General features: G+C 54.5%; 50 protein-coding genes, 1 tRNA gene, 1 pseudogene and 1 riboswitch (1 of these 53 running past the window's edge). Of the genes and pseudogenes, 27 read left to right on the top strand and 25 right to left on the bottom strand.

Annotated features, from left to right (window positions below; translation table 11 throughout):
* Together AC1MDE_RS21225 and AC1MDE_RS21220 are read left to right on the top strand one after the other, a co-directional pair.
* A protein-coding gene (locus AC1MDE_RS21225) for a Bcr/CflA family multidrug efflux MFS transporter (protein ID WP_034824979.1) crosses the window boundary here: on the top strand, positions 1 to 850 show its 3' portion. Its footprint begins 341 nt before the window's first position; the window shows 850 of its 1,191 coding nt (coding positions 342-1,191); the start codon falls outside the window, past its left edge; the stop codon is at positions 848 to 850.
* Positions 851 to 1,266: 416 nt separating this feature from the next.
* Positions 1,267 to 1,593 carry a YejG family protein gene (locus tag AC1MDE_RS21220; protein ID WP_034824977.1) on the top strand — a complete coding sequence of 109 codons (327 nt, stop codon included), beginning with the start codon at positions 1,267 to 1,269 and terminating at the stop codon, positions 1,591 to 1,593.
* Here AC1MDE_RS21220 and yejF read toward each other — a convergent pair.
* The 9 genes from yejF to yeiP all read right to left on the bottom strand — a co-directional run bounded on the left by yejF (position 1,587) and on the right by yeiP (position 12,524).
* A complete protein-coding gene (yejF, locus tag AC1MDE_RS21215) occupies positions 1,587 to 3,176 on the bottom strand; it encodes a microcin C ABC transporter ATP-binding protein YejF (RefSeq protein ID WP_479399069.1) in 1,590 nt (529 codons plus the stop codon). The two genes, AC1MDE_RS21220 and yejF, sit on opposite strands and share 7 nt — an antisense overlap.
* Positions 3,173 to 4,198, bottom strand: coding sequence for an ABC transporter permease (locus tag AC1MDE_RS21210; protein ID WP_480345063.1), 1,026 nt, complete (start codon positions 4,196 to 4,198; stop codon positions 3,173 to 3,175). Before AC1MDE_RS21210 ends, yejF begins: the two co-directional genes overlap by 4 nt.
* Positions 4,198 to 5,289: a microcin C ABC transporter permease YejB gene (locus AC1MDE_RS21205; RefSeq protein WP_034824974.1), complete on the bottom strand. Its 1,092-nt coding sequence runs from the start codon at positions 5,287 to 5,289 to the stop codon at positions 4,198 to 4,200. The genes AC1MDE_RS21210 and AC1MDE_RS21205 overlap by 1 nt, the downstream gene beginning before the upstream one ends.
* Before the next feature lie 10 nt (positions 5,290 to 5,299).
* Positions 5,300 to 7,108 (bottom strand): extracellular solute-binding protein, encoded by a 1,809-nt coding sequence (locus AC1MDE_RS21200; RefSeq protein WP_058962252.1) that lies wholly within the window; start codon positions 7,106 to 7,108, stop codon positions 5,300 to 5,302.
* 65 nt (positions 7,109 to 7,173) lie between these two features.
* Entirely contained in the window at positions 7,174 to 8,739 is a 1,566-nt protein-coding gene (locus AC1MDE_RS21195; protein WP_480345062.1) for a cyclic di-GMP phosphodiesterase, read from the bottom strand.
* A 298-nt stretch (positions 8,740 to 9,037) separates the two neighbouring features.
* Positions 9,038 to 9,613 carry a bifunctional murein DD-endopeptidase/murein LD-carboxypeptidase gene (gene mepS, locus AC1MDE_RS21190; protein ID WP_034824970.1) on the bottom strand — a complete coding sequence of 192 codons (576 nt, stop codon included), beginning with the start codon at positions 9,611 to 9,613 and terminating at the stop codon, positions 9,038 to 9,040.
* 516 nt (positions 9,614 to 10,129) lie between these two features.
* Positions 10,130 to 10,837, bottom strand: coding sequence for a phosphatase PAP2 family protein (locus AC1MDE_RS21185; RefSeq protein ID WP_058962254.1), 708 nt, complete (start codon positions 10,835 to 10,837; stop codon positions 10,130 to 10,132).
* A 44-nt stretch (positions 10,838 to 10,881) separates the two neighbouring features.
* Positions 10,882 to 11,856, bottom strand: a complete 975-nt coding sequence (locus AC1MDE_RS21180; RefSeq protein WP_058962255.1) for a CobW family GTP-binding protein — start codon at positions 11,854 to 11,856, stop codon at positions 10,882 to 10,884.
* A 95-nt stretch (positions 11,857 to 11,951) separates the two neighbouring features.
* Positions 11,952 to 12,524, bottom strand: a complete 573-nt coding sequence (gene yeiP, locus AC1MDE_RS21175) for an elongation factor P-like protein YeiP (protein ID WP_058962256.1) — start codon at positions 12,522 to 12,524, stop codon at positions 11,952 to 11,954.
* Between the two features lie 149 nt (positions 12,525 to 12,673).
* On the opposite strand from yeiP, the gene AC1MDE_RS21170 reads away from it, so the two are divergent.
* The 4 genes from AC1MDE_RS21170 (at position 12,674) to fruA (ending at position 16,981) form a co-directional block, all read left to right on the top strand.
* A complete protein-coding gene (locus AC1MDE_RS21170) occupies positions 12,674 to 12,928 on the top strand; it encodes a YkgJ family cysteine cluster protein (protein WP_479399827.1) in 255 nt (84 codons plus the stop codon).
* 276 nt (positions 12,929 to 13,204) lie between these two features.
* Entirely contained in the window at positions 13,205 to 14,335 is a 1,131-nt protein-coding gene (gene fruB, locus AC1MDE_RS21165) for a fused PTS fructose transporter subunit IIA/HPr protein (protein WP_479400687.1), read from the top strand.
* Complete coding sequence (gene fruK, locus AC1MDE_RS21160; RefSeq protein WP_038645831.1) at positions 14,332 to 15,270, top strand: 1-phosphofructokinase; 939 nt, start codon at positions 14,332 to 14,334, stop codon at positions 15,268 to 15,270. The genes fruB and fruK overlap by 4 nt, the downstream gene beginning before the upstream one ends.
* A gap of 16 nt (positions 15,271 to 15,286) precedes the next feature.
* Entirely contained in the window at positions 15,287 to 16,981 is a 1,695-nt protein-coding gene (fruA, locus tag AC1MDE_RS21155) for a PTS fructose transporter subunit IIBC (RefSeq protein WP_058962260.1), read from the top strand.
* Between the two features lie 51 nt (positions 16,982 to 17,032).
* On the opposite strand, the gene nfo is transcribed toward fruA, so the two are convergent.
* Complete coding sequence (gene nfo / locus AC1MDE_RS21150; RefSeq protein ID WP_038649994.1) at positions 17,033 to 17,878, bottom strand: deoxyribonuclease IV; 846 nt, start codon at positions 17,876 to 17,878, stop codon at positions 17,033 to 17,035.
* Positions 17,879 to 18,107: 229 nt separating this feature from the next.
* Between nfo and AC1MDE_RS21145 the strand changes: the two genes are divergently transcribed.
* The 6 genes from AC1MDE_RS21145 (at position 18,108) to AC1MDE_RS21120 (ending at position 23,444) form a co-directional block, all read left to right on the top strand.
* Positions 18,108 to 18,425, top strand: a complete 318-nt coding sequence (locus AC1MDE_RS21145) for a hypothetical protein (RefSeq protein ID WP_058962262.1) — start codon at positions 18,108 to 18,110, stop codon at positions 18,423 to 18,425.
* 120 nt (positions 18,426 to 18,545) lie between these two features.
* Positions 18,546 to 18,923 carry a YkvA family protein gene (locus tag AC1MDE_RS21140; protein ID WP_058962263.1) on the top strand — a complete coding sequence of 126 codons (378 nt, stop codon included), beginning with the start codon at positions 18,546 to 18,548 and terminating at the stop codon, positions 18,921 to 18,923.
* A 9-nt stretch (positions 18,924 to 18,932) separates the two neighbouring features.
* Positions 18,933 to 19,799, top strand: coding sequence for a DNA-binding transcriptional regulator YeiE (gene yieE, locus AC1MDE_RS21135; RefSeq protein WP_058962264.1), 867 nt, complete (start codon positions 18,933 to 18,935; stop codon positions 19,797 to 19,799).
* Between the two features lie 137 nt (positions 19,800 to 19,936).
* Entirely contained in the window at positions 19,937 to 21,403 is a 1,467-nt protein-coding gene (locus AC1MDE_RS21130) for an amino acid permease (RefSeq protein ID WP_479414445.1), read from the top strand.
* Positions 21,404 to 21,576: 173 nt separating this feature from the next.
* The gene (locus tag AC1MDE_RS21125) at positions 21,577 to 22,656 is read left to right on the top strand and encodes a FecCD family ABC transporter permease (protein ID WP_034824944.1); all 1,080 of its coding nucleotides are present in this window, start codon (positions 21,577 to 21,579) and stop codon (positions 22,654 to 22,656) included.
* Positions 22,656 to 23,444, top strand: coding sequence for an ABC transporter ATP-binding protein (locus AC1MDE_RS21120; RefSeq protein ID WP_034824935.1), 789 nt, complete (start codon positions 22,656 to 22,658; stop codon positions 23,442 to 23,444). Before AC1MDE_RS21125 ends, AC1MDE_RS21120 begins: the two co-directional genes overlap by 1 nt.
* Before the next feature lie 142 nt (positions 23,445 to 23,586).
* On the opposite strand, the gene fghA is transcribed toward AC1MDE_RS21120, so the two are convergent.
* Genes fghA through ptrR form a run of 3 tightly spaced genes read right to left on the bottom strand, consistent with a single transcriptional unit; the run spans position 23,587 to position 26,524 of the window.
* Positions 23,587 to 24,429 carry an S-formylglutathione hydrolase gene (gene fghA, locus AC1MDE_RS21115; protein WP_058962266.1) on the bottom strand — a complete coding sequence of 281 codons (843 nt, stop codon included), beginning with the start codon at positions 24,427 to 24,429 and terminating at the stop codon, positions 23,587 to 23,589.
* A 12-nt stretch (positions 24,430 to 24,441) separates the two neighbouring features.
* Positions 24,442 to 25,566, bottom strand: a complete 1,125-nt coding sequence (locus tag AC1MDE_RS21110) for an S-(hydroxymethyl)glutathione dehydrogenase/class III alcohol dehydrogenase (RefSeq protein ID WP_034824931.1) — start codon at positions 25,564 to 25,566, stop codon at positions 24,442 to 24,444.
* A 46-nt stretch (positions 25,567 to 25,612) separates the two neighbouring features.
* Positions 25,613 to 26,524 carry a putrescine utilization regulator PtrR gene (ptrR, locus tag AC1MDE_RS21105; protein WP_038645851.1) on the bottom strand — a complete coding sequence of 304 codons (912 nt, stop codon included), beginning with the start codon at positions 26,522 to 26,524 and terminating at the stop codon, positions 25,613 to 25,615.
* 104 nt (positions 26,525 to 26,628) lie between these two features.
* Between ptrR and AC1MDE_RS21100 the strand changes: the two genes are divergently transcribed.
* From AC1MDE_RS21100 to mglC, 7 genes are all read left to right on the top strand, one after another.
* On the top strand, positions 26,629 to 27,759 hold the full coding sequence (locus AC1MDE_RS21100) for a YbfB/YjiJ family MFS transporter (protein WP_480345061.1): 1,131 nt from the start codon (positions 26,629 to 26,631) through the stop codon (positions 27,757 to 27,759).
* Between the two features lie 125 nt (positions 27,760 to 27,884).
* Positions 27,885 to 28,550: a GTP cyclohydrolase I FolE gene (gene folE / locus AC1MDE_RS21095; RefSeq protein ID WP_034824925.1), complete on the top strand. Its 666-nt coding sequence runs from the start codon at positions 27,885 to 27,887 to the stop codon at positions 28,548 to 28,550.
* 51 nt (positions 28,551 to 28,601) lie between these two features.
* Positions 28,602 to 29,762, top strand: a complete 1,161-nt coding sequence (gene yeiB, locus AC1MDE_RS21090; protein WP_058962269.1) for a DUF418 domain-containing protein YeiB — start codon at positions 28,602 to 28,604, stop codon at positions 29,760 to 29,762.
* 141 nt (positions 29,763 to 29,903) lie between these two features.
* Positions 29,904 to 30,944, top strand: a complete 1,041-nt coding sequence (galS, locus tag AC1MDE_RS21085) for an HTH-type transcriptional regulator GalS (RefSeq protein ID WP_058962270.1) — start codon at positions 29,904 to 29,906, stop codon at positions 30,942 to 30,944.
* A 304-nt stretch (positions 30,945 to 31,248) separates the two neighbouring features.
* Positions 31,249 to 32,244: a galactose/glucose ABC transporter substrate-binding protein MglB gene (gene mglB / locus AC1MDE_RS21080; protein WP_034824919.1), complete on the top strand. Its 996-nt coding sequence runs from the start codon at positions 31,249 to 31,251 to the stop codon at positions 32,242 to 32,244.
* Positions 32,245 to 32,314: 70 nt separating this feature from the next.
* Positions 32,315 to 33,835 (top strand): galactose/methyl galactoside ABC transporter ATP-binding protein MglA, encoded by a 1,521-nt coding sequence (gene mglA / locus AC1MDE_RS21075; protein ID WP_034824907.1) that lies wholly within the window; start codon positions 32,315 to 32,317, stop codon positions 33,833 to 33,835.
* Between the two features lie 18 nt (positions 33,836 to 33,853).
* Positions 33,854 to 34,864, top strand: coding sequence for a galactose/methyl galactoside ABC transporter permease MglC (gene mglC / locus AC1MDE_RS21070; RefSeq protein ID WP_034824905.1), 1,011 nt, complete (start codon positions 33,854 to 33,856; stop codon positions 34,862 to 34,864).
* A gap of 929 nt (positions 34,865 to 35,793) precedes the next feature.
* Here mglC and sanA read toward each other — a convergent pair.
* The 6 genes from sanA to metG form a co-directional block, all read right to left on the bottom strand.
* Positions 35,794 to 36,513, bottom strand: a complete 720-nt coding sequence (sanA, locus tag AC1MDE_RS21065) for an outer membrane permeability protein SanA (protein ID WP_058961435.1) — start codon at positions 36,511 to 36,513, stop codon at positions 35,794 to 35,796.
* Between the two features lie 136 nt (positions 36,514 to 36,649).
* Positions 36,650 to 38,347, bottom strand: a complete 1,698-nt coding sequence (locus AC1MDE_RS21060) for an NAD-dependent malic enzyme (protein WP_034824900.1) — start codon at positions 38,345 to 38,347, stop codon at positions 36,650 to 36,652.
* A 160-nt stretch (positions 38,348 to 38,507) separates the two neighbouring features.
* The gene (gene cdd / locus AC1MDE_RS21055; protein WP_058961434.1) at positions 38,508 to 39,404 is read right to left on the bottom strand and encodes a cytidine deaminase; all 897 of its coding nucleotides are present in this window, start codon (positions 39,402 to 39,404) and stop codon (positions 38,508 to 38,510) included.
* Between the two features lie 124 nt (positions 39,405 to 39,528).
* A complete protein-coding gene (locus AC1MDE_RS21050) occupies positions 39,529 to 40,221 on the bottom strand; it encodes a CidB/LrgB family autolysis modulator (RefSeq protein WP_058961433.1) in 693 nt (230 codons plus the stop codon).
* Positions 40,214 to 40,588 (bottom strand): CidA/LrgA family protein, encoded by a 375-nt coding sequence (locus AC1MDE_RS21045; RefSeq protein WP_034824894.1) that lies wholly within the window; start codon positions 40,586 to 40,588, stop codon positions 40,214 to 40,216. Before AC1MDE_RS21045 ends, AC1MDE_RS21050 begins: the two co-directional genes overlap by 8 nt.
* A 57-nt stretch (positions 40,589 to 40,645) precedes the next feature.
* On the bottom strand, positions 40,646 to 42,733 hold the full coding sequence (gene metG / locus AC1MDE_RS21040; RefSeq protein ID WP_286119915.1) for a methionine--tRNA ligase: 2,088 nt from the start codon (positions 42,731 to 42,733) through the stop codon (positions 40,646 to 40,648).
* An 88-nt stretch (positions 42,734 to 42,821) separates the two neighbouring features.
* Between metG and apbC the strand changes: the two genes are divergently transcribed.
* On the top strand, positions 42,822 to 43,934 hold the full coding sequence (gene apbC / locus AC1MDE_RS21035) for an iron-sulfur cluster carrier protein ApbC (RefSeq protein ID WP_058961432.1): 1,113 nt from the start codon (positions 42,822 to 42,824) through the stop codon (positions 43,932 to 43,934).
* Here apbC and AC1MDE_RS21030 read toward each other — a convergent pair.
* Positions 43,931 to 44,383 carry a GNAT family N-acetyltransferase gene (locus tag AC1MDE_RS21030; RefSeq protein WP_058961431.1) on the bottom strand — a complete coding sequence of 151 codons (453 nt, stop codon included), beginning with the start codon at positions 44,381 to 44,383 and terminating at the stop codon, positions 43,931 to 43,933. The two genes, apbC and AC1MDE_RS21030, sit on opposite strands and share 4 nt — an antisense overlap.
* 255 nt (positions 44,384 to 44,638) lie before the next feature.
* On the opposite strand from AC1MDE_RS21030, the gene ahpC reads away from it, so the two are divergent.
* From ahpC to fbaB, 5 genes are all read left to right on the top strand, one after another.
* Entirely contained in the window at positions 44,639 to 45,202 is a 564-nt protein-coding gene (gene ahpC / locus AC1MDE_RS21025; RefSeq protein ID WP_034824884.1) for an alkyl hydroperoxide reductase subunit C, read from the top strand.
* Positions 45,203 to 45,272: 70 nt separating this feature from the next.
* Positions 45,273 to 46,841, top strand: coding sequence for an alkyl hydroperoxide reductase subunit F (gene ahpF, locus AC1MDE_RS21020; RefSeq protein WP_058961430.1), 1,569 nt, complete (start codon positions 45,273 to 45,275; stop codon positions 46,839 to 46,841).
* Positions 46,842 to 47,435: 594 nt separating this feature from the next.
* Positions 47,436 to 47,531, top strand: a riboswitch (TPP riboswitch).
* 33 nt (positions 47,532 to 47,564) lie between these two features.
* Positions 47,565 to 48,350, top strand: a complete 786-nt coding sequence (gene thiM, locus AC1MDE_RS21015) for a hydroxyethylthiazole kinase (protein ID WP_058961415.1) — start codon at positions 47,565 to 47,567, stop codon at positions 48,348 to 48,350.
* On the top strand, positions 48,347 to 49,147 hold the full coding sequence (gene thiD, locus AC1MDE_RS21010; protein WP_058961414.1) for a bifunctional hydroxymethylpyrimidine kinase/phosphomethylpyrimidine kinase: 801 nt from the start codon (positions 48,347 to 48,349) through the stop codon (positions 49,145 to 49,147). The genes thiM and thiD overlap by 4 nt, the downstream gene beginning before the upstream one ends.
* 207 nt (positions 49,148 to 49,354) lie before the next feature.
* Positions 49,355 to 50,407: a class I fructose-bisphosphate aldolase gene (gene fbaB, locus AC1MDE_RS21005; RefSeq protein ID WP_045832840.1), complete on the top strand. Its 1,053-nt coding sequence runs from the start codon at positions 49,355 to 49,357 to the stop codon at positions 50,405 to 50,407.
* Between the two features lie 215 nt (positions 50,408 to 50,622).
* On the opposite strand, the gene AC1MDE_RS21000 is transcribed toward fbaB, so the two are convergent.
* The 5 genes from AC1MDE_RS21000 to AC1MDE_RS20980 form a co-directional block, all read right to left on the bottom strand.
* Positions 50,623 to 51,309, bottom strand: a complete 687-nt coding sequence (locus tag AC1MDE_RS21000; protein WP_480345060.1) for a GntR family transcriptional regulator — start codon at positions 51,307 to 51,309, stop codon at positions 50,623 to 50,625.
* Between the two features lie 98 nt (positions 51,310 to 51,407).
* Positions 51,408 to 52,868, bottom strand: a complete 1,461-nt coding sequence (locus tag AC1MDE_RS20995; RefSeq protein ID WP_058961413.1) for a mannitol dehydrogenase family protein — start codon at positions 52,866 to 52,868, stop codon at positions 51,408 to 51,410.
* Between the two features lie 52 nt (positions 52,869 to 52,920).
* Positions 52,921 to 54,204 (bottom strand): MFS transporter, encoded by a 1,284-nt coding sequence (locus AC1MDE_RS20990; protein WP_034824866.1) that lies wholly within the window; start codon positions 54,202 to 54,204, stop codon positions 52,921 to 52,923.
* Between the two features lie 173 nt (positions 54,205 to 54,377).
* Positions 54,378 to 55,388, bottom strand: coding sequence for a Zn-dependent oxidoreductase (locus AC1MDE_RS20985; protein WP_058961412.1), 1,011 nt, complete (start codon positions 55,386 to 55,388; stop codon positions 54,378 to 54,380).
* Positions 55,389 to 55,735: 347 nt separating this feature from the next.
* A tRNA-Asn gene (locus AC1MDE_RS20980) sits at positions 55,736 to 55,811 on the bottom strand.
* A gap of 308 nt (positions 55,812 to 56,119) precedes the next feature.
* Here AC1MDE_RS20980 and AC1MDE_RS20975 point away from each other — a divergent pair.
* Positions 56,120 to 57,241, top strand: coding sequence for a Gfo/Idh/MocA family protein (locus AC1MDE_RS20975; protein WP_058961411.1), 1,122 nt, complete (start codon positions 56,120 to 56,122; stop codon positions 57,239 to 57,241).
* A 209-nt stretch (positions 57,242 to 57,450) separates the two neighbouring features.
* Positions 57,451 to 57,671, top strand: a pseudogene (locus AC1MDE_RS20970) (hypothetical protein); the annotation flags it as partial.

Below are 57,671 nucleotides of genomic sequence, written 5' to 3'. Positions count from 1 at the left end.
GGCCAGCGTGGTGATTAACGCGCTGATGCGAGACAGTTACTCGAAAGAGGATTTCTCGCGCATGATGTCGTTTGTCATGCTGGTCACCACCATTGCACCGTTACTGGCACCCATTATCGGCGGTTGGCTGTTGCTGCTGTGGAACTGGCACGCGATTTTCTGGACGCTGGCTGTGGCCGCATTGATCACTACCGTACTGGTGGTGACGCAGATCCGCGAGACGCTCAAGCCTGAACAGCGGCAGCGCTTCCATTTGCGAACCACGCTGAGTAACTTCGTCGCGCTGGTGCGCCATAAACGTGCGTTCAGCTACATGCTGGCAAGCGGCTTCTCCTTTGCGGGATTGTTTACCTTCCTCAACGCCGGGCCTTTTGTTTACATCGAAGTGAATCACGTTTCACCGCAAAACTTTGGCTACTACTTTGGCCTTAACGTGGTGTTCCTGTTTGTCATGACGCTGATCAACAGCCGCGCGGTACGCCGCTTCGGGCCTTTGGCGATGTTCCGTATCGGACTGATCATACAGTTTGCGATGGGCATCTGGCTGCTGATTGCCAGCGCGCTGGATTTAGGTTTCCTGTCGCTGGTGTTTGGCGTGGCGATGTTTATCGGCTGCGTCTCGACGGTTTCTTCGAACGCGATGGCGGTGATTCTCGATGAGTTTCCGCATATGGCGGGCACCGCATCGTCACTGGCCGGTACTTTGCGCTTTGGCGTGGGTGCGCTGGTGGGGGCATTGCTGTCACTGGTCAGTATTAACAGCGCCTGGCCGATGGTGGCGACCATTGCCCTGTGCGCAACCGTATCCATTGTGTTGTTTAGCTACGCCGCACGTCCACGCCACGCGTAAATCTGCACTTTCCTCTCACGGCGCGGTTGATCGCGGAGTTCACTGGTTTTTAGAGCCATTGAAATCGCGAATAAAAAACCGCGCCGTTATCACATTCCCTCTTGCCGTATGCGATCAATTCTTCACGTTCACTCGCGAATCCCCACATATTCGTTATGCTTAATGTTTCCATAATGTGAAAATTTAGGTGTAAAAAAGTAACTATATTGCGTCTAAAATGATTGTTAACTGCCGCCGAACAAGGTACACATAGGCATAAATGCGAGAAAGCTCGCAAATAATAACTTTGCTACATGCTTTGTGTTTAAAACGAGAAGGCAAACCTTGACGTCCGTATTCTGAGTTTACCAGGTAGGGATTCACTGCGTAATCGCCGTCGTCGTGAATAAGCGTTAACGTCTCTGGGGACTGTAATTATGCTGCAACTTTCGGTTATGCATCGCTTACCGCAACATTATCGTTGGTCAGCCGACCATGTCGGTGAAATTGAACGTCAGGAGGCGGTCAACGGTGTGCACGATGAAGATCTCGTCGCACTGCGTCTGTTAAGTCACGATGGCCATCCGGCGCTGGAAATTCTGCACCAGCTGCAAGAGACGCTGGCGCAGATTCAGGTCGAATGCAAAATTGCCCTGTGTGAAGGGCAGCCCTGTTTACTGATTCAGCGTGGCGACGAAAGCACTACCAACTGCTGCCTGAAAAATCAGGGCGTTGCCATCGCGGAAACCTTTGAAGGTCACTGAGTTAACGATTCGCCCTGCGCGGAGGCTAAAAGCTGACGCGTATAATCGCTGGCCGGTGCGTTAAACAACGCTTCGCATTCTCCCTGTTCCACCACTTCACCCTGGCGCAGCACAATTAGCTGATGGCAGAGTGCGCGCACCACCTGCAAATCATGGCTAATAAACAGATACGCTAACTGGTGCTGCTGCTGTAAACGGCGCAGCAGGGTGAGAATTTGCTTCTGCACTGAGCGATCCAGCGAAGAGGTCGGTTCATCCAGCACGATTAATTGCGGCTCCAGAATCAGCGCTCTGGCAATAGCGATGCGCTGACGTTGACCACCGGAAAACTCTGCGGGGTAGCGTGAACGGCTTTCCGCATCCAGCCCCACTTCCTGCATCACGGCGATCACTTTCGCTTCCTGCTCGGCGGCACTTAATTCAGGACGATGTACTGCCAGCCCTTCTGCAATCACCTGTTGTACCGTCATGCGCGGATTGAGTGATGAGTTGGGATCCTGAAACACCACCTGAATATGCGGACGCAGCGGCAAAAGCTGTTTACGCGATAGGCTATGCAGCGGCTGACCGTCAAACCAAATCTCACCGCGCGCGGCAATCAAACGCAGCAGCGCCAATCCGGTGGTGCTTTTGCCTGAACCGGATTCCCCCACCAAACCAAGGCTTTCACCCCGGCGCAGTGTGAAGTTGAGATCGCTGAGCACGGTTTTTTCCGCCACACTGCGTTTGAACAATCCGCGTTTAATCGGAAAGCCCACGTGCAGGTTTTTGACCTGCAGCAGGGGTTGGGTATCGATAAGCGGCACCGGTTGGCCATCCGGCTCTGCGGCGAGTAATTCGCGTGTATAGGGATGCTGTGGCTGGCTAAACAGTGGCTTGCAAAGGTTGTGCTCCACTTCCTGACCACTGCGCATCACCGTAACGCGATGCGCCAGCTGGCGAACGATATTGAGATTGTGGGTGATGAACAGCATGCCCATATTCAGTTCGCGCTGCAGTTCACGCAGCAAGCGCAGAATCTGTGCCTGTACCGTGACATCCAACGCGGTGGTGGGCTCATCGGCAATCAGCAGTTTTGGTTGCGTCAGTAACGCCATGGCAATCATCACGCGCTGACGCTCTCCGCCGGACAGCTGATGCGGGAAATCGCCGAGGCGTGATGCTGCATTGCGGATGCCAACGCGATCGAGACAGCTAAGAATTTCGCCGCGCGCCGCTTCTTTGCGCATCCCGCGATGCAGAGACAGCACTTCATACAGCTGCTTCTCAACGTTGTGCAGCGGGTTGAGCGACACCATCGGTTCCTGGAAAATCATCGCCATCTGATTGCCACGCAGGCCGCGCATCTCGCGCTCGCTGGCCTGCAAAATGCTTTGACCATTGAACAGGATCTCACCTTGCGGATAGGTCACGGGCGGTTGCGGCAGCAGGCGCATAATCGAGAGCGCCGTAACGCTTTTTCCTGAACCGGATTCACCGACCAGCGCCAGAGTTTCACCGGCATCAATCTGCAGTGAGATATCTTCCACCACGCGGCGCTGATTGAAGGCCACGGCAAGATGGTTGACGCTTAACAGGCTCATTTCACCCCCCGACTGGGATCAAAAGCATCACGTACCGCATCACCGATAAAGATCAACAGCGAGAGGAGCAGCGCGAGGGCGAAGAAGCCGGAAAGTCCCAGCCACGGCGCCTGTAAGTTGTTTTTGCCCTGTAACAGCAGTTCACCCAGCGAGGGAGAACCCACCGGCAAGCCGAAGCCAAGGAAATCCAGTGAGGTCAGGGTGGTAATCGAACCGCATAAAATAAAGGGCAGGAAGGTCAGCGTGGCCACCATGGCGTTCGGCAGCATGTGGCGCAGCATAATGCGTCCATCGCTGACGCCGAGCGCGCGTGCCGCACGCACATAATCAAAGTTACGCGTGCGCAGAAACTCGGCTCGCACCACGCTCACCAGGCTCATCCAGCCAAACACCACGGTGACCAGCAATAGCCACCAGAAGCCGGGTTGAATCACACTGGAGAGCAGAATCAATAAAAACAGCGACGGCATACCAGACCACACTTCAATCAGACGCTGACCAACCAGATCGACGCGGCCGCCAAAATAGCCCTGCACGGCGCCGATCACGATGCCGATCACGCTGGAGAACAGCGTCAGTAAGATACCAAACAGCAGCGAGATGCGTGTGCCGTACAGTAAACGCGCCAGTACATCACCACCATTAGCGTCAGTACCCAGCCAGTTCTGCTTCGAGGGCGGAGAAGGGAAGGGCACATCCGTGGCGAAATTAATGGTGCTGTCACTGAAACGGATCGGTGCCCACAGCGCCCAGCCCTGCTGATCGATCCGCTGTTTTAGCCACGGGTCCTGGTAATCGGCCGGGGTGGCAAAGTCGCCGCCAAAATCACTCTCGCTGTAATTGAACAACAGCGGCATATACCAGCGTTGCTGATAGTGCACCAGCAGCGGCTTGTCGTTGGCCAGCAACTCTGCACCGAGTGAAAGCACAAAAATCACCAGAAAAATCCACAGCGACCAGTATCCACGGCGGTTATGGCGAAAGCGTTGCCAGCGCTGCTGGTTGATTAGCGATAAGCCCATTAGCGCCCCTCAAAATCGATGCGCGGATCGACCAGCGTATAGGTCAGATCGCTGAGAATATTCATCAACAAGCCAATCAGCGTAAAGATATACAGCGTGCCAAACATCACCGGATAGTCGCGCTGAATAGTGGCATCGTAACCCAGCAAGCCGAGTCCGTTGAGGGAGAACATCACTTCAATCAAGACCGAACTGGTGAAGAACATGCTGATAAAGGTGGCAGGGAAACCGGCGATCACCAGCAGCATGGCGTTGCGAAACACGTGGCCGTATAAAATACGTTTTTCATCCAGTCCTTTGGCGCGTGCGGTGACCACATATTGTTTGCGGATCTCATCGAGGAATGAGTTTTTGGTCAGCATAGTGAGCGTGGCAAAACCGCCTATCACTGTGGCCAGAACCGGCAGCGTGATGTGCCAGAGATAGTCGCCAATCTTGCTGTACCACGGCAGCGTATCAAACTGCGGCGAGGTCAGACCGCGTAGCGGGAACCAGTCGAAATAGCTGCCCCCGGCAAACAGCACAATCAGCATGATGCCGAAGAGAAAGGCCGGGATGGAGTATCCAATGATGATAAAGGTACTGCTCCAGATATCGAAAGCGCTGCCGTTGCGCACTGCCTTTTTAATCCCTAACGGAATCGAGACCAGATAAATGATCAACGTACTCCACAAGCCCAGGCTGATGGAAACCGGCAAGCTCTCTTTGATCAGCTGCAGCACCGAGGCGCTGCGGAACAGACTGTCGCCAAAATCAAAACGAATATAGTTCCACAGCATTTCGCCATAGCGCTGCAGCAGCGGTTTATCAAAACCGTAGCGGTGTTTGATCTCTGCGATCACCTCAGGATCAAGGCCACGCGCGCCGCGATATTGGCTGTCGCCCGGATTATCATGCGCCAGCGCACCGCGACCGCCGACATCTCCAGCACTACCCGAGGAAAAACCGGAGCTATGACCAAATTGCGCATTCGCCAGCGCCTGATCCACCGGTCCACCGGGCGCAATCTGCACGATAAAAAAGTTCAGGGTGATGATCGCCCACAGTGTGGGAATAATCAGCAGCAACCTGCGCAGGAAATAGGAACCCAAACCGCTCTCCTCAGCGTCTGTCGGCCGGCAATTGTGCGGCTTTGTTCACGTCATACCACCAGTTCTCTAGCCCGGTTGCATACGCGGGTTTGATTTCAGGGCGGGAAAATTTATCCCAGTATGCCAGCCTCTGTTCGGCGTTGTACCACATCGGGATCATATAGGCATTCCATAACAGAATACGATCCAGCGCCTGACCCAGCGGCAGCAGCGCTTTTTCATCGCCCTGATGATCGACGATCTCCTGCACGAAATGGTCCACGATGGGATCTTTCACCCGAGGGGTGTTCCAGGAGGAGTCGATGTATTGCGACTGCCAAATGGTACGCAGGCTGGTGGAAGGCGAAGGCATTGCGTAGTAAAGCGAGGGGATCATATCGTAATCGCCTTCGCGCAAACGGCGCAAATACTGCGAGCTATCAATTTGCCGCAACTCTACCTGAATCCCCAGACGCTGCAAGCTATGCTGGAACGGCAGTGCCCAGTCGTTCTGCGTGCCGCTGCGCATCAGCAGTTCAAAGCGGAAGGGCTGACCCGTTTTATCGTTCACCAGCTGCTGATTTTTAATCTGCCAGCCCGCTTCTTTCAGCAGTGTCATGGCTTTTAGCAGATTACCGCGATCAAAGCCGCTGCCCTCTGAACGCGGCGGTGCGTATTCGTTGTTGAACACTTCAGCAGGCAACTGTGCTTTATACGGTGCCAGCAGAATGAGCTGGTCGGCTTTCGGGTAGCCTTTGGCTGCATAAGCGGTGTTCTGGAAATAGCTGTCAGTGCGTTTGTAGGCCCCGTAAAACAGCGCTTTGTTCATCCACTCGAAATCAAATGCCAGCGTCAGCGCCTCACGCACACGACGATCGGCAAACAGCGGTTTTTCATTGTTAAAGGCCAGCCAGCGAGTATCGGTAGAGACGGTATTTGGCGTGGTCGATTTCACGATGGCGTGGCTATCAAAGTTGCGCCCACGGTATTGTGTGGCCCACTTCTTCGCCGACCCCTCTTCGCGCAGATCGGACGCGCCAGCTTTGAAGGCTTCAAAAGCGACGTTGTCGTCAAGATAGTAATCATAGCGCAGCGTATCAAAGTTATAACGTCCCCGATTGACCGGCAGATTTGCCGCCCAGTAGTTTTTCACCCGACTGTATTGAATGAACTGGCCTGGCTTATAGGACGTGACGCGATAGGGGCCGCTGGAGAGCGGGGGATAGCCGATCGGCTCGTTGAATTTTTTATTCTGCCAGAAGGCTTGCGGCAATACCGGCAGCGTTAACCAGCTCAGGATCATATCCTTGTCCGGTTTCGGCATGTCGATACGCACGGTGAGATTGTTGAGCGCTTTTACTTCAACCCCACGAAACGCCACGCGAAATTGTGGCACCCCTTCGGTCATAAATTTTTGGAAGGTGAAGGCAACATCTTTCGCGGTGATCGGGCTGCCGTCCTGAAAACGCGCATGCGGATTGATGGACACTTCCATCCAGTGATAGTCGGATGGATAGCGGGCGGATTCAGCAATCAAGGGATAGTAGCTGCCAGGCTCATCATCGGAGGTGGTGAACAGCCCGTCATACAGCGTATCGGTGCCGACGCCAGGATTACCGCGTGAAGCAAAGCGATTGAAGTTATCGTAAGTGCCCACCACCGCGATGGTCATCTTGCCGCCTTTAGGCGCAGCGGGATTTGCGTAATCATAATGGGTGAAATTCACCACATACTTCGGTTCGCCCAGCTTGGCAAAGGCATAACTCTCATTGATGGTTTCCGCATGCAGTGGCGCGATGGCGCTACAAACCAACAACGCGGTGACAAGACGCAGCAGCATAAGTGGGGCGCTCTCCTTAAATAATCCGCACTGAATGGTAGCAGTTTCGTGACGATAGCGTGACGTTAACCGAGAGCTGCCTGACGTTGGTAATAACTGATCAGGTTTTCCGGACGCAGCGGGCGGCTGAATAAATATCCCTGCAGATGTGTCACCCCACGGTTCACCAGCCACGCTGCCTGATCGCCGGTTTCAACGCCTTCTGCCACGGTTTTGAGATTGAGCTTCTTCGCCAGCAGCAATACCGCGTCCAGTACCGGTGAGGTCACCGTTTCGGTACCAATACTCTGTACAAAACCGCGATCAATTTTGAGGTAGTCAAACGGATAGCGTTCAAGATAGATCAATGCGCTGTGGCCAGTGCCGAAGTCATCGATGGCAATTTTAATATCCTGCTCATGCAGCCAGGCAAAAATCTCGCCAGCATTTCTTTCGCCCACCATGGTGCGTTCGGTGATTTCAAAAACATAGTTGAAGTGGTCTTTTGGCATGTCGGCAATCCACTCCTGCACATGCTGACGAAAACTTTCTGATGCGAGATGCAGAGGGGAAAGGTTCAGGCTCATACGCGTGCCGCGCGGCAGTTGCTGGCAGAGGAACTTCGCATCGCGTGCCACCAGCTTAAACAAATGCTGAGTCAGGGGAATAATCAGATTTTGCGCTTCGGCGTTGCTAATAAAGGCATCCGGGGGAATCATTCCCTCGGTGGGATGTGTCCAGCGCAGTAGTGCTTCAACGCCATACGGTTGCCCATCGTGGGCGGTGACCAGGGGCTGATATTCAACATGAAACTGACCACGTTTAATGCCCTGCATAATCTCTTTGCCAGGACGCTGATACAGCGTCAGCAGCAGCCAGCTGCCCGCACTCATAAACAGGGCTGAGAGGAGGCCGGTCAGCAGGATCAGATGATAATCGCGTTGCGCCAGCGTCGTACCGTACAGCACGAAACGCATGCCATTATCTTTAAAACTCATTTCTTTCAAGGCTGGTGGTAAATCGTGGATGTTCACCACCTGATTCTTGCCACTCAGCAGGGCTTTATCGCCAATCACCAACGCCATACCGGTGATTTCGGGATGATAAGAAGCCAGCAGCTGATAAGGCGTCAGGCTGATATTCATGGTGGCGAGAATGCCGGTCTCAGCTGAGCCTGGATTCTTCATCCACAGCGCCAGCGCCGGTTTGGTTGGCAGCAGTGGCGTGCCTTCCATTAAGCGCAGATCGCGATCGCGCTCCAGTTCCGATTGTGGAGAGATATCATTAGCGGGCAGCAGAAAAGCGCCGGTGGCAGACGAACAGTAGGCATTGCTGTTACGTACCAGCAAAATCGCGCGGATATTGCCGGCGAAGGCGGCGCGTGAAGTGAGTTCGCGGCTGACGCTATTACATTCAAGCTGGGTGTACTGTTGTAATGGATAGAGGGTATCCACCAGGGTCGACATCACCTGTTGTAGATCGTCGCGGCTATGGATCAGCAACTGTTCATGTTGTTGTACTCGTTTTTGCCAGGTGAGCGTCAGCAGTACGATGACAAACAACAGAAAGAACACACCGCCGATGATCGCACTACTCCAGGCGATACGGCGCGAATAGGTTGCATGACGTTTTAACGTCCCCGACAGTGGCATGGAGTGCATTCCCCTTTATGGCGCCATTATTATTATGTAAATCGTGCACTACTGCTCGCTGGTGTCTGGCGTAAAACATTGCATCAGGGCGGGTTTTTTCAGCCGACGAAGACGCAACAATTTGCTGCCAGTAAGCAAACGAGAATATAACGAGGAAGCGCGAAAAGTCTCGTTATATTTCTGATTCTCAATTACTTTTTATCTATCGGATTTGCGTTAAGAAACGGCAGGCGAAAAAAAACGCTGCCTGGGCAGCGTTTTCTGATTCTCTGGCTGAGAGGATCTTCAAAAGGATACGTTAGCTAGGGTTTTTAGCTAAAACCCTGCGGGCTTCACGGTAACGCGTTTTCCAGTAACTGTCGTTTAAACTGGAGATCATCACACCACTGCTGGTGGACGCGTGAACGAAGTTATCGTTACCCAGATAGATGCCAACGTGTCGTCCAGTAGAACCGGCACGGAACAGGACTAAATCACCCGGGCGCAGTTTGCCGCGAGAAATCTCTTTGCCCGTATCCTGCTGTTCTGACGTTGAACGGGGTAAATCTAAACCGAACTGCTCGCGAAAGGTGCGCTGAACAAAAGCAGAACAATCAATGCCGCGTTTGGTGTCGCCGCCTAAGCGATAACGAACACCTTTCCAGTCACTGTACTGTTCCATGATGCGGGACTTAACGTCCACATTCTGCACCATTTGTTCAAATTCGTCCTGAGACGCTTGAAGTAAAAAACCATTCTGGTTGTTAACTTCATGATTCTCGTTATTCGCGTTCTGACCGTTATGCGTACTACTACATGCCGATAAGAGTGTTGCTAATGCTACTGCGGGAAGGATCCGCCTGAGGTATCTCAGTATTGGTTGAGACTTGACCATTATACGTGTGTTCCTTTGAAGTCCTTACGACACAATGTCGCCAGCCAGATGACAAAACGGGTTTGAGATTAATAAGAGCTAAGGCTTAAGACAATTCCTTAATTACTAAAATGTGTTAATGAACACATTTTTGTTGCATAAGGCACCGAATTTTATGCTGCACTCTAAGTAATCGCGTTTGAGGTTAACCGATTACAGACCGCGTGGCGAGTGCTTTTATATAAATTTTTATAGCTTTTATTGATGTGAAATCAATCCGTAACACAATGGTTACTTTATCAACGATTGGTAGCGATTTAATAGCCAATAAGGCGGGTTTTCAGGGGCTAATTCCGGCGCTAAGGCTGATTTTGAGAGGCTTCTGGCTGGACAAACCAGGAAAAAGGCGATTGTTACGCGTTTTGCATCATAATGTTTTCTTTTAATAGAAAAACATTAGCCTGCTAATAATGTATTTCAGCATTCGATAAGCGCGGATGATCGACTTCTCGGCTTATTTTCATCCGCGCTTAACAATTATGTGCGCGGCTTATATTTCCCTGGCAGAGCACGATTGAGCCAATTCACCAGTTTGTCACTGAGCGGGGTTAATAAGCACCAGCTCAATCCCACCAGAATCACCGACATCGATCCCACAGCAATATCGGTAAACCAGTGAGAACCCGCCATCACGCGCGGCAGGGCAAAGACCACCACAATCACTAAACCCACCAGGAAAGCGCGGAAGCCAAAATAGCGCCACATAAAGCAGGCAAAAATAATCAGCATCATGCCGTGATCGCCTGGGAAGCTATTACTGGAGGCATCTTTCGCTGGAATCCCTGTCAATTCACTCACGCGATGCACGTTGTCAAAGAACAGCGTTGGGCTGGCGTGTTGCACGGGGATCAAATGACCCAATTGATTCAGCACCACGGCGGTGAGCAGCATGGTAATGCCAATGGCCAGCATACGACGGCGGCCTTGCGGCGTTTCACGACGCCAGAACCAGAGGTACAGCAGACCCATCGCCAGCAGCGATACCGCATCAAAACCACGGAAATTGGTGATCGCCACCAGTAAAGCGAAGCCGTGGTGATCCACCATCCGATCGTTGAAGCTATAGAAGATGGCTTTGTCGATACCAAACCAGAAGCCATGGTCCGGCGGCAGGTACCACGAAAAGAACAGCATGATCCCCAGTGCATTCAGCAGCAGGATGGTGATTAAACGAGACGCGCGCATAAAAAATAGACTCAAAAGAAAAATAATGGGGCAACCTAACGCAGCTAATTTAAACGAATCCTCAACAAGGTTGTTTGCAAAACGTTCCAGTCAACGGGTTGGTGGTGGATTAACTCAATGCGGCTGTCCGGTGGCGTGGTGGTGCGTGTTTCCATAAAGAAGTCGTCACCCTGACGATTGATATTCACCAGACCGTCTGGCGTGCGCAGTACGCCTTTAACGCGATCCACCGGTGCAAGCCGCGCCCACTCTAGCGCCGGAATGGTATCGAACACCGTATCGCCATCAAAAATCCAGCCACAGGATGCGTAGCCCTGGCCTTCGTTCAATGCACGGCGCCAGCGTGCGGACCCCTCAAGTTTCAGTGCCGCCAACCCTTTTGGCCGTGAAGTATGATGATGGTGGGCCGCTTCAGGAACCGCACGATCCGCCAATGCGGGCTGGCACAGTAACGCGGGATCAACGTTACCCCACGCGGATTCGACCAGTTGGCGATCGCCCAGATTATGCTGCTGCCATTGCTGCAAACGCTGACGATCTTCCTCGCTCCAGCGATCGCTTTTATTGGCGACGATAATATCGGCTGCGGTGAGTTGATCGCGGAAGTTTTCATTCTCGACAACACGCGCATCGGCTAACTGACGGGGATCGAGCAGCGTGATGGTGGCATCAACCTGAATCCAGGGTTGATACACGGCGGCACGCAGCATATCCAGCAGTTGTCTAGGGTGGCCAAGGCCGGTGGGTTCGATAATCAGACGATCAGGCTTATTTTGCTTTAACAGCATATTGAGCCCGACTTGCAGCGGCAGGCCGTTCACACAACACATGCAACCGCCAGGAATTTCCTTCAGCGTGGCACCCCGATCGGCGAGCAGTGCGCCGTCGATGCCTACTTCGCCAAACTCGTTGACCAGAATCGCCCAATTCTCATTGGTCGGTTTGTGGGCTAACAGATGCAGCAGGGTGGTGGTTTTGCCGCTGCCGAGAAATCCGGTGATTACATTAACGCGCGTCATTACAGGCTCCATTTTCAGGCGCGCGGACAACATACCCGGCGCGCACGACGTTGTTATACTATAACAACCTTCAGCGGCCGGATAAAATCGTGCGGTTAGTCCGCGCGACTCATATAGCGGCGTTCAGCCACGTGAATACGGATGCGATCGCCATTGCTCAGGTATTCCGGCACCTGGATCGACAAGCCGGTGCTCATGCCTGCCGGTTTGGTGCGTGCACTGGCGGAAGCGCCTTTAATGCCCGGTGAAGTATCGACAATCTCCATATCCACCGTCTGTGGCAGTTCCAGCGCCAGTACCTGGCCATCCATGGTTAATACCTGAATGCCAGGAATGCCGCCTTCAGGGATGAACAGCAGTTCTTCTTCAATCTGATCTTTTTTGAAGCTGTACGGCGTGTAATCTTCATCATCCATAAACACGTACTCGTCACCGTCTATATAAGAGAAGGTCACGGCGCGACGGCTAAGCTGAATGGCATCGATAATATCGTCACCCTTGAAGCGCTCTTCCACTTTCAGGCCAGTACGCACATCGGTAAAACGCATCTTGTAGAGGGTGGCAGCACCGCGTGCGCTTGGGCTCTGGACATCAATGTCCTTTACCAGCAACAGTTTGCCGTTCCAGGTAACAGCCATTCCTTTTTTGATTTCATTTGCCTTTGGCATGGGGATAACTCGCTGTGAAAAGGTTAATGCGCGCCACGTTACTCGCGCCGTGAAAAACAGGCAAGGGAGGCAGTGTAAAATTGTTGCCCGCGCATGGCATTCCCGTCATCAGCCTGCTATTGTCGCGACGAAATCCTCAGGAGCGCATGATGTATTGTCGTGACCAGTGCGGTGCCTGTTGCACAGCCCCCTCAATCTCTTCCCCGATTCCCGGCATGCCCCAGGGCAAACCGGCCAATACCCGCTGCGTTCAGCTGGATGAAAATCAGCGCTGCAAAATTTTTGGTTCTCCGCTGCGTCCCGCAGTCTGTGCGGGTTTACAGCCAAGCGCAGAGATGTGCGGCAACAGTCGCGAAGCCGCGATGACCTTCCTGTTACAACTCGAAGCAGATACCGCGCCTTAAATTGCTGACGCGGTGCTGAAGAATTTGCCTTATGTGACCTATGCGTTACAGCAATGACGTCAGTCGTACAGGCCTGAAAAATCTTAAATCCGATCTGAAGTGTGCGGAACATCAAAAATCTGCTACGCCGATCGCGCATTTTCTTGCCTGCTTTCTCATGCTGTACCATATTCCCTGAAACGTTTCAGCGTTGTCTTCTCGGTAAGCCCCGAGAAGTGCAGCGTAATTTTTCGCCATTAAGCTGAAACGATTCAATTTCAGCAAGCGAGGAGAAATATGTTCCAGCTCGACGTTCAGGCCATCCATACCGGTGCCAGTGCACAAAATAAAGAAGAGGCTATCCGTCAGGTTGCCGCTGCGTTAACCGCAGCCGGTAATGTGTCGGAAGGCTACGTTAACGGCATGCTGGCGCGTGAACAGCAGACCACCACTTTCCTGGGTAATGGTATTGCCATTCCGCATGGCACCACCGATACGCGCGATATGGTGCTGAAGACCGGCGTACAGGTTTATCAGTTCCCGCAGGGCGTGGAGTGGGGTGACGGGCAAACGGCTTATGTCGCCATCGGTATCGCGGCAAAATCAGATGAACATCTTGCGCTGCTGCGCCAGCTGACTCACGTATTGAGCGATGACAGTATCGCAGAGCAGTTGAAAACCGCTTCAGCCGATGATCTCCGTGCCATCCTCATGGGTGAAAAGCAGGCGGCTGAGTTCAAATTCGATACCTCGCTGATTGCGGTTGACGTTGCAGCCAACGATCTCATCACCTTGCAGGCGCTGAACGCTGGACGTTTACAGGCAGCAGCAGCTGTTGAAGCGGCGTTTGTGGCGGATGCGGTTTCGCGTACGCCGCTGAGCCTCGGACAGGGCATCTGGCTGAGTGACAGCGCCAATGGCAACCTTGGTAGCGCCATTGCAGTCAGCCGTACCGCCACGCCATTCGTGCATCAGGGCGAAAATGTGGCGCTGCTGTTGACCGTGGCCGCCACTGACGATCGTCCGCTGGAAGTGCTGGGTTATCTAAGCAATCTGCTGCTGAGCAACAAAGCTGAACGTCTGCTGAAAGCCGACGCGGCAGGCATCCTCGCGCTGCTGACCAGTGAAGTGGACGAAAGCGCGGATCAACTGGTGGCTGAATTTACTATCCGCAACGAGCACGGACTGCACGCACGTCCGGGCACTGCGCTGGTTACGGTCATTAAACAATTCAACAGTGACATTACCGTCACCAACCTTGACGGCAGCGGCAAACCGGCCAACGGACGCAGCCTGATGAAAGTCGTCGCGCTGGGCGTGAAAAAAGGCCATCGCCTGCGCTTTACCGCCAGCGGTGAAGATGCACAGCAGGCGCTGAATGCCATCGAAGAGGCCATTAATTCTGGCCTGGGCGAGGGGGTCGCATGAGCCGCCGCGTTGCCACAATCACATTGAATCCCGCTTACGATCTGGTGGGCTATACGCCAGAAATCGAACGTGGCGAAGTTAACCTGGTGAAAACCACCGGTCTGCACGCGGCGGGTAAAGGCATCAACGTTGCCAAAGTGCTGAAAGACCTGGGTATCGACGTCACCGTCGGTGGATTCCTCGGCAAAGAGAACCAGGATGGCTTCCAGCAGCTGTTCAGCGAGCTGGGTATCGCCAACCGTTTTCAGGTGGTGCAGGGCCGTACCCGCATCAACGTCAAGCTGACGGAAAAAGACGGTGAAGTCACCGATCTGAATTTTTCCGGCTTTAACGTCACCGCGCAGGATTGGGATCGCTTCACTGCCGATTCCCTGACCTGGCTGGGACAGTTCGACATGGTATGCGTCAGCGGCAGCTTGCCCGCGGGCGTGGCGCCCGAAGCGTTCACCAAATGGATGAGCGATCTGCGCACCCTGTGTCCGTGCATTATTTTCGACAGCAGTCGTGAAGCGCTGGTGGCGGGACTAAAAGCCGCGCCGTGGCTGGTGAAGCCGAACCGTCGTGAACTGGAAATCTGGGCCGACCGCAAACTGCCAACCTTGCAGGATGTGATCGAAGCCGCGCATGAACTGCGTGAGCAGGGCATTGCCCATGTGGTGATTTCCCTTGGTGCGGAAGGCGCACTGTGGGTCAACGCCTCTGGCGAATGGATCGCCAAACCACCAGCCTGTGAAGTGGTCAGCACCGTAGGCGCGGGAGATTCAATGGTCGGCGGCCTGATTTACGGGCTGCTGATGCGTGAATCCAGCGAGCATACCTTGCGTCTGGCTACTGCAGTGGCTGCGATGGCGGTGAGCCAGAGCAACGTTGGTGTGACCGATCGTACCCAGTTGGCCGCGATGATGGCGCGCGTCGACTTACAACCCGTTAACTAACAGCAGGAGAGCGATAATGAAAACGCTGCTGATAAAAGATTCTTCACTGGGACTGGCATCAGGACATCTGGCTTTAGAACGTCTGCGCGCAACCGCAGCACAGGCTGGCCTGACGCTGACTGACAACGCGGCCGATGCTGAACTGGTATTGGTTGCTGGCCATGCTGTGCCGAACGATGCACAACTGGCAGGCAAATCCGTGGCGCTGGTCGATGTGCAGCAGGCGCTGCGCGATCCGCTGGCGGCCATTAATCAGGCTAAAGCCAGTGCCAAAGTCTGGCAGGCTGCCGCGGCGGTTACTGCTCCAGCTGCCGCTCAGAGCACCGGTCAGAAACGCATTGTCGCGGTTACCGCTTGCCCAACCGGCGTAGCGCACACCTTTATGGCGGCTGAGGCGATTCAGGCAGAAGCGACCAAGCGTGGCTGGTGGGTGAAAGTGGAAACTCGCGGTTCCGTGGGTGCCGGCAATGCCATCACCCCTGAAGAGGTGGCGGCGGCCGATCTGGTGATCGTGGCGGCGGATATCGATGTGGACCTGGCGAAGTTTGCTGGCAAGCCGATGTATCGCACCTCAACCAGCCTCGCGCTGAAGAAAACCGCGCAGGAACTGGATAAAGCGCAGGTTGAAGCCAAAACCTATCAACCGAGCGGCAACGCGTCTGCCAGCACGCAAAGCGACAGCAAAGAGAAAGCCGGTGCTTATCGTCACCTGCTGACCGGCGTGTCCTACATGCTGCCGATGGTTGTAGCGGGTGGTTTGAGCATCGCGCTCTCCTTTGCCTTTGGTATCACCGCATTTAAAGAGCAGGGTACCTTAGCGGCTGCGCTGATGCAGATCGGTGGCGGCAGTGCCTTCGCGCTGATGGTACCGGTACTGGCCGGCTTTATTGCTTTCTCGATTGCCGACCGTCCGGGTCTGACTCCGGGTCTGATTGGCGGTATGATCGCCACTAGCATTAACGCCGGTTTCCTTGGCGGTATCATCGCCGGTTTCATTGCCGGTTACGCCGCTAAGATGCTGAGCAGCAAAGTTAAACTGCCGCAAAGTATGGAAGCGTTAAAACCAATCCTGATCATTCCGCTGGTAGCGAGTTTGATTACCGGCCTGCTGATGATTTACGTGGTGGGTAAACCTGTTGCGGGCATCATGAGCGGTCTGACGCACTGGCTGGCGAACATGGGCACCGCCAATGCGGTACTGCTGGGCGCGATCCTTGGTGGCATGATGTGTACCGACATGGGTGGTCCGGTGAACAAAGTGGCGTACGCCTTCGGTGTTGGCCTGCTGAGTTCGCAAACCTATGCGCCGATGGCCGCGATCATGGCCGCCGGTATGGTGCCACCGTTAGCGATGGGCCTGGCAACAATTGTTGCACGTCGTAAGTTCAACAAAGGTCAGCAGGAAGGGGGCAAAGCGGCACTGGTGCTCGGCTTGTGCTTCATCTCTGAAGGTGCAATTCCGTTTGCGGCGCGTGATCCTATGCGTGTGCTGCCTTGCTGCATCGTCGGCGGTGCAATCACTGGCGCGGTATCCATGTTGGTTGGCGCGAAACTGATGGCACCTCACGGTGGTCTGTTTGTACTGCTGATTCCAGGTGCAATCACCCCGGTGCTGGGTTACCTGATGTCGATTGTGATTGGTACCGCAGTGGCTGGCCTCGGTTACGCGATTCTGAAACGTCCGGAAGAAGAGCTGGCGAAAGCCGCGTAATTTTCACGGGATAAGAAAAAGGGAGCTGCGGCTCCCTTTTTGCTGTCTGTTTTAAGCCTGTTGTTCCGACTTCAGCCACGCAATCTCATCTTTCCAGATATCCGGATTGATGGTTTCCAGAATCATCGGGATGCCATCAAAGCGCTTATCCTTCATCAGCCAGCTAAACACCGTCTTGCCAATGTTGCCTTCACCTAAGCTGTGATGGCGATCCACGCGGCTGCCGAGCGTGCTTTTGGCGTCATTCAGGTGCATGCCGCGCAGGAACTGGAAACCGACAATGCGTTCAAATTCCGCAAAAGTCTCCACGCAGGCTTCTTCTGTCCGCAGATCGTAGCCGCCAGCAAACGCATGGCAGGTATCGATACATACACCGACGCGTGATTTATCTTCGACGTGCTCGATAATGGTGGCGAGGTGTTCGAAACGGAAACCGAGATTGCTACCCTGACCGGCGGTATTCTCAATCACTGCCACCACGTTGTGGGTCTGATCCAGCGCGATATTGATCGATTCGGCGATACGCTTCAGGCACGCCTCTTCTTCAATCTGCTTCAAATGGCTGCCAGGGTGGAAATTCAGCAATGTCAGCCCCAATTGCTCGGCGCGCTGCATCTCATCAAGAAACGCCTCTCGGGATTTCTCCAGCGCATCCATCACCGGATGGCCAAGGTTAATCAGGTAGCTGTCATGCGGCAAAATCTGCGCGGAAGTGAAGTTGTATTTCTCACAGGCGGTTTTGAAGGCATCAATCACTTCACCTGAAAGCGGGGCGGCTTTCCACTGGCGCTGATTTTTGGTGAACAGCGCAAAGGCTGTGGCTTCGAGTTCGTGGGCACGGATAACTGCCTGGTCTACGCCGCCTGATGCACTGACGTGTGCGCCGATATATTTCATGCCGCTCTCCTGGTTGGCGATTGCTGCTGCAAAGGGCACATCATAGCGGATGCGCTACCGCCATGAAATGTTGCATCGCTCGTGGGGAGAAAAACGGCACGGGTAAACACTTATCCAAAAGATGAACACACCTACCAAAGTTAGCAGGTGCGCTTTTTTTCTGGTTAACTATAGTTTAACAAATTAGAAACTTTTAACTATAACCATGAAAACAGCTTATAGAAGTACTTTGGATACCGCTTTACAGCATGAAAAATTCAACGTAATCCATAAATTAACTTTAGGTAAAACCAATGCAGTGACCCTTTTTTATAATGGTCATGGCGCTGTCGGCTTCACGCTCGCCGTGCCCGATAGCGACAACTCGCTGGTCCATTTTTATCGTTATGGGGTCAATAACAGCGATCCGAAAAAGTTGTACCGCTCTGAATGCCTCTATTCCCGCCGGGAAAACTTTGGCTATCAGGACTGGTTGATTCGCACCATTACCGATGAGTTCACGGCCTGTGACACAGAACTGGAAGAACTGATCGGTATGAAAGCCTGACACACACTCCGCCGCCAATCTCCTGGCGGCTGCTTGCCTGCGTATATACCTGACTGGTTTAAAAGTTAAATTGGTAATATATTGTCCATTGACCAGTATAACTAATAAGGAAGAGTCGGGATGTTGAAGCGCTTGCGCCGCTGGGCACGCTTAATTAAACGCGATGTGCTCACGCTGTGGTTTGCCTGCCGCGATCCGCGTACCCCCTGGTGGTTTAAGCTGCTGGCATTTGGCATTGTCGCCTATGCACTCAGCCCCGTCGATCTCATTCCTGATTTCATTCCCATTATCGGCTTACTCGACGACGCCATCATCGTCCCGCTGGGTGTGATCATCCTGCTGCGTTTGCTCCCGCGTGAAATTCGCATCAGCAGCGCAGAACGGGCTGATGTCCAGCGGGCACGCGGCAAAAAGATTGTCAGCTGGGCAGGATTCTTCCTGACGGTGATCGTCTGGTTAGCGGTGGTGGCTTATCTTGTGAAGCGTTACGCAATGTGAGGAGGGCGCATGCATATCACGCTGCGTCAGATTGAAGTCTTTACCGAAGTGTTGAAAAGCGGTTCAACCACCCAGGCCTCGCAGGTACTGGCACTGTCGCAGTCTGCGGTCAGTGCGGCGCTGGCCGATTTGGAAAACCAGCTCGGAGTGCAACTGTTTGATCGTGTCGGCAAACGACTGGCCCTGAACGAGCATGGTCGTTTGCTCTATCCACGCGCGGTCGGATTGCTGGAACAGGCCAGCGAGATCGAACAGCTGTTTAAAGAGGATAATGGCGCCATTCGTCTGTTTGCCAGTAGCACCATCGGCAACTATCTGCTGCCGGGGATGATCGCCGCCTATCGTCGTGACTTCCCCACGCTGCCGCTCGAACTGAGCGTCGGCAACAGCCAGGATGCGATTAATGCAGTGGCGGATTTCCGTGTGGATATCGGCCTGATTGAAGGGCCGTGCCACGAGCCGGATATCGTTAGCGAAGCATGGCTGGAAGATGAACTGGTGGTGTTTGCCGCGCCTGATGCTGAGATCCTGCAACAGCCGATCACGCTGGCATCACTGGCGGCCGCCCCCTGGATCCTGCGTGAGCGCGGTTCGGGCACGCGTGAAATTGTTGATTACCTGCTGTTGTCTCACCTGCCGCAGTTTCAACTCGGCATGGAGCTGGGCAATTCTGAGGCAATCAAACATGCGGTGCGTCACGGCATGGGCATCAGCTGTTTATCGCGCCGGGTGATCAGCGATCTGCTGGAGGCGGGCACGCTGGTGGAAGTGGCTGTGCCGTTACCACGTCTGACGCGCACGCTGTATCGCATTCATCATCGGCAGAAGCATTTGTCGAAAGCGCTAAGTCGATTTCTCTCCTATTGCCGCGAGTAATCGCGGCTGTCATAACGTAAACGGCTAATAATTTCGCGCCGATTATGAAGGTAACTAATAACCCGACGTGAATGCTATACAGCCTGGGGTTAGCTGCTACAATCGCGCCTTATTTTTATCCAGCATAGCGTTTACACATGCATAATGACTCAAAAACAACACAACAACCTGGGCTGCGCCGTGAACTAAAAGCGCGCCATCTCACCATGATCGCCATCGGCGGTTCCATTGGCACCGGCCTGTTTGTCGCCTCGGGTGCCACCATTTCTCAGGCAGGCCCCGGTGGCGCATTACTTTCTTACGCGCTGATTGGCCTGATGGTTTACTTCCTGATGACCAGCCTTGGCGAACTGGCGGCGTTTATGCCGGTTTCTGGCTCCTTCGCCACCTACGGCTCTAAATACGTTGAAGAAGGTTTCGGCTTCGCGCTGGGCTGGAACTACTGGTACAACTGGGCGGTCACCATCGCCGTTGATCTCGTCGCCTCGCAACTGGTGATGAACTACTGGTTCCCGGATACGCCGGGCTGGATCTGGAGCGCGCTGTTTCTTGGTTTGATGTTCCTGCTTAACTACATTTCCGTCAAAGGCTTCGGCGAAGCGGAATACTGGTTCTCGCTGATCAAAGTTGCCACCGTCATCATCTTTATCGTGGTGGGTGTGCTGATGATCGTCGGCATTATGCGCGGTGCAGAAAACGCCGGCTGGCATAACTGGACCGAGGGCGACGCACCTTTTGCCGGCGGTTTTGCCGCGATGATTGGCGTGGCGATGATTGTCGGCTTCTCGTTCCAGGGTACAGAGTTGATCGGCATCGCAGCCGGTGAATCACAGGATCCCGCGAAAAATATTCCACGCGCCGTGCGTCAGGTGTTCTGGCGTATTCTGCTGTTCTATATCTTTGCGATTCTGATTATCAGCCTGATTTTGCCGTATACCGATCCGAAACTGCTGCATAACGATGTCACCGATATCGCCATCAGCCCGTTCACGCTGGTGTTCCAGAATGCCGGATTACTGTCGGCAGCGGCAGTGATGAACGCGGTGATCCTGACGGCGGTGCTGTCAGCGGGTAACTCAGGCATGTACGCTTCAACGCGCATGCTGTTCAACCTGGCGCAGGAAGGCAAAGCCCCACGTATTTTTGCCAAACTGTCTAAAGGCGGTGTGCCGCGTAATGCCCTGATTGCCACCACCGTGGTAGCGGGTTTGTGCTTCCTGAGCTCGAAGTTCGGCAACCAGGAAGTCTATCTGTGGTTGCTGAATACCTCAGGCATGACCGGCTTTATCGCCTGGCTGGGTATTGCGATTAGCCACTATCGCTTCCGTCGCGGCTACGTGGCGCAAGGGCATGATTTAGCGGCTCTGCCATACCGTTCCGGCTTCTTCCCGCTCGGTCCGATTTTCGCCTTCGTGCTGTGCCTGATTATTACACTGGGTCAGAACTACCAGGCGTTTCTGGCGGACCGCATTGACTGGTATGGCGTGGCGGCGACCTACATCGGCATTCCGCTGTTCCTGCTGATTTGGCTCGGTTACAAGCTGGCACGTGGCTCGCGCTTTGTGAAGTACAGCGAAATGGAATTCCCGACGTTTAAAGAGTAATGCGTTAAACGTGGATGACATAACGCCGCTGCCTTTGGCTAGCGGCGTTTTTTTTGACAAAGATGAACCGTGTTACAACGTTTTGGGCTTTGTCATACAGATATAATTGATAATTATTATCACCTGCACTATTGTGGCTGCCGTTATGATTTCGATAAGAAACAGGTAGAACAATGCAGACCACGGATTCCGCGCTGCTGGCGGAAAATAACCGCGAAGCCGATACCATGACGCGTTATCGTCAGGTGTTACGTCAGCGCCTGATGCTGATTGGCGTACTGGTGCTGGCAATACTGGCGTCAGTAATTCTTGATTTCACGCTTGGCCCGGCTGGGCTCTCCCTCGACACCCTGTGGCAAACGCTCACCCATCCTGATGCGGTGGATGCGGGCACGCGCGTGATCGTCTGGGATATCCGCTTACCTTATGCGTTGATGGCTGTCGTCGTCGGCTTTTCGCTGGGTCTGGCGGGAGCTGAGATGCAAACTATCCTCAATAACCCGTTGGCGAGTCCGTTTACGCTCGGCGTCTCTTCAGCGGCCGCCTTCGGCGCGGCGCTGGCCATTATTCTCGGCATCGGTATTCCCGGTGTGCCAGACCAGTGGTTTATCTCGGCGAACGCCTTTGTGTTTGCGCTGTTTGCCGCACTGATGCTGGATGGCGTGACGCGCTGGACCAAAGTGTCAACGTCGGGCGTGGTGCTGTTTGGCATCGCGCTGGTGTTTACCTTCAACGCGCTGGTCTCGATGATGCAGTTTATCGCCAGTGAAGATACCTTGCAGGGCCTGGTGTTCTGGACCATGGGCAGCCTGGCGCGCGCTTCGTGGGAAAAACTCGGCGTGCTCACGGCGGCTTTCGCCATCCTGATCCCGTTCTCGATGCTCAGCAGCTGGAAACTGACCGCGCTGCGCCTGGGTGAAGATCGTGCCGTGAGTTTCGGCATTGATGTGCGCCGCTTGCGTCTGGCGACGCTACTGCGCATCAGTATTCTCTCCGCGCTGGCGGTGGCTTTTGTCGGGCCGATTGGCTTTATTGGTCTGGTGGCACCGCACATCGCTCGTATGATGTTTGGTGAAGATCATCGCTACTATCTGCCGGCCAGTGCGTTGGTCGGTGCACTGGTGCTATCACTGGCCTCGGTAGCGTCGAAGAACCTTATTCCAGGCGTGATCATTCCGGTGGGTATCGTCACTTCACTGGTTGGCGTGCCATTCTTCCTGAGTATTATTCTGCGTCATCGGGGGACGGTGTAATGGAACAGGGATTAGGTCTCAGCCATTTCTACGCCGGTTATCCGAAGCGTAAAGTCATTGAAGATCTCAACGTGCCGATGCTGCCACGCGGCAAAATCACCGTACTACTTGGACCTAACGGCTGCGGTAAGTCTACCTTGCTGCGCGCGCTGGCGGGCCTGAGCAAAGGGCAGGGCGAACTGTGGTTGAATGGCGAAGAGCTGATGTCACAGCCGTTTGCCCGTCGTGCCCAGCGCGTGGTGTATCTGCCGCAAAGTTTGCCGGCGGGCGTGCATCTGCATGTGCTGGAGTCAATCATCGTGGCGCAGCGAGCGTCCGGTGGCTTACACAGCGCATCAAGTGAAGCCGAGATTATGCATCTGCTGGAACAGCTGGGCATTGCCCACTTAGCGATGCGTTATCTGGACCAGTTATCAGGTGGGCAGAAACAGCTGGTGGGTCTGGCGCAATCGCTGATTCGCCGTCCGGAACTGCTGCTGCTGGATGAACCGCTGAGTGCGCTCGATCTTAATTACCAGTTCCATGTGATGGATTTAGTACGTCGCGAAACCCGTCTGCGCAATATTGTGACTGTGGTCGTGGTGCATGATATCAACATTGCACTGCGTCATGCCGATCACGCGTTGATGCTGAAAGAGGGCACCTTGCTGGCTGACGGCGAGCCGTCGCAGGTGATCACGCCGGACACATTGGCGCAGGTGTATGGCGTACGCGGGCGTATTGAACACTGCTCGCAGGGCATGCCGCAGGTGATGATCGATGGGCTGGTGGCGGAATCGCTGGCTTAAACCTCGCAAAAGACGCTTAAGCTCAACATCAAGAGAGGCTGAGGATGAATGTTGATGCGGCTTTTAGCCAATCACAGTCAGCCATAGCCAAAAAAGGGCGCACATGGTGCGCCCTTACTGTCTCCACATCAACTGACGTGAACTACACCAACAGATGCTTCGCGTGGAACCGCAGATGGTCCTCGACAAAGCTGGCAATAAAGAAGTAGCTGTGGTCATAGCCCGGCTGCACGCGCAGCTCCAGCGGAAAACCTTGCTCACGCGCTACCGCTTCGAGGCGATCCGGACGAAGCTGATCGGCGAGGAACTGATCGCTATCACCCTGATCGATCAGAATCGGTAAGCGCTGTTCCACTTCACGCATCAGCAGGCAACTGTCCCACTCGCGCCAGGTCTGGCGATCTTCACCCAGATAGGCGGTGAAGGCTTTTTGTCCCCACGGCACTTCGGTTGGATTGACGATTGGAGCGAACGCGGATGCCGAAGCAAAACGTCCACCCTGACGCAACGCCAATACCAGCGCGCCATGTCCACCCATTGAATGGCCCATTACCGACTGACGATCGCTCACTTTGAAGTTGTCCGCCACCAGGGCCGGCAACTCCTCGCTGAGATAATCGAACATACGATAGTGCGCCGCCCAGGGCTGCTGCGTGGCGTTGAGGTAAAAACCTGCGCCCTGACCAAGATCGTAGCCGCTGTCGTTGGCCACTTCGTCACCGCGCGGGCTGGTATCCGGCATAATCAGCACCAGACCCAACTCAGCGGCAACACGCTGCGCACCGGCTTTGGTGGTGAAGTTCTCGTCGGTACAGGTCAGTCCGGCGAGAAACCATACCACCGGCGGCGGCGTGTCATCCTGCGGTGGCGGCAGGAAAATGCTGAAGGTCATCGGGCAGTTCAGCACCGCCGACTGATGCCGCCAGCGCTGCTGCCAGCCGCCGAAGATACGATGTTCTTCCAGCAGTTCCAGAGTGGATGCCATAACGCCTCCTTTTTACTTGTTAAAATGCACGACCGAACGAATAGATTTCCCTTCGTGCATCAGATCAAAGGCTTCGTTAATCTCTTCCAGCGGCATGGTGTGCGTGATGAAATCGTTCAGCGCGAACTTACCGTCCAGATAATCCTGCACGATGCCCGGCAGTTGGGTACGGCCTTTCACGCCACCAAACGCCGAACCGCGCCATACGCGACCGGTCACTAACTGGAACGGACGCGTGGAAATTTCTTCACCGGCACCGGCTACGCCGATAATCACTGACTCGCCCCAGCCCTTGTGGCAGCATTCCAGCGCGGAACGCATCACGTTCACGTTACCGATGCACTCAAAGGAGAAGTCCACGCCGCCGTCGGTCAGCTCAACGATCACATCCTGAATCGGCTTATCGTAATCTTTCGGGTTGATCAGATCGGTAGCCCCCAGTTTGCGCGCCAGATCGAATTTGCTGGTGTTCAGGTCGATACCGATGATGCGACCGGCTTTCGCCATTTTCGCACCGATGATCGCCGACAAACCAATACCGCCGAGGCCGAAGATCGCCACGGTATCGCCTTCTTTGACTTTGGCGGTATTCATCACGGCGCCCATGCCGGTGGTCACGCCGCAGCCCAGCAGGCACACTTCTTCCAGAGGCGCTTCTTTGCTGATCACCGCCAGTGAGATTTCCGGTACCACGGTGTACTCAGAGAACGTTGAAGTCCCCATGTAGTGGAAAATTGGCTTGCCGTCTTTAAAGAAACGGGTGGTGCCATCTGGCATCAAACCTTTACCCTGGGTGGAGCGGATCGCCTGGCACAGGTTAGTTTTGCCTGACAGACAGAACTTACATTTGCCGCACTCTGGAGTGTAAAGCGGGATCACGTGATCGCCGACCGCCACGCTGGTGACGCCTTCGCCTACCGCTTCCACCACGCCGCCGCCTTCGTGACCGAGGATCGCCGGGAACACGCCTTCCGGATCTTTACCGGACAGGGTGTAAGCATCGGTGTGGCACACGCCGGTGGCGACGATGCGCACTAACACTTCACCTTTTTGTGGTGGCATCAGATCCACTTCTTCGATTTTCAGCGGTTCGCCCGCTGCCCAGGCAACGGCAGCGCGGGTTTTAATCATGTTCATGCAATCCCTCTTCTTCAGATGTCGTGATTTACTTAAAATTAAAAACTCACTCAGCGGTTTGCAGCGGATGCAGCAACTCATCGTTGAGTGGGCGGTCATCAAACATTTCAATAATCAAATACTTCAGCGCTTCCACGTTGGGCGTGAAGGCATCGCGGCGCCACATCAGCCAGGTGGCGGTATCGCGATAAGCGGGTGGCAATGCATGCTCCTGCACGCGCGCGCGGCCGGGCATCTGCGTCAGGACAGACGCCGGAATCATAGCCACGCCCGCACCGCCTGCCACACACGCCACCATCGCGTGGTAAGACTGAATCTCCATCACGCTTTTCGGTGAGGTCTGGCTTTCGCGATACCAGGACTCCAGTTTGGTGCGATACGAACAGCTGTTACCAAAGGCAAACAGCGTGTCATGCTGCGTGTCGCGGGCGCTGGTAATCGGGTCGTGATCAAGACTGGTGATCAGCACCATCTCCTCGCGAAAGGCGATGCAGCCGTTGAGGTCGTCATGAGTGGCTGGGCCATCCACCAGCGCGGCCGCCAGCGTACCGGCGCGCACTTTATCGATGATATCGCCCGAGGTGCCGGTGACCAGCGATAGCGCCACATTGGGAAATCGTTGATGATAAGCCGCCAGCAGACCAGGCAGACGGGTCGCGGCGGTGCTCTCCATCGAACCAAAAGCAAAGTTCCCGCCCGGTTCTCCGGCACGTGCCATATTCAGCGCCTCATCGCTCAGGCTAAGGATACGCTGAGCATAATTCAGGAAATTGTGGCCCATTGGCGACAATCGAATACGCTGCTTCTCACGGATAAACAGGTCGACGCCAATCTCTTCTTCCAGCTGGCGCAGACGAGTGGTGAGATTAGAAGGCACGCGATGCAATAGCTCCGCGGCGCGCGCCAGCGAACCGGTTTCAGCCACAGAACAGAACATGCGGAGTTGTACTAAATCCATATTCTCTTTCCGTAAACAACTTGGTTAATATTATTCACTTTTCGTGAGTGTAATCGTCATGCATGCTAATAACAAGTGCTAAAAGAATCTGAACGGGAGTGGGAATGGCGTTTCGTGTCGCGCTGAGCGCGTTTTTAAGTTTAGTGGTTGCGATGGGGATTGGGCGATTTGCTTTCACCCCGCAGGTACCATTGATGATTCAGGACCATCAGTTGACTCTGACCAGCGCCAGTCTGGTGGCGGCGCTCAACTATCTCGGTTATCTGTGTGGCTCCTTTGATGCCATGCGCGCGCATAAGCGTGTCGAATGGCGGCTGCAGGCTGGCGTGTGGGGCGCGGTGATCCTGACGCTGCTCTCTGCCTGCGTCAGTGGGCCGTGGCTGCACGGTTTGATCCGCTTTGTGATTGGCGGTGCCAGCGGTTGGGCCATGGTGCTGATCGCTGCGTGGAGTAATGAGCAACTGCTGCATCATGGACGGCCAGGCTTGTCGGCGGCGGTGTTTGCCGGGCCCGGCACCGGGATTTTCATCAGCGGAATGCTGGCGGTGGCGCTGCATGCCAGCGGTGCCAGCGCGGCACTGGGCTGGGCGGCTTATGGTTTGCTGGCGCTGCTGTTCATCGCCGCCATTGCGCGTTTTTTACCGCGCACGGGACAGTTACATCGTCCCGATCAGGCGCCTGCGCCGCTGGTGCTCAACGGTAACCTGAAACGCCTGGTACTGAGCTACAGTCTCGCCGGTTTTGGTTACATTCTGCCCGCAACCTTCTTATCGCAGATGACCGCCGCGCGTTTCCCGGACAGTGCGCTGGCGCAGTTTGTCTGGCCGGTGTTTGGCGGTGCGGCGGTGATCGGCATTGTGCTCGGCATTTTGACGCGGCGCTGGGGCAGCAGCCATCTGCGGCTGGCAGTGGTGCTCTGGGCGCAGGCTTTGGGCGTGATCTCCGCAATTGTCCTGCCAGGGCTGGATGGGCTGTTGATTAGCGCGCTGTTAGTTGGCGGCGGATTCTTATGCGTGGTACAGCTGACGCTGCAATACGGCCGTGAGCTGGCGCCGCATCACGCGCGCTATCTGGCCGGTCTGCTGACCACCGGCTACGCAGTCGGTCAGTTGGGTGGGCCGCTGCTGTCATGGATCTCCAGTTTGCTGTGGCACCGCCTCGATCTTGCCTTGTGGGTAGCGGGTGTCGCACTGATTCTGGCGGGCTTACTGGTGTTACGCCGTTCGGCACCATGAAAAGCTTTCATCTCCGATTGGATTGATTGCTGGATTACGCGCGCGTTGTGTTTCACAATACGCGCTCAGAATTTCCCCCGCAGGCGACGATCTGCGGGCGCATCACCTGCCGGAGAAAGAGTACGATGAGCACCTTAAGTCAGGAAGCCGCCCTGGTTCACGAAGCGCTGCTGGCGCGTGGCCTGGAAACGCCGTTACGCGCCCCGGTGCGCGAGATGGATGACGAAACCCGCAAGCGTGAAATCGCCGGTCATATGACCCAAATCATGCAGCTGCTGAATCTGGATCTGGAAGATGACAGCCTGATGGAGACGCCACATCGCATCGCCAAGATGTACGTGGACGAGATCTTCTCAGGCCTCGATTACGCCAACTTCCCGAAAATCACCGTCATCGAAAACAAGATGAAGGTGGATGAGATGGTCACCGTGCGTGATATCACCCTGACCAGCACCTGTGAGCACCACTTCGTGATTATCGACGGTAAAGCCACCGTCGCTTATATCCCGAAAGAGAAGGTGATTGGTCTGTCGAAGATCAACCGCATCGTGCAGTTCTTTGCCCAGCGTCCACAGGTGCAAGAGCGCTTAACCCAGCAAGTGCTGGTGGCGCTGCAAACTTTGCTTGGCACCAACAACGTGGCGGTGTCGATTGATGCGGTGCACTACTGCGTGAAAGCGCGTGGCGTGAAAGATGCCACCAGCGCCACCACCACCACATCACTGGGTGGCCTGTTCAAGTCCAGCCAGAATACGCGCCAGGAGTTCTTACGCGCGGTGCGCCACAGCTAATCCTTTGGGCGGCTTATTGCCGCCCGTTTTCTCTTTCCGTCAGGTCACTCGATGCAACGCTATCTTGCGCTGGATTTCATTCGTGGTTGCGCCATTCTCGGCATTCTGCTGCTCAATATCGTGGGTTTTGGCTTGCCATCGGCTGCCTATCTCAATCCGGCGTGGCAGGGCACTATCTCGCTTTCTGATGCCTGGACCTGGGCGATCATGGATGGCCTCGCGCAACTGAAATTCCTCACGCTGTTTGCGCTGTTGTTTGGCGGTGGCCTTTATCTGCAGATCCCGCGTGGCAGTCGCTGGATGTCGGCGCGCCTGACGTTGCTGGTGCTGCTGGGTTTTATTCACAGCATCTTCTTCTGGGAAGGGGATATCCTGCTGGATTACGGTCTGACCGGGCTGATTATCTGGCGGATGCTGCGTGAAGTGCCTTCGGACAAAGCTCTGTTGCAAACTGGCGTGTTGCTTTACCTGATCGGTTGCGGCGTACTGCTGGTGTTTTGGGGCATTTCCAGCCCGGAACCGGGTCGTTCGTGGCTGCCGGGTGCTGCCGATATTGAGTATGAAAGCTACTGGAAACTGGTCGGCGGCTGGGAAGCGATTCAGAACCGCCTCGACCATCTTTCATCCGGCTTGATGGCGTTGGCCGCGCAGTACGGCTGGCAGCTGGCGGGACTGATGCTGATTGGCGCGGCGTTGATGCGCAGCGGCTGGCTGAAAGGCGAGTTCAGCGTGCAGCACTATCGTCGCTCGGCCGCGCTGCTGCTGACGATCGGCTGGCTGATAGCCATTCCAGGCATAGTGGCGCAATGGTTACTGGACTGGGAGTTCCGCTGGAGCGGCTTCTTACTGCAGGTGCCGCGCGATCTCGCCAGCCCGTTTATCAGCCTCGGCTATGCGGCGCTCTGTTTTGGCTTCTGGCCGCAAATCGGTGCCACGCGCTTCAGTTATGCGCTGCAATGCGTTGGCCGCATGGCACTCAGCAACTACCTGTTACAGACGCTGATCTGCACCACGCTGTTTTATCGCTTCAATCTGTTCCTCAAGTTTGATCGCCTGCATCTGCTGGCACTGGTCCCGGCTATCTGGTTGGTCAATATCCTGTTTTCAGTACTCTGGCTGCGCTTTTTCCCGCAGGGCCCGATGGAGTGGATTTGGCGCAAACTGACACGTCTCGCCGCCGGCAAAACGGAACCTTCCTCCCGCATCAGATAATGATGTTCATCACAAAGGTTGCAGATTTGTATGTAACCGTTTTCATCCGTGTGACGTGATTCACGCAGCTGAATAAAATGCCCTGACAAAATAGCGCCGTTACGCGCTTGTCGCGCATTTTCTCCTCTGTGGAACAGCTGCATGATAACGATTCGAGATGTCGCCCGTCAGGCCGGTGTATCAGTAGCCACCGTGTCGCGTGTGCTCAATAACAGCAGTGCAGTCACCTCTGATACCCGTGAAGCCGTACTCCAGGCGGTGGAGGCGTTAGGTTATCGCCCCAATGCCAATGCGCAGGCACTGGCCACCCAGGTCAGTGACACCATCGGCGTGGTGGTGATGGACGTATCCGATCCCTTCTTTGGTGCGCTGGTCAAAGCGGTGGATACCGTGGCGCAGCGCGTGCACAAACACGTGTTAATCAGCAATTCCTGGCATCAGGAAGAGAAAGAGCGCCATGCCATTGAGGTGCTGATCCGTCAACGATGTAACGCTTTAGTGGTCCACGCGAAAACGCTTTCAGACGCTGAACTAACTCAGTTTATGGATCAGGTTCCAGGTATGGTGTTGATAAACCGGACTATTCCCGGGTATGAACATCGTTGCGTCTGCCTGGATAATGTAACGGGATCTCTGATGGCAACGCGCATGTTGTTACAACAGGGACATCAACGCATTGGTTATCTCAGCTCCAGCCACCCGATTGAAGATGTGACGCAACGGCGTGAAGGCTGGCTGCAAGCCTTGTCAGAGCAGGGGATTCGCTCGCAGGAGTCCTGGATTGCCCATGGCGAACCGGACATGCAGGGCGGGGAAGCAGCAATGGTGGAGTTACTGGGCCGTAACCTGCATTTAACCGCCATCTTCTCTTACTGTGACGGTATGGCCGCCGGTGCGCTGACCGCATTGAAAGATAATGGCATTCAGGTGCCACAGCACTTCTCCGTCATCGGCTTTGATGATATTCCCATTTCGCGTTACACCGATCCGCAACTCACTACCGTGCGCTATCCTATTGTTTCTATGGCTAAATTAGCCACAGAGTTGGCCTTAAAAGGCGCAGCGGGCGAACTCGATCCCGACGCCACACACTGCTTTATGCCGACTCTGGTGCGCCGCCATTCCGTTGCTCAGCGGCAAATTGTGGAGTCGGTCACTAATTCGGGCGATAGCGCTGTGTAACCGTTTCCAATCTGTGATTACATTCACAGTTAATTAACAAGGCGCTCACTATGATGGCAGCGTCTTACCGGACTGAAACATCATGTAACGCCGGGTTCTCCTTCTCCGGTCAGGTTTCAGTAGCCGATTGAAATAGTTCACAACACTTTTCAGGAAGCGTTTACGTACAGGGAAGTCAGGATAGCGATGGTGGCCCGGCTTTGCGTTACGCGTCCGCCCCATAAATGAGTTTGAACCGACTGCGCTGGTTGCCCGCAGGCAGCACAGCGCGATGATATGCCCTACATAAAAAACCGGAGATACCATGAATAAGAAGGTTTTCACGCTCACAGCACTGGTTGCCAGCATGATGTTTGGTGCAACTGCGCACGCCGCCGATACCCGCATTGGCGTGACAATTTATAAATACGACGACAACTTTATGTCTATGGTTCGCAAGGACATCGACAGCGAAGCCAAAAAATTGGGCGGCATCCAACTGCTGATGAATGACTCGCAGAACAGCCAGTCCACCCAGAACGACCAGATTGACGTACTGATGGCCAAAGGCGTGAAAGCGCTGGCGATCAACCTGGTTGACCCTGCTGCTGCGGCAGTGGTGATCGACAAAGCGAAAGCGAATGATGTGCCAGTGGTGTTCTTCAACAAAGAGCCGAATGCCAAAGTACTGGCCAGCTACCCGAAAGCCTACTACGTGGGTACCGACTCTAAAGAGTCAGGCATCATCCAGGCCAAACTGATTGAGAAGCACTGGAAAGCCACCCCAGCCTGGGATCTGAACAAAGATGGTCAGATTCAGTTTGCTTTGCTGAAAGGTGAGCCGGGCCACCCGGATGCTGAAGCACGTACCAAATACGTGATCGAAACCCTGAACACCGATGGTTTCAAAACTCAGCAGCTGGCGATGGATACCGCGATGTGGGACACCGCACAGGCAAAAGACAAAGTTGACGCCTGGCTGTCTGGCCCGAACGGCAACAAAATTGAAGTGATCATCGCCAACAACGATGCGATGGCAATGGGCGCAGTAGAAGCCCTGAAAGCGCACAACAAAACCAGCATTCCGGTGTTTGGTGTGGATGCGCTGCCAGAAGCGCTGGCACTGGTGAAATCCGGTGCGATGGCCGGTACCGTGCTGAACGATGCGGAAAACCAGGCGAAAGCCACCATTGATATCGCGAAGAACCTGGCCGATGGCAAAGAGCCAACCGCCGGTACTAACTTCAAGATGGAAAACAAAATCGTACGTGTTCCTTACGTACCAGTAGATAAAGAAAACCTGTCTCAGTTTGTGAAGTAATACGTACCGGGCGCGGCAGCACGCCGCGCCTTATTGCATCTGACCCACGTTTTATTTAGCCAGGTAAATTATGGCCAGTGAGAATCCGACCGCACAGCGTGAATATCTGCTGGAGATGACGAATGTCTCGAAATCATTTCCAGGGGTGAAAGCCTTAGATAATGTGAATTTGAAAGTGCGGCCGCACTCCGTCCATGCCTTAATGGGCGAAAACGGCGCCGGAAAATCCACATTATTAAAATGCCTGTTTGGTATTTATAAAAAGGATACGGGGAGCATCCTGTTTCAGGGTGAAGAAATTGATTATAAAAGTTCCAAAGAAGCGCTGGAGAATGGCGTTTCAATGGTGCATCAGGAATTAAACCTGGTTTTACAACGCAACGTGATGGATAACATGTGGCTTGGCCGCTATCCACGTAAAGGCGTGTTTGTTGATCAGGATAAAATGTATCGCGATACCAAAGCGATCTTTGACGAATTAGATATTGATATCGATCCACGCGATAAAGTGGCTAATCTGTCTGTTTCGCAAATGCAGATGATTGAAATTGCCAAGGCATTTTCCTATGACGCGAAAATCGTCATCATGGATGAGCCAACATCGTCGCTGACCGAAAAAGAAGTGAATCACTTGTTCACTATTATCCGTAAGCTGAAAGACCGTGGCTGCGGTATTGTGTATATCTCACACAAGATGGAAGAGATTTTCCAACTGTGTGATGAGATTACGATTTTGCGTGATGGACAGTGGATTGCCACCCAGCCGCTGGAAGGGCTGGATATGGACAAGATCATCGCCATGATGGTCGGTCGTTCACTGAACCAGCGTTTCCCGGATAAGACCAACGTGCCGGGCGAAACTATTCTTGAGGTGCGCCATTTAACCTCGCTGCGTCAGCCGTCGATTCGCGATATTTCCTTCGACCTGCGCAAAGGTGAGATTTTAGGCATCGCCGGATTGGTGGGCGCTAAACGTACTGACATCGTTGAGACGCTGTTTGGTATTCGCGAGAAGTCAGGCGGCACCATTAAGCTGCACGGTAAAGCGATTAATAACCACAGTGCCAATGAAGCGATTAACCACGGTTTTGCGCTGGTGACGGAAGAACGTCGTTCAACCGGGATTTATGCTTATCTGGATATTGGTTTTAACTCGCTTATTTCCAATATTAAAAAATACAAATCCAGCATGGGCTTACTTGATAATAAGCGCATGAAGAGTGATACCCAGTGGGTGATTGATTCAATGCGCGTGAAAACGCCAGGTCATCATACGCAAATTGGTTCGCTTTCCGGTGGTAACCAGCAGAAGGTTATTATTGGTCGCTGGTTATTAACCCAGCCGGAAATTCTGATGCTGGATGAACCGACGCGCGGTATTGACGTTGGTGCTAAGTTCGAAATTTATCAGTTAATTTCTGAGTTGGCGAAGAAAGAGAAGGGCATCATTATTATCTCTTCTGAAATGCCAGAATTGCTGGGGATTACCGATCGTATTTTAGTGATGAGTAATGGCCTGGTAGCGGGCATTGTCGAGACCAAAACGACCTCGCAGAATGAAATCCTGCGTTTAGCGTCATTACACCTTTAATGAAGCAAGGGCTTTAACATGAAAGCGACTACTAAAAAGAATGCGCTAACCTGGTTAAAAGAGGGCGGCATTTACGTTGTCCTGTTGGTACTGCTGGCAATTATTATTTTCCAGGACCCGACGTTTTTAAGTTTGATGAACCTGAGTAACATTCTGACCCAATCTTCAGTGCGTATTATTATTGCACTGGGCGTGGCCGGATTGATCGTGACGCAGGGTACTGACCTGTCAGCCGGGCGCCAGGTCGGTCTGGCCGCGGTGGTTGCGGCGACCTTGCTGCAATCCATGGATAACGCCAATAAGGTGTTCCCACACCTGGATACCGTACCGATTCCACTGGTTATCCTGACCGTGTGCATTATCGGTGGTGTGATTGGCCTGGTGAACGGCGTGATCATCGCTTATCTGAAAGTGACGCCATTTATCACCACGTTGGGCACCATGATTATCGTTTACGGCATTAACTCGCTGTATTACGACTTTGTTGGCGCATCACCGGTGGCCGGTTTTGACGCGGGCTTCTCGACCTTTGCTCAGGGCTTCTTCCGTTTCGGTGATTTCAAGCTGTCATTCATCACCTTCTACGCGTTTATTGCCATTATCTTCGTGTGGATTCTGTGGAATAAAACGCGCTTCGGTAAGAACATCTTTGCCATCGGCGGTAACCCGGAAGCCGCGCGTGTTTCAGGCGTTAACGTGCCGCTGAACCTGATTCTGGTGTATGCGCTGTCAGGCGTGTTCTACGCCTTCGGCGGGATGCTGGAAGCAGGCCGTATCGGCAGTGCCACCAACAACCTCGGCTTTATGTATGAGCTGGATGCGATTGCGGCCTGTGTGGTTGGCGGCGTGTCATTTGCGGGTGGTGTGGGTACAGTTGCGGGCGTGGTGACCGGTGTGATCATCTTCACCGTTATCAACTACGGTTTGACCTACATCGGCGTGAACCCTTACTGGCAGTACATTATCAAGGGCGGCATTATCATCTTCGCTGTAGCCCTGGATTCTCTGAAGTACGCACGTAAAAAATAAGACTGACACACAGCAACACATCACTGCAAAAGGCTGCCATTTTATGAATGGTGGCCTTTTTTATTTGTGCAAACTGCTAAGGGCTAAGGGCTAAGGGCTAAGGGCTAAGGGCGGGTGCGGTGCGGGCCCCAGCCCCTCTGCTGCTGCCGGGCAGTCCTCGCGCCGCTGACGCGGTGCCTTCGGCTTCCACGTCGTGCCGACGGACCGTTCGGGGATCGACCATCCCTGGTCGGCCCCGAACTGATCCACGCATCCCTGCGTGGATCTCCTGGCCCAACGTAAAAGCCTCAGCGCTGTGGATAGCCCTTGCAGCAGCAGAGGGGCTATGGCCTCAAACGTTGTGCCCGATTTTTTACAAATATGCGGCTTTAGCGAATGGCCTTTGAGGCAGCATAGGTTTTTTGGACCCAAGGGTTGCGCCCGTCATCTGAACAAATATTGTACTTTTTGCAGATGGCTTTTGCGGTGGAAAAGAGCGGAAGCAACATCGTTGTGCCTGTCTTGATACCAAATGCACGGCATCCGAGAACAGCCTTACAGCTATTCGGCTATGGCCTGACGCTGTGTGCTCTTTTTTAACAGCACGCAATTAAGCTCAATAGCAGGCTGGTGTCGCTTTGGGGGCAGGCATTTCGCAGCGCTGAACAGAGTGAGGATGCCAGGATAGCCCGCAGGGATGCGGGCGGAAGGCGGGGCGGCACATGGATGTGCCATCCCCGCCGTTCCGTCAGGCAGACGAACGGCGTGAAGGCACCGCGTCAGCGGCGCGAGGACCGCCAGCCCCCAAAGCGACACCCGACAGCGTTATAACAGTAACCTTAAGCGACACCAGACAGCGTTATCACAGCACCCTGAAGCAGCACCGGATAGCGTCACGACTACAACCCAGGCGACACCAGATGGCATCAACGCAATATCTTCAGGCGGCGTTACTTCTGCAGCTTCTCTTCCAAATCCAGCAACTGCTCTGGCGTCACCGCCGGATAACTCTGTGCATCTTCTGGCACTTCATGCACCGCCGGAATCGGCACCAGAGGGCCGAGGAAACGAGGTTCACGTTTCATCAGATACAAATCGGCTAATGCGCCTAAACGAGCACCGACCTCGCGGAAACGCACCGACAGCATATTTTTCGGAGACGGCACCGCATAACACTGCGCCTGAATCCCCAAATGTTGGGCGATGTAGAGTGCGCGTTCACAGTGGAAGCGTTGAGTGATGATGATGAAATCATTGGTATCGAACACTTTGCGGGTGCGTACAATCGAGTCCAGCGTACGGAATCCGGCATAGTCGAGCACGATATCGGCAGGATCGACACCGGCTTTGATCAAATCGCGGCGCATGGTCATCGGTTCGTTATAACTTTGCAGCGCGTTGTCACCGCTCAACAGCAGATAATTCACCCTGCCGCTGTTATACGCGTTAAGCGCACCTTGAATGCGATAGAGGTAATACTGATTGATCACGCCGGTGCGGTAATACTTGGCGGTGCCTAAGACCACCCCGACCTGACGATGCGGCAGCGAGGTGACATCTTCATAAATAAACGGGGCAGTTTTCCAGCTGATCCAGCGATCCAGGCCGAGCGCGGTGGCCACCATCAATAAGATGATGAAAAACAGACCAAAGAAAACGCGTTTAATCATGCGCGTAAGCACTCGGTTGGCGGAAAAAAGGATGGCTAAAGGCTACTTGAGGTGGGGTCGCTAAGCAAGTTTACGCCGGTTGGCTGGCGATATTTTAAGCGCAGCCGGTACTGAATTCACCGGCTGCGCTGCCTGATTAGATAGACGTGCGGCGATAATGACGATACTGCGGCAGCCAGAAGTTATTATTCACGGCTTTCGACAGCACATCTTCTGAGGTCACCACGGCCACGCCAGCCAACTGTGCTGCTTTACCCACTTCCATAGCGATCAGCTTCGAAACGCCCTGAATGTGTTTCAATTCTGGCAGCACCGGGCCTTCGCCATCATTCACCAGCGGTGAGCAGTCAGCCAGGGCGCGGCTGGCGGTCATCAGCATCGAATCGGTGATGCGGGTAGCACCGGCGGCAATCACACCCAAACCAATACCTGGGAAGATATAGGAGTTGTTGCACTGGGCAATCGGGTAGGTTTTACCCTTCCAGGTTACCGGTGCAAATGGGCTGCCAGTCGCGACCAGCGCTTCACCGTCGGTCCAGGAGATGATATCCGCTGGAGTGGCTTCAACGCGTGAGGTTGGGTTTGACAGCGGCATCACGATCGGACGCTTGGTGTGCTTATGCATCTCGCGGATGATCTCTTCGGTGAACAGACCCGGCTGACCTGACACACCAATCAGAATGTCTGGCTTCGCGTTGCGCACCACATCCAGCAGTGAAATTGAATCGCTGGTCACATCCCAGTCCTTCAGGTTTTCACTCTTCTGCACCAGTTTGCCCTGGAAATCGAGCAAATTAGGCAGTTTGTCGGTCAACAGACCAAAGCGATCGACCATCATCACGCGGGAACGTGCTTCGTCGTCGCTCAGACCTTCAGATTTCATCTGCGCGATGATCTGCTCAGCGATACCGCAACCGGCGGAACCGGCGCCGAGGAACACCACTTTCTGCTCGCACAGACGGCTGCCTGCGGCACGGCTGGCGGCGATCAGGGTGCCAACGGTAACGGCGGCAGTGCCCTGAATGTCATCGTTAAAGCAGCACACCTCATCGCGATAACGCTCCAGCAGCGGCATAGCGTTCTTCTGCGCGAAGTCCTCAAACTGCAGCAGCACGTTCGGCCAGCGGCGTTTCACTGCCTGGATAAACTCATCAACGAAGGCTTCGTACTCTTCACCGGTGATACGCGGATGGCGCCAGCCCATATACAGCGGGTCATTCAGCAACTGCTGATTGTTAGTACCGACATCCAACACCACGGGCAGGGTATACGCCGGGCTGATCCCGCCACACGCGGTGTACAGCGACAGCTTACCGATTGGGATACCCATACCGCCGATGCCGAGGTCGCCGAGGCCGAGAATACGCTCGCCATCGGTCACCACGATCACTTTCACGTTCTGCTTAGTGGCGTTTTGCAGCATGTCTTCAATGCGATCGCGATTGTTATACGAGATGAAAACACCACGCGCACGACGATAAATTTCAGAGAAGTGTTCACAGGCCGCGCCGACGGTTGGGGTATAAATAATCGGCATCATCTCTTCCAGATGATTATCCAACAGGCGGTAGAACAGCGTTTCGTTGGTGTCCTGGATGTTGCGCAGATAGACGTGCTTGTCGTTATTGTTTTTGAAATCCAGGAACTGACGCCAGGCACGCTCTGCCTGCTCTTCGATGGTTTCAACGGCTTCGGGTAACAGGCCATTGAGGTTAAATTCGTTGCGTTCTTCCAGGGTGAAGGCGCTGCCTTTGTTCAGCAGCGGAAATTCCAGCAGAATCGGACCCGCGTAAGGAATATACAGCGGACGTTTACTTTCGTAGTCGAGTTCCATGCAGTCTTTGCTCCGGTTGCAGTGTTTTCTGACGTGTCACCGGGAAAAGGTAACGCCAGACCTGTTTCTTGTGAAGTAGTTCTGGCGCCCGATCCTATGAGGATTCTTGCAGATGTACAGCTTTTGTTAATAGAAAGTCACAAAAGCGATGAAAGGATCACTAAACTGATGTTTTCGAAACTAAAGTAAGTGAGAAATCTTCACAGCCCAGTGCCGCCAGCGTAGCGCGCGTGGCATCGCGCTGGCTTAACGTGCTGCCCTCACATTCGACTAAAACTGCCTGTTTAATCGTGTCCAGCGCTTCGTTACGCATGTTCATCATAATCAGCGCTGCCTGCAATGGCGGCAAACTTGGATTGAAAGCGGCGTTTTCCGCATAGCGCCCGGTGAAGAGGTTACCGCTCTGGCTGCGCAGGGCCACACCACTGTAGCTGTGACTGTAGGGCGCATGACTGTTGTTCGCCGCCTCAATCGCCGCCTGCTGTAAAGCATCACCTTGTTGAGCGAAGCCGTGATGAATCGGTGTCAGCAGACGTTCCGTGATATTCAGATCGGCGGGGCCAAACGCATCTGGCAGATAATCGCCCAATGTACTCACTGCACGACCTGGCAGACTGATGCGGATCGCCGTGCCGCTGTTAAGCTCGTTCATAAACTGACGGCAGTGGCCGCAAGGCGTGTAATTGACGGTGATGGCATCCAGTTTCTCTTCGCCGTGCAGCCAGGCATGAGTAATGGCGCTTTGCTCCGCATGCACGGTTTGCTGCAGCGGCGCATGTTCGAATTCCATGTTGGCACCGAAATACCAGTGACCACTCACTCCGCGTGAAATCGCACCCACATTGAAGTGAGACACCGGTGCGACCGCACAGCAGGCGGCAATCGGCAGCAGTGCCAGCGCCAGGGCATCATCATCCAGCCCCGTTTCCTGCTTCAGGCGCGCCACGTCTTGCGGGCGCAGTACGCCGTCAAAATCAGCTGCATCCAGCAAAGGATGAATCGCAGTTTGCAAGTCAGCGTGCAGGGCGGAGAAAGCAGCAGTAAATCGTGGATGCATGATGTGATGACCTCATTAACGCGTTAGCGGCGATGCGCCGCCTATGGGGTTATATGTGATCTGTGTCGCTATGACAATGTAAGCTGATTGAGTTGTTTCAACTTTGCGAGATCTCTCGCAAGTTTTAGCCCAACCAGTGCATCAGCAGCGGGAAAAGGAAGGGGGCCAGCAGCGATGTGATAATGCCGCAAATCACTAATGCCAAAGAGCTAAATGCCCCTTCCTGATAATCGATCTCTGCCGCGCGCGCCGTGCCTAAGGCATGCGATGCGTTGCCAATCGCCAGGCCACGTGAAGACTTGCTGTGCACCTTAAACAGATTTAGCAGCATATGGCCGAACACTGCGCCGAGCACGCCGGCAATCAACACGCAGATGGCGCTAATAGCGGGAATGCCGTGCAGCGAACCGGATACCGCCATGGCAATCGGCGTGGTGACGGATTTCGGCATAATCGTCGCGGCAATTTCTGGCGTAGCTCCCATCCACAGCGCAATAGCGGTGCCGGAGACCATCGCGGTGATGCTGCCAATAAAACAGACGCTGATAATGGTTTTCCAGCGCGCGCGAATCTGATGCATTTGCTCATACAGCGGCAAGGCCAGTGCGACCACCGCAGGTTGCAGCAGCTGATTAAGGAAGGTGCTGCCGGCAAAATAGCGGCTATAAGGGATATGGGTGAGCAGCAGGATCGGAATCACAATCGCCATCGCTACCAACAGCGGATTGATGATCGAGATATTGATTTTGGCCGCCAGCTTACGCGCCAGCAGATACGCCACCACGGTGAGCGGCAGTGACCACCAGGCGTCAGTCATGAGGCTGCTCCTTCGGGCGCTGCAAACGTTCGGCGCTCAGGCCAACGATTAACAGCACCATAAAGGTACTTACCACGCAGGAGACGACAATCGGTCCAAATTGTGCGCTCAGGATATCGGTATAACCCATCACGCCGACACTGATCGGGACAAACAGCAGCGCCATATAACGTATCAGCAAATGACAGCCCGGTTTCACCCAACCGACCGGCAGGATTTGCAGCGCCAGCAAGGTAAACAGCAGCAGCATGCCGATAATACTGCCCGGAATGGTAAACGGCAGCAGGGCTGCAATACCGTTTCCGGCATAGAGCGCGGCATAGATAATCACAAAGGCACGCAAATAGTGCCAGCAAGCAGTTAGCACGACAGGCTCCACAACAGAGGGTCGATAAAAAAGCCGCCCTGAAGGCGGCTTGTTCAATTACTTCACCTGCATTCCAGGCTGTGCACCGCTATCAACGGACAACACAAACAGATCTGAACCGCCGGAACCGGCTGACAGCACCATGCCTTCTGAGATGCCGAAACGCATCTTACGCGGTGCCAGGTTAGCGACAATGATGGTCATCTTGCCGACCAGCACTGACGGATCCGGATAGGCCGCGCGAATGCCCGAGAAGATCTGGCGCTTCTCGCCGCCGAGATCCAGCTCCAGACGCAGCAGCTTGTCAGAACCTTCAACCAGCTCGGCTTTCTCGATCAGTGCTACACGCATATCAACTTTAGCGAAATCGTCGATAGTGATGGCCTCGCCAATCGGCGCATCCGCCAGAGGGCCGGTTACTGCTGGCTTGTTCGCCGCAGCTGCATCTTCTTTAGATGCTTCAATCAGGCCTTCAACTTTGGCCATTTCAATACGACCATACAAGGCTTTGAACGGCGCCACATCGTGATCCAGCAGCGGCTGTGCAATCGCATCCCAGCTCAATTCCGTGTTAAGGAAAGCTTCGGTACGCGCACTCAGTGAAGGCAGCACCGGCTTCAGCCAGGTCATCAGAATACGGAACAGGTTGATACCCATTGAGCAGATCGCTTGCAGGTCAGCATCACGGCCTTCCTGTTTCGCCACCACCCACGGTGCCTGCTCATCCACATAGCGGTTAGCGATATCCGCCAGCGCCATGATTTCACGAATCGCGCGGTTGTACTCGCGGCTCGCCCAGGCTTCGCCAATCTTCTCTGAGGCATCGACAAAGGTCTGATACAGCGCGGGATCGGCCAGTTCGCTCGCCAGTTTGCCGCCAAAACGCTTAGTGATGAATCCAGCATTACGGGACGCGAGGTTCACCACCTTGTTGACGATATCGGCATTAACACGCTGCACGAAATCTTCCAGATTCAGGTCGATGTCGTCGATGCGTGAAGAGAGTTTCGCTGCGTAGTAATAACGCAGGCTGTCCGCATCCAGATGCTGCAGCCAGGTGCTGGCCTTAATGAAGGTGCCGCGTGATTTGGACATCTTCGCGCCGTTCACCGTCACATAACCGTGCACGAACAGGTTGGTCGGCTTGCGGAAGTTGCTGCCTTCCAGCATTGCAGGCCAGAACAGGCTGTGGAAGTAAACGATGTCTTTACCGATGAAGTGATACAGCTCGGTAGAAGAATCTTTTTTCCAGAACTCGTCGAAATCGATGTTGCCGCGCTTGTCGCACAGGTTCTTAAAGGAACCCATGTAACCGATTGGCGCATCCAGCCACACGTAGAAGTATTTGCCCGGCGCACCTGGAATTTCGAAGCCGAAATAAGGCGCATCGCGGGAGATATCCCACTGCTGCAAGCCCGATTCGAACCACTCCTGCATTTTGTTCGCCACCTGCTCCTGCAACGCACCTGAACGGGTCCAGGTCTGCAACATCGCGCTGAACGATGGCAAATCGAAGAAGAAGTGCTCTGAATCACGCAGTACTGGCGTCGCGCCAGAGACCACGGATTTAGGATCGATCAACTCGGTTGGGCTGTAGGTCGCGCTGCACACTTCGCAGTTATCGCCGTATTGATCCGGTGACTTACATTTCGGGCAGGTACCTTTCACAAAACGATCGGGCAGGAACATGCCTTTTTCCGGATCGTACAGCTGTGAAATGGTGCGGTTCTTGATAAAACCGTTCTCTTTCAGACGACCGTAGATCAACTCTGACAGCTGACGGTTTTCATCGCCGTGCGTGGAGTGATAGTTGTCGTAGCTGATGTCGAAGCCAGCGAAGTCAGTTTCGTGCTCCTGCTTCATCTCGGCAATCATCTGCTCAGGTGGGATACCGAGCTGTTGTGCTTTCAGCATGATCGGCGTGCCGTGGGCATCGTCTGCGCAGATGAAGTAAACCTGGTTGCCACGCATTCGCTGGTAACGGACCCAAATGTCAGCCTGAATGTGCTCAAGCATGTGACCGAGATGGATAGAACCGTTTGCGTACGGCAGTGCGCACGTTACCAGAATTTTTTTAGCGACTTGAGTCATAGTTTGCGTAGCGTTCCGTGAATAAAAATCGGGCTTAGATGTTACCCGAAGCACCCTCTGGCGTAAACACAACTGGACGGCATCTGATATTATTGAAAGCACATCGCCGATATCTGGCGTGATGAAAACACAAGGAGTTGGGATGACTTCACAATCCCGGGAACATCATTCACCCGAAGCATTGCGCGCGGTGGTTATCGGCGTGCTGAGTGACTTTGAACATCCGACGCTGCATCACAATCTGACGACCTTGAAAGCCCTGCGCCATGTGGCACTTCTGGACGGCAAGCTGCACATCGAGCTGGTGATGCCCTTTGCCTGGGCCTCAGCCTTTGAAGAGCTGAAGGCACAAGTCAGCGCCGAACTGCTGCGTCTCACCCATGCGAGCGCCATCGACTGGCGTTTGCGCCACGACATCGCCACGCTGAAGCGCGTGAAAAATCATCCTGGCGCAACAGGCGTGAAGAACATCATTGCGGTGAGTTCCGGTAAAGGCGGCGTGGGCAAATCCAGCACCGCGGTGAACATGGCGCTGGCGCTGATTGCCGAAGGTGCGAAGGTCGGTATTCTCGATGCCGATATTTACGGCCCGTCGATTCCCAATATGCTCGGCACCGAGAGCCAGCGTCCGACCTCGCCGGATGGCACGCATATGGCGCCGATCATGGCGCACGGACTGGCGACCAACTCGATTGGCTACCTGGTCACCGATGAAAATGCCATGGTGTGGCGCGGCCCGATGGCCAGCAAAGCGCTGATGCAGCTGCTGAACGAGACGATGTGGCCGGATCTGGATTACCTGATTCTCGATATGCCACCGGGCACCGGCGACATCCAGTTGACGCTGGCGCAAAACGTCCCGGTGACGGGCGCGCTGGTTGTCACCACGCCACAGGACATCGCCCTGATTGATGCGCGTAAAGGCATTGTGATGTTCGAGAAGGTCAGCGTGCCGGTGTTGGGGGTGGTGGAGAACATGAGCATTCATATTTGCAGCGAATGCGGCCATCATGAGCCGATTTTTGGCACCGGCGGCGCGCAGAAACTGGTGGCGGATTACCACACGCAGCTGCTGGCGCAACTGCCGCTGCATATCAATCTGCGTGAGGATCTGGATGATGGTGAACCAACGGTGATCCGTCGTCCGGACAGCGAATTCACTGCACTGTACCGTCAGTTAGCCGGACGTGTGGCGGCACAGCTCTATTGGCAAGGTGACGTGATTCCGGCCGATATTGCCTTCCGCGCGGTTTAACGCTTCACTTTTCCGCTGGCGCGCGCCGTCAGCGGAAAATGCATCAGCACATATTTTCCTTGCTCGCTCTCACCGGTGGCTTCACGCTGCCAGCCATGTTTCAGGTAAAACGCCTGCGCTAACTCATTCAGCATCAGACATTTCAGCACGCCGGTTGAAGTAAAACGCTGTTGTACGGCTTCCAGCAAGGCGCTGCCAACGCCACGGCCCTGAAAGTCGGGATCGACATACAGGCTGTGCAGGAAGTTGTCATTAGGAAGGATGCCCGCGAACCCGGCGCGGTGGCCATCGACCAACGCGACTAACACCGTCTCCCCCAAAATCACGCCATCAAGATCTTCCAGTGCCCAATCATCGCCATCCAGCCAGGTCCAGTTGTGACGACGTGCTGCCAGAAACAGTGTGCGCAGAAAAGGGCGGTCGGCTTCCTCAAATAATCGAATGTCCAAGCACGGGCTCCATCATAAACAAGGGTATGTAGCGTGGCGGTCGCTTAAAATGGCAACCTTGGGTAACACTAGCCGACGAAAAAAGATAAAGCCTGTCAAATCATCAGGCTTTCTGTGTAGAATGCCGCGGCAAGCCGCATGGAATCTGGCATCAGCACTTTGATAGCTTTTGATTATCTGATTGATAACGACTGCATATTAGAAGTTGGCCCGGAAAAACTGTAACTTGCATCACATCTTTTAACGGAGGTCACCATGTCCATCATTAATACCAAAATCAAACCATTCAAAAACGCAGCGTTCAAAAACGGCGAATTCATCGACGTAACCGAGAAAGACGTTGAAGGTAAATGGAGTGTATTCTTCTTCTACCCGGCTGACTTCACCTTCGTTTGCCCAACTGAGCTGGGTGACGTGGCAGACCATCACGAAGAACTGCAGAAACTGGGCGTAGACATCTACTCTGTTTCTACTGACACGCACTTTACCCACAAAGCCTGGCACGGTTCTTCCGAAACCATCGCAAAAATCAAATACGCGATGATCGGCGACCCAACTGGCGCACTGACCCGTAACTTCGAAATCATGCGCGAAGACGAAGGTCTGGCAGATCGCGGTACCTTCATTGTTGACCCACAGGGCATCATCCAGGCTATCGAAATCACCGCTGAAGGCATTGGCCGTGACGCATCTGACCTGATCCGCAAAATCAAAGCGGCTCAGTATGTGGCTTCTCACCCAGGTGAAGTTTGCCCAGCTAAATGGAAAGAAGGCGAAGCAACACTGGCTCCATCTCTGGACCTGGTTGGCAAAATCTAAGCAACACCCAGCCATTCGATCTTTCTCAATCGGGTGCTACGGCACCCGATTTTCTTGACAGGAACTCACTATGCTCGATACCAATTTAAAAACACAGCTCAAGGCTTACCTTGAGAAATTAACGAAACCGGTTGAGTTGATTGCCACACTGGATGATGGCGCTAAATCTGCGGAGATCCGTTCTCTGTTAGCCGATATCGCGAGCTTGTCAGAAAAAGTCAGCTTTCGTGAAGAGAATGATCGTCCGGTTCGTAAACCCTCTTTCCTGATCACTAACCCAGGCAGCCAGAGCGGCCCACGCTTCGCCGGTTCGCCAATGGGTCACGAATTTACGTCACTGGTGCTGGCCCTGCTGCAGACCGGTGGACACCCTTCGAAAGAGTCGCAGAGCCTGCTGGAGCAAGTGGTTGCTCTGGACACCGACCTGCATTTCGAAACCTATTACTCGCTGTCATGCCACAACTGTCCTGACGTGGTACAGGCGCTGAACCTGATGGCAGTGCTGAACCCACGCATCAGCCACACCGCCATTGACGGTGGCATGTTCCAGAACGAAATCGCCGAACGTAACGTGATGGGCGTTCCAGCGGTATTTCTGAACGGCAAAGAGTTCGGTCAGGGCCGTCTGAGCCTGGCAGAAATCGTTGGCAAAGTGGACACCAACGCTGAGAAACGTGCAGCAGAAGAGCTGAACAAGCGTGACGCCTATGAAGTGCTGATCGTCGGCAGCGGCCCAGCGGGCGCAGCGGCAGCGATTTACTCCGCACGTAAAGGTATCCGCACTGGCCTGATGGGCGAGCGTTTTGGTGGCCAGGTGCTAGACACCGTGGACATCGAAAACTACATCTCCGTACAGAAAACCGAAGGCGCGAAGTTGGCCGGTTCACTGCGTGCCCACGTCGATGATTACGATGTTGACGTCATCGACACCCAGAGCGCCATTAAGCTGATTCCTGCGGCGAAAGAGGGCGGTCTGCACGCGATTGAAACCGCGTCTGGCGCAGTCCTGAAATCACGCAGCATCATCATTGCCACCGGCGCACGCTGGCGCAACATGGGCGTGCCGGGTGAAGAGCAGTATCGCACCAAAGGCGTGACTTACTGCCCACACTGCGATGGCCCGCTGTTCAAAGGCAAGCGCACGGCGGTGATCGGCGGCGGTAACTCCGGCGTTGAAGCGGCTATCGACCTCGCAGGTCTGGTTGAGCACGTGACGCTGCTGGAATTCGCCAGCGAAATGCGCGCCGACAAAGTGCTGCAGGACAAACTGCGCAGCCTGAAAAACGTCGATGTGATTCTGAATGCGCAGACCACCGAAGTGAAAGGCGACGGCAGCAAAGTGACCGGGTTGAGCTACATCGACCGTAACAACCAGACCAGCCACGAGATCGCGCTGAGCGGCATCTTCGTGCAGATTGGTCTGTTGCCGAACACCACCTTCCTGGAAGGCGCGGTAGAACGTAATAAGATGGGCGAGATCATCATCGACGCCAAATGCGAAACCAGCCTGAAAGGCGTGTTCGCAGCGGGTGACTGCACCACGGTGCCGTACAAGCAGATCATCATCGCCAGCGGTGAAGGCGCGAAAGCCTCACTCAGCGCGTTCGATTACCTGATCCGCACCCAACCGGCTGAATAAGTTTTATTGCGATAGCCACGCAGCCGCCCCGTAACGGATGTTACGGGGCTTTTTTTTGCCTGTTTTTCATCCCAACCAACGGCGTGCTTCCGCATCGCTCACGTCGCGGTAATAAACTTTATGCAAACGTTCGCCGCAACTTTTACATCGAGCTTCAACATGGGTGGAAAAATAGTGGCGACCGGAAGGGCAAATAGCCCCTTTGCGCGAAATTCGAATGTCGTGCCATTTATGGGCGTGCGGAATAAAGCTGAATAATTTTGAGATCATTATCGATTCCGGAATTGGATAGGCAGTGACTCTCTTCAAGTCCGGAGGGGGATTAGGCCTTGCTACGCCTGGCAGGGCGTTGATGTGCATCAATGAATACGAAGGCGCGTGTTGATTAGTCGATTTTTCAGTGATTAGAATAAATCTGGAAAATTCAGAAGAGAGTTAATTAATGATGATAATTGATCGAAACGGCTCTTTTTAATATTTAGCCTGTCGAATTATTTTAACTATTTTGATTTAGTGCCGTTTTCAGCATCCTTCAAACGACCACGATTTACAATCCTTCACGCTCGCCTTATCCTGTATGCGGCATGTTCACCATGCCATGACTCGGGGTGCCCCTGTTAAACAGGGCTGAGATACACCCGCTGACCTGATCTGGATAATGCCAGCGTAGGGAAGTCAGATGCCTGACCGCATTCGCCTTCTTGATCGCCGGTTGGGAGTTTTATGACACAGCCTGACCTTCTTACCCCCGCGCAATTCGCGCAATCTCTGCAGCTGCTGCGTCAGCAGGCACCGCTGGTGCACTGCATGACCAATGACGTGGTGCAAACCTTTACCGCCAATGTGCTGCTGGCTTTGCAAGCCTCTCCCGCGATGGTGATCGATGCCGAGGAAGCCGCGCAGTTCGTGAGTTTTGCCGATGCGCTGCTGATCAACGTCGGCACCTTAACCCGCGACCGTCGCGATGCGATGCTGGCAGCGGTACAGTCCGCTTCTAAAGTCGGTACGCCCTGGACGCTCGATCCGGTCGCGGTTGGCGCACTCTCATTCCGTACCGAATTCTGCCAGCAGTTGCTGAGCCTGCATCCCGCCGCGATTCGTGGCAACGCCTCGGAAATCCTCGCGCTGGCTAACCAGGCTGCGGGCGGACGCGGCGTGGACAGCGTGCATCAGGCCGATGCCGCACTCAGCGGGGCGCAACAGTTGGCACAGGATTACCACACGCTGGTGGCGGTCACCGGCGAAGTCGACTACGTCACTGATGGCAAACGCACACTGGCTATTCCAGGCGGGAGCCCGCTGATGACGCGCGTGGTCGGCACCGGCTGCGCGCTTTCCGCCGTGGTCGCGGCCTTCAGCAGCTTACCAGGCGACCGCTTGCAGCATGTGGCGGCGGCATGTCGCGTGATGTCGCTGGCAGGCGAGCAGGCGGCGCGTGCTGTTCAGGGGCCAGGCAGCTTTGTCGCGGCTTTCCTCGATAACCTCTGGACGCTGGAGGTTGCCATATGAAACGCATCAACGCGTTGACCATTGCAGGCACTGACCCGAGCGGCGGCGCGGGCATTCAGGCCGATCTCAAAGCCTTCTCCGCGCTGGGTGCGTATGGCACCAGTGTGATTACCGCGCTGGTGGCGCAGAACACCTGCGGCGTACAGTCGGTGTATCGCATTGAACCCGAATTCGTTGGGGCGCAATTGGATTCGGTGCTGGATGATGTGCGTATCGATGCCGCCAAAATCGGCATGCTGTCGGAAACAGCGATTGTCGAAGTGGTGGCCGAGCGGCTGAAACGCGCCAGACTGCCGTTTGTGGTGCTGGATACGGTGATGATTGCCAAGAGTGGCGATCCGCTGCTGTCGCCGGATGCGGTCGCCAGCGTGCGTGAACTGCTGCTGCCGCAGGTGTCGTTGATCACCCCCAATTTGCCGGAAGCGGCTGCGCTACTGGGCCGTGATATGGCGCAGGATGAGAAAACCATGCTGATGCAGGGCGATGCGCTGCTGGATCTCGGTTGTGAAGCGGTATTGATGAAAGGCGGACATCTCAGTGATGCCGAAAGCCCGGATTGGCTAATCACCCGCGCGGGCCGTCAGCGCTTTACCGCACCACGCGTCAATACGCGCCATACCCACGGCACCGGTTGTTCGCTGTCAGCGGCTTTAGCGGCACTGCGTCCACGCCACGATAACTGGGCGGATACAGTCACCGAAGCCAAAGCCTGGCTGCAGCAGGCCTTGCAGCACGCGGACTCGCTGGAAGTCGGCAAGGGCATTGGTCCGGTGCACCATTTCCATCAGTGGTGGTAGGGCAGCAGAACGGCGATTAAGGCGTGCCTCTGTGTTGCAGGATTCAACCTGAAGGCTGCCCATCGCAAGGTGGCAGAATTTTTTTACTGCGTATCCGTCTGAAAAATGGAGTCAGCAATTTGCCAGCCTGGCGCTTTTCGGTCCAGGCTGTTGGGGGCGAATCGGCCATTGCCGGTTCCATTCCAGCCATTTATTTCAGGAGCCAACATGACGGACATCGTACAGTTATTGGGCAAAGAAGCGGATTCACTTCTTCAACATCGCTGCATGACCATTCCAGCGGACAGCCTTTATTTACCGGGCGCGGATTTCGTTGATCGTGTGATGATCGACAACAATCGTTCTCCTGCCGTATTACGCAACATGCAAACCCTGTATAACACTGGTCGCCTGGCGGGCACCGGCTATCTGTCGATTCTGCCGGTCGATCAGGGCGTTGAGCACTCAGCGGGTGCCTCTTTTGCCGCCAACCCGGCTTACTTCGATCCGAAAAACATTGTTGAGCTGGCGATTGAAGCTGGCTGTAACTGTGTCGCCTCTACCTATGGTGTGCTGGCCTCGGTATCACGCCGCTATGCACACCGCATTCCGTTTATGGTGAAACTGAACCACAACGAAACCCTGAGCTATCCCACCCAGTACGATCAAACGCTGTATGCCAGCGTCGAGCAGGCATTCAACCTGGGGGCGATTGCGGTGGGCGCGACCATCTATTTTGGTTCTGAGCAGTCACGCCGCCAGATTGAAGAGATCTCAGCTGCCTTTGAGCGTGCGCATGAGCTGGGAATGGTGACCGTGCTGTGGGCCTATCTGCGCAATGATGGCTTCAAGAAAGACGGCGTGGATTACCATGCCAGCGCCGATTTGACCGGCCAGGCCAACCATCTGGCGGCGACCATTGGCGCAGATATCGTCAAGCAGAAAATGGCCGAGAACAACGGCGGCTACAAGGCGGTGAAATTCGGCCATACCGATGAGCGCGTCTACAGCAAGCTGACCACGGAGAACCCGATCGATCTGGTGCGTTACCAGCTGGCGAACTGCTATATGGGCCGTGCGGGATTGATCAACTCCGGTGGCGCATCAGCCGGAGACACTGACATTGCCGAATCGGTGCGTACTGCGGTGATCAACAAACGTGCGGGCGGGATGGGGCTGATACTGGGCCGTAAGGCGTTTAAGAAGTCGCTGAAAGAGGGCGTACAGCTGATTAATGCGGTGCAGGATGTTTATCTGGCGAAAGATGTCACGATTGCGTAATTGATTGCCCAAATCCCTTCCCGCAAGCGGGAGGGGAATAGGTCAGCGGAGTAATGATTGGGGATTAATCGAGAGCATGGGGACGAAATCTTATCTGCAAAGCTCTCTTTATTGAGCGGCAACACGCGCTTCACCCGCCCGCCAATCGCACTTTGCTTGGGTCTCCCCCTTTATATGGGAGAGGATCAGGTTGAGGGCATCTAATCGCAGACAATCTAAGGCGCTTCAAACCACTCGCTATTACGCTCAGCAATCGGCGTGATGGTTAAAATCATCTCCTGCAGATGACGTCGCATCGCCGCTTCTGCCGCTTCAACATCTTGCGCTTTTAACGCCTGGTAGATGTTTTCATGCTGCTGAATCAGGCTGTCCGGTGGCGACACTTCACTCAGGGTCAGGAAGCGCACGCGGTCCATGGTGGCTTTGATGTTCTCCACCGTTTCCCACGCCAGCAGGCAGTTAATCCCTTCGGCAATCAGGCGGTGAAACTCATCGTCCAGCGCTAAGAATGCCTGGCTGTCGTGACGTTCTGCCGCCAGACGCTGCAACTGAAGATTGTGCTCCAGCGCCATCAAGCCTTCGGGAGTGATCTCCTGTGCCGCGCGTCGCACCACGGCAATCTCCACCGCTTCACGGATAAAACGGCCGTCGGCCACACGCTGGGCGGAAATTTTACGCACGAAAGTGCCGCGCTGCGGCAGCACCTGCACCAGGCCCGCTTCCGCCAGTTTGATAAACGCTTCGCGGACTGGCTGGCGCGACACATTAAAGCGCGCGGACACTTCTTTTTCCGACAGCAACGAGCCGGGATGAATGGCGCAGGTCACGATATCTTTGCGCAGATAACGATAGATCTGCTGATTTACGGGTTCGCTGGTGGTAATGGTATAGGCAATCGACATGCAGCAATATCCGTATTACGGCTGGCCTACGCCAGCCCGATGAGAAAGGTTCAGTCTAATCAGCACGCTGCATCTGCGCTACACATTTGTGAAGGCACTTATGCCTGTGTCACAAGGGCTTGTACCGTCGCGCGTGCACCTTGGGTATTAAGCTGGTTATACAACTCGGTGACGCGCGAGACAAAGGCGGTCTGATAACGTAAATCATCGCCAAATACCGCTTGTATCCGCAGTAAGGCTTCGACGCGCTGTGCACCCTCATCACTGTGCGCAACGATGCTCGCCAATTGTTCTTTCATTGGATCGCGAATCTCAATCGCCTGACCTTGCTCATCGACACCGCTCACGTAACGCATCCAGCCCGCCACACCCAGCAGCAGATAGTCACACGAGGTGCCGTTACGCAGATGCCAGCGCACGCTGTCCAGCAAACGCTGTGGCAACTTCTGCGTGCCATCGGTGGCAATTTGATAAGTGCGATGCTTGATGGCGCGGTTTTCGTAGCGAGCGATCAGCGAGTCGGCATAGGCGGTGAGATCCACGCCCTGAGTACGCAGCGTCGGGGCCTGATCCTGTAACATCAGCGCGCGTGCCGCCGTACGGAAGTGGTTATCAGCCATGCAATCGCTGATGTGTTCGTACCCGGCGAGGAAGCCGAGATAGGCGAGGAAAGAGTGGCTGCCGTTCAGCATGCGCAACTTCATCTCTTCAAACGGCAATACATCACTGACCAGCTCAGCACCGGCATTTTCCCACGCCGGGCGACCGTTAACGAAGTTATCTTCGATGACCCATTGGAAGAAGGGTTCTGCTTCTACCGCCACCGGATCGCTGCTGCCTAAGCGCGCTTCCAGCGCATCAAATGCCGCATCGGTCATGGCGGGAACGATGCGATCCACCATGGTGGAGGGGAAGGTGATGTGCGTTTGAATGTACTCTGCCAGTTCGTGGCTATGGCGTTCTGCCAGCTGGGTGACGACGTTGCGCGTGACGTGACCGTTCTCTGGCATGTTGTCGCAGGACATTACGCTGAATGGCGTTAATCCACGTTCGCGGCGACGGATAATCGCCGCCAGAATCAGGCCCGGCAGTGAACGCGGCTGCGTGGGGTTTTCCAGGTCATGCACGATATCAGGATGATCCGGATTGAGCTTGCCGCTGGAAGGCATGTAGCAATAGCCTTTCTCAGTCACCGTCATCGAGACAATTGCCACATCCGGCTGGCTCATCGCCTCAATCACCGCATCAATGCCGTCGCCTTTGCCATGCAGGGCTTGCGTCACCACGCCAATCACGCGGGTGTGCAGGCTGCTATCGGCCATCTCAGTGAGGGTATATAGCAGGTCTTGCTGACGCAGCGCCTGAATCAATGCGCCACTGTTGAGGTTCACTTCGCAGTAGCCCCAGTCACTGCCTTCCGTTGCCAGTTTATCGGTCGCAAGCGCCTGATGGGCACGGTGAAAAGCACCAAAGCCGATGTGCACCATGCGGGTTTTTAACTGGCTGCGGTCATAAACGGGACGTTGGACGTCGGCGGGGAGGCGATCAAGCTCTAACATGCGTTTTCCTTTTAGCAAACGGGGCGCTGAGCGCCCCATTATGGTCAATCTGTTATGCGGACACCGGTTTATCTACGGTCTTTGGGCTGCGAATCACAAACAGCACCAGCATCGCACCAATCCCGGCGACACAGCCCGCCAGAATAAAGGCGCTGTCGAATTTACCGGTGTGCTGCACGATATAGCCTGTGACAATCGGTCCAACAATCCCGGACAGGCTACCAATCAGATGGATAAAGCCACTGATGCTGCCCACACGGCTTTTGTGCACCACATCCTGAATAATCGCCCAGTAAATAGCACCGGTGATGTAGAGGAAGAAGATGGAGATCGACATCATGATCACCGCGGAATTCACCTCTTTAATCGTTCCCGCCAGTGCTACACAGATGGCGGCAGCCAGCAGCGAGACCACCAGGACAATTTTGCGCGACAACAGCAGCTTGCCGGTGATGTTGAAAATCTTATCCGAAATCCAGCCACCCAATGCGAGGCCGACGAAGCCGACAATCCACGGGATCATGGTGGTGATACTCATGGATTTGATATCCAGGCCGTGCGCCTGCACCAGATAAGCCGGGAACCAGCTCAGGAAGAAGAACAGAATATAGTTGTAGCAGAAGAAGGCAAAAGCGGTGACCAGAATAATCGGCTGACGCAGGTAGTAACCCATGCCGTGCGCTTTGCCTGATGAATCGATGACATCAGCCGGTTCTTCCGCTTTCAGTTTCTCGACCAGCGCGCGCTCTTCTGCAGAGACTTTTTTGCTGCGTGCCGGGTTATCAGCAGCGAAGAAGAACCACAGACCCATCCACACCAGGCCAATCACGCAGATCACCACGAACGCCGGACGCCAGCCAAATGACAACGCCAGATAGCCCACAATCGGACCAGCGACGGCACCACCCAGCGGCGAACCCGCACTCAGCAAGCCCATTGCGGTAGCGGCTTGTTTTTTCGGGAACCAGCCGTTGATGGCCTTGTTTGCCGAGGCGCAGATTGGGCCTTCCGCCATGCCGAACAGCACGCGCAGAATCATCATCGACCAGAAGCCGGTTGCCAGTGCGGTCATGCCGCAGAACAGCGACCACATACCGACGGCGGTGCCGAGCACGATAGTCGGGCCGAATTTATCGGTCGCCAGGCCACCGATAAAGTTAAACAGCGCGTAGCCAAAGAAGAAGCTACCGAAAATCATGCCGAACTGTTCGGCGTTGATCATCAGGTCTTTTTCTACCAGCGGTACAGTCAGAGAAAGGGCAATACGATCGAGGTAGTTGATCATATAAACCAGGAACAACAGCAGTACGAGGGTCCAGCGTAGATTCTTTAACATAGAAACTCCGTTTCCCCATCATGCTTCAATCTGTTTCTGTGTGGCCTGTTTAATCTCATCCCCTTCGGGGATTTAATCAGTTGCCGCTTTGATACAGCCTGAAGCATTGAGAGGATTATTATATTGGCCGGCGGGTACGCACCGGATTAAGGACACCTGGTGTGAAGATTAACTTAACCCATGTGCAGAATCACTTTGCAGCAGGTGCGCGGATCTTTTTCGAACAGCGTCATCGCTTTTTCAATCTCGGCCAGCGGGAAATAGTGGGTGACTAATTTCTCTGGCTGAATCTGACCTTTCTCCATCCACTCAATCACCTGCGGGAAGCGATTGCTGTTCAGGCGCGAGGTAAATAGTGATAACTCTTTGCTGGTTAACGCCTGCTGCGTGATGCTGCAAGGCTCACCGGAGAAGCCGAGCAGGCCAATACGCGCCGCCGGAGAGGCGAGGGCAGCGGCTTCTGCCAGAATGGTCGGATGGCAGGCGGCATCGATGATCAATGTTGGCTGCATGCCTTCCAGCTGTGCGGCCAGCGGAATCTCACTGTTGTTGAACACCTGATCAGCGCCATTTTCCTGCGCCAGCGCCAGACGTTCCGGCAGACGATCCACCACCAGCACTTTTTCCACGCCGTAGACGCCTTTCAGCACCTGAATGGCGGTTAAGCCCATCGGGCCTGCGCCGTAAATCAGCGCCACGTCATTGGCCTGCGGTTTGAGGAAGGCGGTGATGTTCGCCGCGATGGTGAACGGTTCCACCAGGCTGGCGAGTTTGTCCGGAATAGAAGCGGGCAGAGTAAAAGCGTTTTTCGCCGGTGCTACCGCATATTCGCTGAAACCACCGTCACGGTGCACACCGATTACCTGCAGTTCTTTGCAGACGTTTGGGCGACCGATGGAGCAGGGGTAGCAGTGTCCGCAGCTGACGACCGGATCAACCGCCACACGCTCGCCGATACGCGCGGCTTCCACGCCTTCACCCACCGCATCGATCAAGCCAAAGAATTCGTGGCCAATCACGCGCGGGTATTTGGCGAATGGGTTGTGGCCGTGCCAGATGTGCACATCTGAACCGCAGATACTGGCAAACTGCACTTTGACGCGCACTTCGCCTGCGGCTGGTTCAGGCAATGCGCGTTCTGCCACTACCAGTTCACCCGGTTGTTCAATTACGACACTTTTCATCATCTACTCCTTGCCAGATACACGCTCAATTGGTGGATTTGGCATCAACGGGAATGCAATGAATGAAAAATACGCTTGCTAATACTACCATACAAGTCGGCGTTAAAGAGTTGTGAAGAGAGTCACAGAGTGCAGGAAGAGGGAGCGAAGAACTGTGGCAGTTTGGAAGATGGGGCAGTGGAGTTGGAGTGGGGCTGAAATAGCAGAGATTTGAGATTTGAGATGTGGGATTTTCAGATTGAGCCGACAATGACTTTAGATAGGACATCGCCCGACTATTCCATTCATCGCCTCCCAAATTGCAGGCATAAAAAAAGCAGCCTGATAGGCTGCTCTTTTCAAGAATTTGGCTCCTCTGACTGGACTCGAACCAGTGACATACGGATTAACAGTCCGCCGTTCTACCGACTGAACTACAGAGGAATCGTTTGGAACGGGGCGCATAGTAACGAGCAGGCTCTGGGTTGTCAAAGGCCTTTTCTACATTTTTTACTGACTGCTGAATAAAGCGTCAATTTTACGATTTTCTCCGCCTTAGCGCGCTGAATCACCCTCCATAACAGGATGATTTGTGATGCAAGTCACTAATGTTATGCAAAATTACATTCTGATTTGTCGATTTTGTCAGATACCTCGCATGTATGATCACAGATATTTCATTTCGCCGTTGTGGCGGCCAAAAGCGAAACATATATTCCAGATCAATTCCCACCCACAACTCCAGGTGCAGCATGAACAAAGTCAGAATCGGAATGATCGGCAGTGGTTACATTGGTCGTTGTCACGCCATTGCTTACGCGCAGGCTCCCACTGTTTTTGCGCTGAAAGGCGAAATCGTGCGTGAAATGCTGGCAGAGGTGAATCCTGAACTGGCTGCCAAACAGGCGGCAACCTTTGGCTTTGCCCGTTCAACTGGCGACTGGCACGAGCTGGTGCGCGATCCCAACATTGATGTGGTCGATATCTGTGCCCCGAACTTCCTGCACAAAGAGATGGCGCTGGAAGCGATCCGTAACGGCAAACACGTTTATTCCGAGAAACCGCTTTCGTTGTCTGTGGCCGATGCAGAAGAGATGGTGCAGGCCGCGCAGCAGGCCGGCGTGAAAACGCTGGTGGGCTTCAACTACATGAAAAACCCGACCAGCCAACTGGCGCGTGAAATCATTGCGCGTGGTGAAATTGGTGAAGTGATTCATTTTTACGGCACCCACAACGAAGACTATCTGGCACGTCCGGAAACCCCGCTCGACTGGCACTGTCAGAAAGCGCTGGCCGGTTTAGGTGCGCTGGGCGATTTGGCGGCGCATATCGTCAACATGGCGCACTATCTGGTGGGCGACATCGAAGAAGTCAGCGGCGATATGATGACGGTAATTAAACAGCGGCCCGATCCGAAAGACCCTTCACGTCTGCTGCCGGTAGAGAACGAAGATCAGGCCAGCGCGCTGCTGCGCTTTAAAAACGGTGCGCACGGCGTTTTTGAAACCTCGCGCATCGCCTGTGGCAGCAAAATGGGCCTCACCTACGTGGTCACCGGCACCAAAGGTACGCTACGCTACACCCAGGAGCGCATGGCCGAGCTGGAGCTGTATATCCATGATGAACCTGCTGGACGTCAGGGCTTCAAAACCATTCTGACTGGCCCGGCCCATCCGGATTACGCCAACTTCTGCGTATCAGCGGGTCACGGTATTGGTTTTAACGATCAGAAAACCGTGGAGATCCGTGACTTGATCAACGGTATCGCAGCCGGCGATCGTATGTGGCCAGATTTTGCCGAAGGTTTGCAGGTGCAAAAAGTACTGGAAGCGGTGGCGGTGTCCGCTGTCGAGCGTCGCTGGATGAAAGTGTAACGGCCTTCTTACAGTACGCATTCAAGCTATTGGGCAGGTTAGGGCAGCTTCTAAGCCGGTAGTGAATATTGCTAAAGAGTGATTCTGGCAGCAGCCAAAGTTAGCCAATGAGCGCAATGTCTAACAGGCAGCACCTCTGATAGCACGCATAAAAGCTAATGAGCAGGCTGGGGTCGCGATGGGGCTGGCATTTCGCAGCGCTGAACGGAATGAGGAAGCCAGGAGAGCCAGCATGGATGCTGGCGAAAGGCGCAGCCGGAACAGTGATGTTCCGTCTGCGCCGGTCCGTCCGGCTGACGAGTGAAGTGAAGGCACCGCGTCAGCGGCGCGAGGACCGCCAGCCCCATCGCGACCCCAGACTGCGTTATCACCAGCAACCCAGACTGCGTTATCACCAGCAACCCAGACTGCGTTATCACCAGCAACCCAG

The organism is Pantoea folii (assembly GCF_056678875.1).
The sequence above is the reverse complement of the archived record's forward strand: the minus strand, read 5'-3'. Positions and strand labels throughout refer to the sequence as shown.

Coding starts and splice junctions, on each gene's coding strand:
- mglC (WP_034824905.1), top strand. CDS start 33,854: ATGAAAGCGACTACTAAAAAGAATGCGCTAACCTGGTTAAAAGAGGGC.
- yejF (WP_479399069.1), bottom strand. CDS start 3,176: ATGAGCCTGTTAAGCGTCAACCATCTTGCCGTGGCCTTCAATCAGCGC.
- AC1MDE_RS21220 (WP_034824977.1), top strand. CDS start 1,267: ATGCTGCAACTTTCGGTTATGCATCGCTTACCGCAACATTATCGTTGG.
- cdd (WP_058961434.1), bottom strand. CDS start 39,404: ATGCATCCACGATTTACTGCTGCTTTCTCCGCCCTGCACGCTGACTTG.
- yeiP (WP_058962256.1), bottom strand. CDS start 12,524: ATGCCAAAGGCAAATGAAATCAAAAAAGGAATGGCTGTTACCTGGAAC.
- AC1MDE_RS20975 (WP_058961411.1), top strand. CDS start 56,120: ATGAACAAAGTCAGAATCGGAATGATCGGCAGTGGTTACATTGGTCGT.
- AC1MDE_RS21195 (WP_480345062.1), bottom strand. CDS start 8,739: ATGCCACTGTCGGGGACGTTAAAACGTCATGCAACCTATTCGCGCCGT.
- AC1MDE_RS21110 (WP_034824931.1), bottom strand. CDS start 25,566: ATGAACATGATTAAAACCCGCGCTGCCGTTGCCTGGGCAGCGGGCGAA.
- sanA (WP_058961435.1), bottom strand. CDS start 36,513: ATGATTAAACGCGTTTTCTTTGGTCTGTTTTTCATCATCTTATTGATG.
- AC1MDE_RS21130 (WP_479414445.1), top strand. CDS start 19,937: ATGCATAATGACTCAAAAACAACACAACAACCTGGGCTGCGCCGTGAA.
- AC1MDE_RS21120 (WP_034824935.1), top strand. CDS start 22,656: ATGGAACAGGGATTAGGTCTCAGCCATTTCTACGCCGGTTATCCGAAG.
- nfo (WP_038649994.1), bottom strand. CDS start 17,878: ATGAAATATATCGGCGCACACGTCAGTGCATCAGGCGGCGTAGACCAG.
- fbaB (WP_045832840.1), top strand. CDS start 49,355: ATGACGGACATCGTACAGTTATTGGGCAAAGAAGCGGATTCACTTCTT.
- apbC (WP_058961432.1), top strand. CDS start 42,822: ATGACTTCACAATCCCGGGAACATCATTCACCCGAAGCATTGCGCGCG.
- yieE (WP_058962264.1), top strand. CDS start 18,933: ATGCATATCACGCTGCGTCAGATTGAAGTCTTTACCGAAGTGTTGAAA.
- AC1MDE_RS20995 (WP_058961413.1), bottom strand. CDS start 52,868: ATGTTAGAGCTTGATCGCCTCCCCGCCGACGTCCAACGTCCCGTTTAT.
- AC1MDE_RS21140 (WP_058962263.1), top strand. CDS start 18,546: ATGTTGAAGCGCTTGCGCCGCTGGGCACGCTTAATTAAACGCGATGTG.
- AC1MDE_RS20990 (WP_034824866.1), bottom strand. CDS start 54,204: ATGTTAAAGAATCTACGCTGGACCCTCGTACTGCTGTTGTTCCTGGTT.
- AC1MDE_RS21180 (WP_058962255.1), bottom strand. CDS start 11,856: ATGACGCGCGTTAATGTAATCACCGGATTTCTCGGCAGCGGCAAAACC.
- folE (WP_034824925.1), top strand. CDS start 27,885: ATGAGCACCTTAAGTCAGGAAGCCGCCCTGGTTCACGAAGCGCTGCTG.
- mglA (WP_034824907.1), top strand. CDS start 32,315: ATGGCCAGTGAGAATCCGACCGCACAGCGTGAATATCTGCTGGAGATG.
- AC1MDE_RS21000 (WP_480345060.1), bottom strand. CDS start 51,309: ATGTCGATTGCCTATACCATTACCACCAGCGAACCCGTAAATCAGCAG.
- AC1MDE_RS21060 (WP_034824900.1), bottom strand. CDS start 38,347: ATGGAACTCGACTACGAAAGTAAACGTCCGCTGTATATTCCTTACGCG.
- AC1MDE_RS20985 (WP_058961412.1), bottom strand. CDS start 55,388: ATGAAAAGTGTCGTAATTGAACAACCGGGTGAACTGGTAGTGGCAGAA.
- fghA (WP_058962266.1), bottom strand. CDS start 24,429: ATGGCATCCACTCTGGAACTGCTGGAAGAACATCGTATCTTCGGCGGC.
- AC1MDE_RS21210 (WP_480345063.1), bottom strand. CDS start 4,198: ATGGGCTTATCGCTAATCAACCAGCAGCGCTGGCAACGCTTTCGCCAT.
- ahpF (WP_058961430.1), top strand. CDS start 45,273: ATGCTCGATACCAATTTAAAAACACAGCTCAAGGCTTACCTTGAGAAA.
- AC1MDE_RS21200 (WP_058962252.1), bottom strand. CDS start 7,108: ATGCTGCTGCGTCTTGTCACCGCGTTGTTGGTTTGTAGCGCCATCGCG.
- AC1MDE_RS21125 (WP_034824944.1), top strand. CDS start 21,577: ATGCAGACCACGGATTCCGCGCTGCTGGCGGAAAATAACCGCGAAGCC.
- AC1MDE_RS21050 (WP_058961433.1), bottom strand. CDS start 40,221: ATGACTGACGCCTGGTGGTCACTGCCGCTCACCGTGGTGGCGTATCTG.
- fruA (WP_058962260.1), top strand. CDS start 15,287: ATGAAAACGCTGCTGATAAAAGATTCTTCACTGGGACTGGCATCAGGA.
- AC1MDE_RS21185 (WP_058962254.1), bottom strand. CDS start 10,837: ATGCGCGCGTCTCGTTTAATCACCATCCTGCTGCTGAATGCACTGGGG.
- mglB (WP_034824919.1), top strand. CDS start 31,249: ATGAATAAGAAGGTTTTCACGCTCACAGCACTGGTTGCCAGCATGATG.
- yeiB (WP_058962269.1), top strand. CDS start 28,602: ATGCAACGCTATCTTGCGCTGGATTTCATTCGTGGTTGCGCCATTCTC.
- ahpC (WP_034824884.1), top strand. CDS start 44,639: ATGTCCATCATTAATACCAAAATCAAACCATTCAAAAACGCAGCGTTC.
- fruB (WP_479400687.1), top strand. CDS start 13,205: ATGTTCCAGCTCGACGTTCAGGCCATCCATACCGGTGCCAGTGCACAA.
- fruK (WP_038645831.1), top strand. CDS start 14,332: ATGAGCCGCCGCGTTGCCACAATCACATTGAATCCCGCTTACGATCTG.
- mepS (WP_034824970.1), bottom strand. CDS start 9,613: ATGGTCAAGTCTCAACCAATACTGAGATACCTCAGGCGGATCCTTCCC.
- ptrR (WP_038645851.1), bottom strand. CDS start 26,524: ATGGATTTAGTACAACTCCGCATGTTCTGTTCTGTGGCTGAAACCGGT.
- galS (WP_058962270.1), top strand. CDS start 29,904: ATGATAACGATTCGAGATGTCGCCCGTCAGGCCGGTGTATCAGTAGCC.
- AC1MDE_RS21100 (WP_480345061.1), top strand. CDS start 26,629: ATGGCGTTTCGTGTCGCGCTGAGCGCGTTTTTAAGTTTAGTGGTTGCG.
- AC1MDE_RS21170 (WP_479399827.1), top strand. CDS start 12,674: ATGTATTGTCGTGACCAGTGCGGTGCCTGTTGCACAGCCCCCTCAATC.
- thiD (WP_058961414.1), top strand. CDS start 48,347: ATGAAACGCATCAACGCGTTGACCATTGCAGGCACTGACCCGAGCGGC.
- thiM (WP_058961415.1), top strand. CDS start 47,565: ATGACACAGCCTGACCTTCTTACCCCCGCGCAATTCGCGCAATCTCTG.